25 protein-coding genes and 15 pseudogenes are annotated in these 42,391 nt (G+C 66.3%); 16 read left to right on the top strand and 24 right to left on the bottom strand.

The genetic code is table 11. The features are described from left to right. Positions 1 to 1,488: 1,488 nt before the first annotated feature. Positions 1,489 to 1,722, top strand: a complete 234-nt coding sequence (locus AB0M18_RS34255) for a hypothetical protein (protein ID WP_365764979.1) — start codon at positions 1,489 to 1,491, stop codon at positions 1,720 to 1,722. Positions 1,723 to 1,740: 18 nt separating this feature from the next. Here the strand turns inward: AB0M18_RS34255 and AB0M18_RS34250 are convergent. After that, a pseudogene (locus tag AB0M18_RS34250) lies at positions 1,741 to 1,998 on the bottom strand (IS110 family transposase); the annotation flags it as partial. A gap of 1,032 nt (positions 1,999 to 3,030) precedes the next feature. Here AB0M18_RS34250 and AB0M18_RS34245 point away from each other — a divergent pair. The 3 genes from AB0M18_RS34245 to AB0M18_RS34235 all read left to right on the top strand — a co-directional run bounded on the left by AB0M18_RS34245 (position 3,031) and on the right by AB0M18_RS34235 (position 5,148). Further along, positions 3,031 to 3,225, top strand: coding sequence for a hypothetical protein (locus AB0M18_RS34245; RefSeq protein ID WP_365764977.1), 195 nt, complete (start codon positions 3,031 to 3,033; stop codon positions 3,223 to 3,225). 602 nt (positions 3,226 to 3,827) lie between these two features. After that, positions 3,828 to 4,403, top strand: coding sequence for an SDR family oxidoreductase (locus tag AB0M18_RS34240; protein ID WP_365764975.1), 576 nt, complete (start codon positions 3,828 to 3,830; stop codon positions 4,401 to 4,403). 64 nt (positions 4,404 to 4,467) lie between these two features. Continuing rightward, the gene (locus tag AB0M18_RS34235) at positions 4,468 to 5,148 is read left to right on the top strand and encodes an HTH domain-containing protein (protein WP_365764973.1); all 681 of its coding nucleotides are present in this window, start codon (positions 4,468 to 4,470) and stop codon (positions 5,146 to 5,148) included. A 312-nt stretch (positions 5,149 to 5,460) separates the two neighbouring features. On the opposite strand, the pseudogene AB0M18_RS34230 reads toward AB0M18_RS34235, so the two are convergent. Then, positions 5,461 to 6,166: pseudogene (locus AB0M18_RS34230) on the bottom strand (transposase family protein). Here AB0M18_RS34230 and AB0M18_RS34225 point away from each other — a divergent pair. Together AB0M18_RS34225 and AB0M18_RS34220 are read left to right on the top strand one after the other, a co-directional pair. Next, complete coding sequence (locus AB0M18_RS34225) at positions 6,083 to 6,340, top strand: hypothetical protein (protein WP_365764985.1); 258 nt, start codon at positions 6,083 to 6,085, stop codon at positions 6,338 to 6,340. The pseudogene AB0M18_RS34230 and the gene AB0M18_RS34225 sit on opposite strands and share 84 nt — an antisense overlap. Before the next feature lie 1,165 nt (positions 6,341 to 7,505). Continuing rightward, positions 7,506 to 7,654: pseudogene (locus AB0M18_RS34220) on the top strand (IS5/IS1182 family transposase); the annotation flags it as partial. A 176-nt stretch (positions 7,655 to 7,830) separates the two neighbouring features. Here AB0M18_RS34220 and AB0M18_RS34215 read toward each other — a convergent pair. After that, positions 7,831 to 9,410, bottom strand: a pseudogene (locus tag AB0M18_RS34215) (IS1182 family transposase). A 242-nt stretch (positions 9,411 to 9,652) separates the two neighbouring features. Then, a complete protein-coding gene (locus AB0M18_RS34210; protein ID WP_365764981.1) occupies positions 9,653 to 9,757 on the bottom strand; it encodes a hypothetical protein in 105 nt (34 codons plus the stop codon). A 1,048-nt stretch (positions 9,758 to 10,805) separates the two neighbouring features. On the opposite strand from AB0M18_RS34210, the gene AB0M18_RS34205 reads away from it, so the two are divergent. Further along, positions 10,806 to 12,371, top strand: a complete 1,566-nt coding sequence (locus tag AB0M18_RS34205; protein ID WP_365764971.1) for a WD40 repeat domain-containing protein — start codon at positions 10,806 to 10,808, stop codon at positions 12,369 to 12,371. Positions 12,372 to 13,053: 682 nt separating this feature from the next. On the opposite strand, the gene AB0M18_RS34200 is transcribed toward AB0M18_RS34205, so the two are convergent. The 4 genes and pseudogenes from AB0M18_RS34200 to AB0M18_RS34185 form a co-directional block, all read right to left on the bottom strand. Further along, the gene (locus AB0M18_RS34200) at positions 13,054 to 13,311 is read right to left on the bottom strand and encodes a DUF6221 family protein (protein WP_365764969.1); all 258 of its coding nucleotides are present in this window, start codon (positions 13,309 to 13,311) and stop codon (positions 13,054 to 13,056) included. 33 nt (positions 13,312 to 13,344) lie between these two features. Further along, positions 13,345 to 14,205: pseudogene (locus AB0M18_RS34195) on the bottom strand (IS5 family transposase). A gap of 37 nt (positions 14,206 to 14,242) precedes the next feature. Next, positions 14,243 to 14,524: pseudogene (locus tag AB0M18_RS34190) on the bottom strand (ATP-binding protein). A 187-nt stretch (positions 14,525 to 14,711) separates the two neighbouring features. Then, positions 14,712 to 15,524, bottom strand: a complete 813-nt coding sequence (locus tag AB0M18_RS34185; protein WP_365764967.1) for a tetratricopeptide repeat protein — start codon at positions 15,522 to 15,524, stop codon at positions 14,712 to 14,714. On the opposite strand from AB0M18_RS34185, the gene AB0M18_RS34180 reads away from it, so the two are divergent. Then, the gene (locus AB0M18_RS34180; protein WP_365764965.1) at positions 15,511 to 15,813 is read left to right on the top strand and encodes a hypothetical protein; all 303 of its coding nucleotides are present in this window, start codon (positions 15,511 to 15,513) and stop codon (positions 15,811 to 15,813) included. The genes AB0M18_RS34185 and AB0M18_RS34180 overlap by 14 nt on opposite strands. Before the next feature lie 143 nt (positions 15,814 to 15,956). On the opposite strand, the pseudogene AB0M18_RS34175 reads toward AB0M18_RS34180, so the two are convergent. Beyond that, positions 15,957 to 16,151: pseudogene (locus AB0M18_RS34175) on the bottom strand (IS5/IS1182 family transposase); the annotation flags it as partial. 269 nt (positions 16,152 to 16,420) lie between these two features. Between AB0M18_RS34175 and AB0M18_RS34170 the strand changes: the two are divergent. Continuing rightward, positions 16,421 to 16,871, top strand: a pseudogene (locus AB0M18_RS34170) (transposase family protein); the annotation flags it as partial. Between the two features lie 84 nt (positions 16,872 to 16,955). Here the strand turns inward: AB0M18_RS34170 and AB0M18_RS34165 are convergent. Together AB0M18_RS34165 and AB0M18_RS34160 are read right to left on the bottom strand one after the other, a co-directional pair. Then, positions 16,956 to 17,566: pseudogene (locus AB0M18_RS34165) on the bottom strand (4-(cytidine 5'-diphospho)-2-C-methyl-D-erythritol kinase); the annotation flags it as partial. Continuing rightward, positions 17,532 to 17,909, bottom strand: a pseudogene (locus tag AB0M18_RS34160) (transposase); the annotation flags it as partial. The pseudogenes AB0M18_RS34160 and AB0M18_RS34165, both read right to left, overlap by 35 nt. 56 nt (positions 17,910 to 17,965) lie before the next feature. Here AB0M18_RS34160 and AB0M18_RS34155 point away from each other — a divergent pair. From AB0M18_RS34155 to AB0M18_RS34145, 3 genes and pseudogenes are all read left to right on the top strand, one after another. After that, positions 17,966 to 18,397: pseudogene (locus tag AB0M18_RS34155) on the top strand (ISAzo13 family transposase); the annotation flags it as partial. Between the two features lie 219 nt (positions 18,398 to 18,616). Beyond that, positions 18,617 to 19,591 (top strand): site-specific integrase, encoded by a 975-nt coding sequence (locus AB0M18_RS34150; RefSeq protein WP_365764963.1) that lies wholly within the window; start codon positions 18,617 to 18,619, stop codon positions 19,589 to 19,591. A gap of 160 nt (positions 19,592 to 19,751) precedes the next feature. Next, entirely contained in the window at positions 19,752 to 20,774 is a 1,023-nt protein-coding gene (locus AB0M18_RS34145; protein ID WP_365764961.1) for an EamA family transporter, read from the top strand. Positions 20,775 to 20,839: 65 nt separating this feature from the next. Here AB0M18_RS34145 and AB0M18_RS34140 read toward each other — a convergent pair whose 3' ends face one another. From AB0M18_RS34140 to AB0M18_RS34115, 6 genes are all read right to left on the bottom strand, one after another. Next, positions 20,840 to 23,917 (bottom strand): Tn3 family transposase, encoded by a 3,078-nt coding sequence (locus AB0M18_RS34140; protein ID WP_365764959.1) that lies wholly within the window; start codon positions 23,915 to 23,917, stop codon positions 20,840 to 20,842. Between the two features lie 425 nt (positions 23,918 to 24,342). After that, positions 24,343 to 25,563 carry a beta-ketoacyl-[acyl-carrier-protein] synthase family protein gene (locus tag AB0M18_RS34135; RefSeq protein WP_365764957.1) on the bottom strand — a complete coding sequence of 407 codons (1,221 nt, stop codon included), beginning with the start codon at positions 25,561 to 25,563 and terminating at the stop codon, positions 24,343 to 24,345. After that, positions 25,563 to 25,790 (bottom strand): phosphopantetheine-binding protein, encoded by a 228-nt coding sequence (locus AB0M18_RS34130; protein ID WP_365764955.1) that lies wholly within the window; start codon positions 25,788 to 25,790, stop codon positions 25,563 to 25,565. Before AB0M18_RS34130 ends, AB0M18_RS34135 begins: the two co-directional genes overlap by 1 nt. Before the next feature lie 47 nt (positions 25,791 to 25,837). Beyond that, a complete protein-coding gene (locus AB0M18_RS34125; protein WP_365764953.1) occupies positions 25,838 to 26,869 on the bottom strand; it encodes a beta-ketoacyl-ACP synthase III in 1,032 nt (343 codons plus the stop codon). Next, positions 26,866 to 27,933 (bottom strand): PhlD, encoded by a 1,068-nt coding sequence (locus AB0M18_RS34120; RefSeq protein ID WP_365764951.1) that lies wholly within the window; start codon positions 27,931 to 27,933, stop codon positions 26,866 to 26,868. The genes AB0M18_RS34125 and AB0M18_RS34120 overlap by 4 nt, the downstream gene beginning before the upstream one ends. A gap of 555 nt (positions 27,934 to 28,488) precedes the next feature. After that, the gene (locus AB0M18_RS34115; RefSeq protein ID WP_365764983.1) at positions 28,489 to 28,626 is read right to left on the bottom strand and encodes a hypothetical protein; all 138 of its coding nucleotides are present in this window, start codon (positions 28,624 to 28,626) and stop codon (positions 28,489 to 28,491) included. Here AB0M18_RS34115 and AB0M18_RS34110 point away from each other — a divergent pair. Then, positions 28,577 to 29,062, top strand: a pseudogene (locus AB0M18_RS34110) (transposase); the annotation flags it as partial. The gene AB0M18_RS34115 and the pseudogene AB0M18_RS34110 sit on opposite strands and share 50 nt — an antisense overlap. 213 nt (positions 29,063 to 29,275) lie before the next feature. Here the strand turns inward: AB0M18_RS34110 and AB0M18_RS34105 are convergent. Continuing rightward, positions 29,276 to 29,644 carry a winged helix-turn-helix domain-containing protein gene (locus tag AB0M18_RS34105; RefSeq protein ID WP_365764949.1) on the bottom strand — a complete coding sequence of 123 codons (369 nt, stop codon included), beginning with the start codon at positions 29,642 to 29,644 and terminating at the stop codon, positions 29,276 to 29,278. 199 nt (positions 29,645 to 29,843) lie between these two features. Beyond that, a pseudogene (locus tag AB0M18_RS34100) lies at positions 29,844 to 30,362 on the bottom strand (transposase family protein); the annotation flags it as partial. A gap of 450 nt (positions 30,363 to 30,812) precedes the next feature. On the opposite strand from AB0M18_RS34100, the gene AB0M18_RS34095 reads away from it, so the two are divergent. Then, positions 30,813 to 32,069 (top strand): hypothetical protein, encoded by a 1,257-nt coding sequence (locus AB0M18_RS34095; protein WP_365764947.1) that lies wholly within the window; start codon positions 30,813 to 30,815, stop codon positions 32,067 to 32,069. A 269-nt stretch (positions 32,070 to 32,338) separates the two neighbouring features. Further along, positions 32,339 to 32,656: pseudogene (locus AB0M18_RS34090) on the top strand (helicase); the annotation flags it as partial. 272 nt (positions 32,657 to 32,928) lie between these two features. On the opposite strand, the gene AB0M18_RS34085 reads toward AB0M18_RS34090, so the two are convergent. The 5 genes from AB0M18_RS34085 to AB0M18_RS34065 all read right to left on the bottom strand — a co-directional run bounded on the left by AB0M18_RS34085 (position 32,929) and on the right by AB0M18_RS34065 (position 41,151). Next, positions 32,929 to 33,105, bottom strand: coding sequence for a hypothetical protein (locus AB0M18_RS34085; RefSeq protein WP_365764945.1), 177 nt, complete (start codon positions 33,103 to 33,105; stop codon positions 32,929 to 32,931). 72 nt (positions 33,106 to 33,177) lie between these two features. Continuing rightward, complete coding sequence (locus AB0M18_RS34080) at positions 33,178 to 33,987, bottom strand: FKBP-type peptidyl-prolyl cis-trans isomerase (RefSeq protein ID WP_365764943.1); 810 nt, start codon at positions 33,985 to 33,987, stop codon at positions 33,178 to 33,180. Between the two features lie 161 nt (positions 33,988 to 34,148). Then, complete coding sequence (locus tag AB0M18_RS34075; protein ID WP_365764941.1) at positions 34,149 to 35,876, bottom strand: ABC transporter substrate-binding protein; 1,728 nt, start codon at positions 35,874 to 35,876, stop codon at positions 34,149 to 34,151. Between the two features lie 105 nt (positions 35,877 to 35,981). Then, on the bottom strand, positions 35,982 to 39,110 hold the full coding sequence (locus AB0M18_RS34070) for a hypothetical protein (RefSeq protein ID WP_365764939.1): 3,129 nt from the start codon (positions 39,108 to 39,110) through the stop codon (positions 35,982 to 35,984). Positions 39,111 to 39,336: 226 nt separating this feature from the next. After that, positions 39,337 to 41,151 (bottom strand): fibronectin type III domain-containing protein, encoded by a 1,815-nt coding sequence (locus AB0M18_RS34065; RefSeq protein ID WP_365764937.1) that lies wholly within the window; start codon positions 41,149 to 41,151, stop codon positions 39,337 to 39,339. 445 nt (positions 41,152 to 41,596) lie between these two features. On the opposite strand from AB0M18_RS34065, the pseudogene AB0M18_RS34060 reads away from it, so the two are divergent. Beyond that, a pseudogene (locus tag AB0M18_RS34060) lies at positions 41,597 to 42,299 on the top strand (transposase family protein); the annotation flags it as partial. Positions 42,300 to 42,391: the final 92 nt, after the last annotated feature.

The raw sequence follows: 42,391 nt of genomic DNA, 5'->3' as shown, positions 1-42,391 counted from the left end.
GTCAGACATCCCGCTCAACCTCTCGAGAGCCTCGTCCGTCACGCCACCCCGCCACCACCCGATCAGCGCCCACACTGAACAGGCTCACGGTCTTCCAGCCGCTACCGGACCACGTCGCCATGCGCACCCAGCGCGAACACGCCGACTACCTCCTCGGCTCCGCAGGCAGCTTAGGTCCCTTCCCTTGAGAGACATCCAGCTTCAGGGCCGGACCAAGGGCACCTGCCACGGACGTTAGGGGACCGGGCGGACAAGGTCGCCACGGTGAACAATCTCCTCTTCCCCGGAGAGCGCCAGGCCGTCCAGATCAGGCGCCGGCGCACCGACCACAGGACCGGCAAGACCACGGTCAAGACGGTCTACGCGTCACCACCCTGACCGCCGGGCAGGCCACTCCTCCCCCCAGTGGCCCGACTCGGCCGCGATCACCGGGCGATCGAGACCCTGCACCATGTCCGTGGCACCACCTTCCCCGAGGACACCTCCCAACTGCGGACCGGCAACGCACCCCGCGCAATGGCCACCTGACGCAACCTCGCCATCAGAGCCCTCCAGGCAACCAGAGCAAAGAACATCAGAGCCAGTCCCCGCCGCAAACGCCCGTGACCCCCTCCATCCCCTCACACTCCTCGGCCCCAACCGATCACAAACCGAGTGTCACACGACTACACCGAAGCCCTGACCTGCAGGTCTACTCTGCACCTGCGGTGTTTTCTTGAATAATCTGCCCGGTCGCAAAGGAGAGGGCGCCGTCCAACAGGGGTGTAACGGACAGGCCCCGAACCCGGAGCAGTCCAGTCTGGGTATCGAGTACTCATCCAAAGCGGGACGGGCGCGACGCACTTTGGATGTCAATTCTCCGCGGTTAGGATACCCATGAAAGGCGCTCGCATGAAGAATATAACTATGCGTGCTCGCGTGATCTCAATCCTGTCGGCGGCGGCTGTGGTTGCTGGCGGGATCACTCTCGGTGGGGCAACGTCGGCTTCGGCTCTCGCTTGCGGGATGGACGAGTCTGGAAGTGCTGCCTACTACACCAACTGCTCTCATCAGTACGCCGAGCTTGTGCACACAACGGTTTACGTCCAGCAGGGGGGAAGCGGTTACACCACGTACATTGTGACTTGCGTCGCCGCACGCCAATCGAAGTATATTACCGGTATAGGAAATGTGGGCGATCAAACTCGGGAAATTGTCAACTACTACACCACTCAAACTGGGAGTGGGGGCACATATTGCTGACAATTCACGAGTGCTATTGATAAGAAATGGTTTTTCGTTGGTGGGATGTCAGCGATCTGGTGTGGGACGCGCGGCATCTGTCGCCGTCGGCACAGGAGGCCCTGCGGTTGCGGGCGGTGGCCGCGAGGTGGCGGGGCGGGACCGTGAGGACGTGGCGGCGGCATTCGGGGGCCCCTATGTGTTTGGTCAAGGTCCAAGGCCAGTAGGTTCGTGCGGTCAAGGGCGGGCCGAGCCGTAGGGGTGTGCATGAGTGATAGCCAGGTGACGATCAAGCTCACGAGTGACGAGGCACTGGTGCTGTCGCACTGGCTGGAGAAGCTTCAGATGACGGACCTCAGCCGCGTTGTCGACGATCCGGCGGTCTGGGCGCCGATCCATCGGATCGCCGGAACGCTCGACAAGGCGCTTCCTGAGCTGTTCGCGCCTAACTACGACCAGCGGCTTGAGGCCGCTCGTCAGCGGCTTCGGCCGGAGGACTGATCAAGCAGTCTGAACTCCTCACCGGGCTGCGGCGGGTTGGGGCTCGTAGAAGGTTCCGTCGCGGAGCATGGCGAAGAGGACGTCGGCCCGGCGTCTGGCGAGGCAGAGCAGGGCCTGGATGTGGTATTTGCCTTGGGCGATCTTCTTGTCGTAGTAGGTGCGGGAGGCCGGGTCGGCCAGGGCGGCGAACGCGGAGAGGAAGAAGGCCCGTTTGAGCTGCTTGTTTCCCCTCCGGGAGGGCTGTTCGCCGCGGATCGATGAGCCCAGGCGGAAGGAGAACAGGTAACAGGTGACCAGTTCGCCGGCCAGCCACACCTTGACGTCGCCGACCTCGGCTTCCATGCCGGGCTGGTGGGACTGAGGGACGAACGCCTCCGCCGACGCCTTCCCGGACGCCGCCAGGATCTCCGGCTTTCGGTCAGCGACGTAGCGGCGGACCATCTGGTAGGAGATGTCATGTCCTCGGCGCCGTTCTCCTCGACGAGCCGGTGGCAAATCCGCGTGACCGTGTGCGCCGGCTCCTTCCGCGACGGAGCCCAGACCGGTGCCCCTCAGGCCAGACAGGTCGCAGACGCCTGGCATCTTCTCAACAACCTGGCGCAAGCAGTCGAACGCGTCATCGGGCGGCACCGCGCTGACCTGCGACAGCCCCTCGCCACCCACGACGGCCGGTCCAACGACGACCCGGCTCCCGAAGGCCACGGCCGCACCGAGTTGGACATCCACGGACGCCCACGACCTCTGGTCGCCCGCACCCGCGAACGCCACCAGCAGATCCACGAACGCATCGCCCGGGGTGACAGCCTTCGCGCTATCGCACGCGATCTTCAGCTCAGCCGCAGCACAGTCAACCGCTTCGCACGCGCCGAGGAAGTCGACGAACTCCTCATCGCAGCCGTCAACCGGCCCACTCTGATCGACGACTACCGCACCTACCTGCACCAACGCTGGATGGAAGGCTGCACGAACGCCTCCGCGCTCCTTCCACGACGCCGCCGGCGAAGACCTCCACGCCGACGCCCTCCTGTCCGACCAGGACCTCACCGACGGCGCCCGCAAATGGCTCACCAGCAACAACCACACGGTCGGGGCCACGGACTGGGAGGTGCTGGAGGACTTCATGAAGCACGCGATCGAGCCCGGCCTGACCGCCCCGACCGTGCTGACCGGCTTCCCCTACGCCTTGCGGCACAACAGCCGGATCGACGAGGCCACCGGCCGGGCCGAGCGGTTCTCCCCCTCATCGCCGACGGCATCGAGTGCTGCGACGGCGGCCTCAAGCTACGCCGCGCCGCAGACTACCGGCCGATGGTGGAGGCCAACATCGCCCTGCGCACCGAGCTGCACGGCATCACCGGCGACCGAGGCCCGGTCGATTTCTTCGACGACCTCGACGCGAGCGGCCCGGCCGACGCGTTCACCTTCGGCCTCGGTGTCGACCGGCTCCTCGCCCTGTGCGCCGAGCGCAGCATCCACGGCGTCGTCCCCTTCCCTTTCCGCTGACCCCGCACGAGAGGCGACCCACCTTCGATGTCCGCAACGATGCGCGCGATCGTGATCACCGAGAGCCTGACCGGCGGGCAGCCGCCCCAGGTGCCGGGCGTGAGCGAGATCCGCCGCTATCAGCACCTGCTCGACGAGCGCACCCCGATCGAGATCGTCGAGCTCGCGGTGCCTGCCGACCAGGCTCCCGCGTACGCGCACCGGCTGGCCGATGCCCTGCTGGAGCGGCTGTACTACGCGTACCTGATCGACGAGCAGCAGACGCTCGTCGCCTTTCCCCGCACCGTCGTCTCGATCCGCCCCGGCGACGACCACGCGATCGCGCTCGCCCAGGCAGCCGGCGCGCTCGTCGGCATCCCCGCCGACCAGATGCGGTTCGCGGAGATGTGGGACACAGACCACCCCGACGCCCCCGACCGCACCCCGGACCGAGCGTCCGTGACCGCCACCGAGAACCCCGGCCCCGCGCCGCTGGCCGTCGTCACCGGCGCCAGCGGCGCGGTCGGCCGCGCGATTGCCACCCGGCTCACCGACTCCGGCTGGCACGGATCGCTACCTACCGCACCACCGCCCCCGACCCGCAGACACCGCGGACCACGTGGGTGCACTACGACACCGCCGCGCCGAGGACCGCCATCGCGCTGCAGAACGCGGTCGCCGGGTCGGCGGGGCCGCTGCGCGCGGTCTTCGCCTGCGTCGGGGCGCCGTCGTCCAAGAAGCCGGTCGCCGACACCCCGGCCGCGGAGTTCACGGCGGTCTACCAGGCCAACGTGATGAGCCTCGTGCACACCTGGCACGCACTCGCCGACCGCGCCCGTGCTGATCACGCCTCCGTCCTGGCCATCGGATCGGACGCCGGCCGCGCCGCCCGCGCGGGCAACGGGCCCTACAGCGCGGCGAAGGCCGCCCTGGAGAGCCTGGTGGTCACCCTCGCCAAGGAGGAACAGCCCCACGGCGTGAGGGCCAACCTGCTCGCCCCGTCCCTGATCGACTCGCGCCTCGCCCACCACGTCATGGCCCTCAAGGGCGTCACCGACCCCGACGCGTACTACGCCCAGCTCCCCTGTGGCCGGCCCCTCACCCTGGACGAAGTCGCCGCCGCGTGCATCGACCTGGCCACCGCCCCGCAGCGGGCCTGCACCACCGGCCACGTCTACCCGCTCGGGGCGGTCACCTGATGACCGTCAACGCCGTAGTGGCCCGTCAGCTGGGCATCGTGCACCTCCTCGCAGCCGCGCCAGCATGCCCGCCCAGGAACTCGCCAACCGCTACGGCGTCACCGAACGCACCATCTACCGCGACATGGCCACCCTCGCCGCCGCCGGCATCCCCGTCCAGGCCACGCCCGGCAAGACCGGCGGCTACCGCCTCGGCCCCGACACCGCCCTCGACCCGCTGACCATCGACTCCGACCACGCCCTGCGCCTGTACGTACTCGGCTTCGTCGAACCCGACACCGCCGGCCCCGACCGGGCCCGCGCCGCAGGGATAAGCGACACCGTCCAGGACGTCGTCCGCCGCCTCGCCCAGCGCATCCACTTCGACACCGCCGACTGGTACTGGCGCGACGAAGGCTCCGGCCACCTGCCCGTCCTGCGCACCGCGATGCTCACCGGCATCGTCCTGGACGCCACCTGGCGCACCAATACCGGCGAGCGCGCCACCGCCCTGCTCAAGCCCTATGGCGCCGTGTGGAAGGCGGGCGAGTGGCACATGGCCGCAGCCCCCGCCACCGGCGGCGCCCCCGAAGGTTCCGGCTCAACATCGTCGACCGACTCCAGCTCACCGACCTCGCCTTCGCCTACCCCGACGACTTCGCCGTCCGCACCTGGTGGGACACGGCGATGGAGGACTACGGCAAGGGCGACATCCGCGTCGCCCTCGCCGTCGCGCCCGCAGCACGGGACGAACTGCTGCGCCTGAGCTTGAAGTCCACCTCAGGTCCCTGCGGCCGACGGATGGTGATCTACCCGTCGACCAGACCCAGGTCCCCACCGCGCGATCCCGCCCCACGCTCTCCCAACGGTCCATTACCGTCCGGTACGTGTGGACCTGGTCGACGCCTACGCCGCCCAGGACGCCGACACGGTCGTGAGATCGGGACGACGTCATCAGCGACCTCGACTCCGACTACACCGCCTACGCCTACGTCTCCTCAGTCGGCATCGGGGTCTGTGACCCCCTCGCAGTCACAGCGGAGCGGCAGACAAGTCGGAACGGTTCACTGAGCCTCTTTCATCCTGAATAGCTGCAGGTCAGCAACGTGTGGACGGCCTGGATGATGGTGCTGATACGGCGGGTGGAGCATCGGGCCCGCCGGAGCATTCGCTAGGACTTGAGCTGAGCGAAGGCGCGTTCGCCGGGCGCTCGGAGCCTGGCGTGGTCGCGGTTGAACTCCTGGTAATGCGGAGGCTGTTCGCGGTGGTGGTAGTACGGGGTGCGGAAGGTGGCGCCGGCGCCCTGGTAGGCGCGGTCCGCGAGGACGAGGATCTGCCGGGTGAGGCAGGCCTGGACGATGCCATGGGCCCGGGCGGCGGTCAGATCGTGGGTGCGGGCCCGGTGTCGCGCGTGAGAACCAGAGTGGTGTGCCGTCGGGGCGAGCGATGACCTGCACGTTCATGCCGTGCCTGCGGTGCTTCATCGAGTAGTACGGCTCGTCCGCACGGATCCGGTCGATGGGGATCAGGGTGCCGTCAACGATGACGTGGTCGCCTTCACCGAGGCCGGTGAAGGCTTCGTGGAGGCCGGGCGCCCAGCCGGCCAGGACCTCCAAGGTCTCGTCGACGTACCGCCAGGCGGTGGCCTGGGATATCCCGAAACCCGCTCCGAGCTGCGAGAACGTCTCGTTCTTGCGTAGATGGACGAGGGTCAGCAGCGCCTGCTGGAAGCAGCCGAGCTTACGCCAGCGGGTGTTGCGGATCTGGCGATGCTCATGCAGCAGCCAGGCGACATGCTCGACGAGCTCATGCGGGACGTCGAGCGTGGCAGGATACGGAACCAACAGGGCCCCTTCGGTCGCTGGTGTGATGAGTGGAATCACCACGCCAACGACGAGGGGCCCTGCCTCGTCACCACACCCGCTGACCAGCCCATTTCACCCTCCAGCACAGGATGAAAGAGGCTCACTGAACAATGTGTTGCAACGACCCCTGGAATTCGCCAAAACCGACGGACCGTCACGAAAGACCGAGGTTAGTCACTCTGGCAGACGGCAGTCAATGCAACAGTCACCGGCTCGGATGATATGTTGCGCGCCCATCCGATAACGCCCGAAGTGGTCTCATGATAGTCCCACCAATCTATCGCGGTGCCTACCGTGCGGAGGGCATACCGGTAATTAGGGAAGGGCGTTGTGCAATTAGGGGCAAAGAGGCTCGTTGCGCTGGGGCCCAAATTCTTCATATCGGTGACGCCCCGGAAATGATTCGGCTCGGCCGGCTTCACATTCGAGCACTTGACGTTGAGGAAGAATGTTATGCTTGGGTGAGGGTTATCCATCAGGGTGTATGAGTTCTTGAGGTTAAACTCCGCCTGCTCCTGGTTGGCAGTTGACCCCGGGAGATTGCTCACAGTCGTAGCCGAAGGATTTACTCCGCGCATTACGGCGCTTACGCGAGTTTCCTTGACGTAGGGGGTTAGTCTGGGGCAGGGGATTTTCGGGGAGGCTTGCCGATCTGCGTCCAGGCTAAATACGTTGTTGACCTCAATCGTCTGCTCTGCCGGTTCTTCAGCGGAGGCAACTCCAGGGGCGAGGAAGAGGGGGATAGCGGCAATGGAAGCGGCTGCTATGGCGCATCTCGAAATATTCACGGTGTAATCACTCTCAGAGCTATTTTGTTTATTCGATAATCGCGGTTTCAAATTCGACGCCTCGACCTCTGTGGTGCAAATAACATCGCTCCCGAGCTGGCGGCATGACGGGATTTGCTCCACTTTCTTCCTATGTAGCCTAGGGTCTTTTGGCGGGCTGTAGCATGAGCTACCTGTACTCAATGAGGCTTTCTCGACGAAGCGATCTCCGCGAATCGGACTGATCGGCACAAGTTCGGTTGGATCAGGCTGGGTGGCCCCGGCTCTGGACAGACGTAAAGCCCCTGGGTAGGACAGGTCTCTCTCACAAGATCGTCCGCTGAATCAGAGGCTTCACGTTGGTCACCTATGTTGCGACGCTCGACGTTCCGCGCCATGTCGTGGAGTGCTTGTCCCGCCTGGCTCGCAGCACACCGACGACGCATCGGCGCGCCGAAAGGCTCACGGGCGCTCGGGTCGTTCCGTCAGGCGTGCTGGTCCTGCACTGGTTCCGCGAGCGCGGCTGCGTGCGCTGCCCGGCCCGCGACGCCGGCGTCTCCCAGGCCACCGGGTACCACTACCTGCACGAGGGTATCGACGTCTTCGCAGAGAAGGCCCCGACCTAAACGAAGTCGTGGCCCGCTGCCGACGCGAAGGCATGACGCACGTGATCCTGGACGCCACGGTCGTCGAGTGCGACCGCGTGGCCGGGGTCCGCGACAACGGCAACGACCTGTGATTCAGCATGATCTAGCGGGGAACCTCGGCCGTTTACGACTCCGTTGGGAAATGCGCAGATCGGGTGTCTTGGTCGGGTCATGCCGCGAGGGCGAGGCGGGCAAGTTGGGAGATGCGGGTCGTGCCGAGTGAGGTGCCGTTCAGCCAGGCGTCCACGCGGGTGACGTTCAGAGCGGTGGCGGAGAGAACATTCGCCAGGTGGGTCTTGCTCTGGCCTCGGTAAGGGGTGCGCCGCAGGCGGGTGCGGCGGACAGCCTGGGAGATGGTGCCTTCCACCCCTTGCGCGCGTCGTAGCGCTCTTTCCACGCATCGGTTTGCTGTTCCGCGCGTCGTTGTTCCAGGATCTGCTGCTGCTCACGCGGCAGCAAGGTCAGGCTGCGGCCCCACTTGCCGTTGGCTGCCTTGGTGCACCTCGATCTGAGTGGGCATGCGTCACAGTCGGCAAGAGCAAAGTGCACCCGGACGACCGGGGTGCCGCTGGCTTTGCGCTGCTCAGACCAGCTGGCACTGGCCGCTCCGCCGGGGCAGGTGACCTTCTTGGCGTCCCAGTCGGTCGTGAAGGCGGCCTGGGTCAGGTCCGGTTCCTGCGCGTCACGCCCCCTGTGGTGGGTGTCGATGCCGACCGGTCCGAGCAGGTCGATGCCGTGCTCACTGCGGGCGGCAAGGATGCGGGCGGCGGTGACGTATCCGACGTCCACCACGTGTTCGCGCGGTGTCAGTTCCCGGTCGGCCAGGTGCTGGTGGACGGTCATGGTGACCTCGGTGTCATTGACGGTGGCATCCGTGGTCTCCACATTCGTGATCACATGCGGGGCGTCCGGCTCGCAGGTCTCGCTCAGGTGGACCTTGTAGCCGCACCAGCCCGACCCGCGCTTGGTGCCGTAGTGGGCGTCGGAGTCATAGGGCGAGGACAGCGGGTCTCTGCCTGGCGGGAGGTCCTTGCCCTCCCGCCAGCGCACCCCCTCCCCGTCCCGGTGATACTGCTCTGCCCAGGCCCGGCGCAGGATGCGCGCTGCGGGGACCTCGCGCAGCCAGGCCGGAGCGGTCGGCCCATCGACGGCGTCCAGGAGCGTGAACCCGTCACAGCCGACCTGTTGGGCCCATTCCCGGCGGACGTTCTCTCCCTTCGGGAAGCGGTAGTTGTCGACTTTGGTCCCGTACCGCTCCACCCACGCAGAGCTGATCAACGGCGTCAGCCAGCCCGGGGCGGCCGCGGCCAGCGCCTCCAGCGCCGCCCGCAGTGTCTCGCCGACGAACTCCATCCGGTTCAGCGTGCGCACCGCGGCCAGCACGTGAGTGGAGTCGGTGCGCTGTCGGCCGCCGGCCCGCAGCAGTGCGGCATCCGAGAGCCGGGCCAGCACCGCCTCCAGGACCCGCTCCTCCAGCCCGTGCGCGATCAGACGGGAGCGGAAGTCTCCCAGGACGGTGAAGTCGAATCCCGGATCATCCAGCTCCAGCCCCAGCAGGAACTTCCAGTCCATCCTGGCCCGCACCTGGTCAGCGGCCTGCCGGTCGGACAGCCCCTCCGCATACTGCAACACCGACACCACAGCCAAGGCCCCTGGCGAGATCGCAGGTCGACCTTTATCAGGGAAAGCCGCAGCGAAGTCCTCATCCGTGAACAGCGGACCGAGTACCTCTCGGATCCGGATCGCCATAGTCCCCTTGGGGAACGAGGCCCGTACCACCCGAGCCGTCAGTTCAGGCACCCCGGCATCCGACCGCGACTCCAGCGACATCCGGCTCTCCCCACCCCGCCAACGACCACAGCCATCAGCAAGACGAACGACACAGCACCGCTCGAATCACGAGTTTCCCAACGGAGTCGTTTACGGCCGGGAGGAAGTGCTTCTCAAGGTGGGGGTGACCCGCACCGGAGTACAGGTCTGCATTGTTGACCTCAGCCAGGGCGCTTCTGGTTCTCGATGTACCCTTGATGATCGTCAACGGTGCACCGCCTCACGAGGCTGCAGTAGGACGGCGACCAGAAGTGATCGCCCCACAGGTACTTGCGGATGTGTCCGGGGAACTCCTGGCGGAGCCTGCGGGCTGAGAGGTCGCTTTCGTCAGATGTTTCATCCCGAGATGGGTTGTTTGGCGGAACTCTTCGGGCCGCGCCAGGAGATGGTGTTCTCGCTGGTGAGACCCGACATCGCAGACCAAACAGCCGATCTCGGAATAAAACAGCGGGATAAAACGACCTCTGAGAACGAGTTCTGATAGCCGATCCGGCTTCCGGGCCGCTGCCGCCGACCGCTATTGATCTTGCTCCGAGAAAGGTTCGTTTGGGAGAACTCCACCATGCGAGGAGGGGCGCTGGCCAGGCTGCTCCGTAGCCGGAAGCCTCCTGGGTATTGTTACGGGTTGCGATGATTGGTGGGCGGGGATGCGATATGGGTTATGACGTGTGGGCACGGATGGATCCGGGTGAGTTGCGCGGGTTTGTGGAGCGGGCGTGGGATAAGGGGCGGTTGGACGCGCTGCTGTCGGATCCGGAACTGCTGGTCGGCACGGATCCGGACGTGCTGCTCCCGCTGGTTGAGTACGCGGGCTATCACGACTCCCGGCCCGATGCCTTCTACGCTGATGTCTGCAGAGCACACCCGCATGTCTTCGCTGGGGCCGCCCCTGAGGTCCGCCGCTGGCTGCTCGCCGTCCATGCTGCCCGCTTGAAGACGCCGGATTTCGTTCCGGCACCTGGCCCCTGGCGTGTCCTGTGGGCTGGTCCTGTTCAGTGGAACCGGCATGTTATGGGCCTGTCGGAGGGCATGACAGGCAGGGCGGTTGTGGTTGCCACCGGTCGGTTGCGGGGCCGTGTCACGGCGGCGGTCGGCTATGAGGGCGGTGTCGTTCGGCTGTGGGATGCGGCCACAGGGACGACACCTGTGGAGCCTCCCTCCTCGTGGTCGGGGGGCAGTGCTCCTAGCGCCCTGGCGTTGGGTGAGGTAGATGGTCAGCCGGTCGTCGCGATGGGGTGCGGCTCAGGTGTGTGGCTGTGGGAGCCAGACTCCGGCCGGAACGAGCATCTGGGGCCATGGCACAGTGTGGCAGCGATGCAGACCACCGTGGTGAACCGGCGGCCGGTGCTGGTCATGGCCGCACCAGGGATGCTGCGTGTGTGGGACTTACGCCGGCGCCGTCCCGTGCACGGCATGCGCCTGGCCTGCGACGTCGACGGCCGGACTTTGGCGGTGGCGTCTGTGCGGGGGCGGCCGGTCGCTGCCGCGGGAGACGACCAGGGAGCCTTGCACGTATGGGACCTGCGGTCAGGAACCCCGCTGCGTAAGCTGCTTACCGGTCACGAAGGACCCGTGACTGCTCTCGTCACCGCATCGATGGACGGACGCCCCGTCGCGCTGTCAGGAGGCCAGGATGGCACGGTGCGCCTGTGGGACCTGGCGGACGCCCGGAAACCGGGCGGACCGCTGATCGGCCACAAGGGGACGGTTACCGCACTCGCCACCGCGCGGGTGGACGGCCGGGCCGCGATCGTCTCCGGAGGGTGGGACGGAACGGTGCGCCTGTGGGACCCGCGGTCCGGGCGCCAGCTTGGAACACCTCTGATGACCGCCTCCGGATCGCTGTGGGGGATAACGACCGTCTCGGCCGCCGGCCAGCCCCTGGCGTTCACCGGCGCCCACGGCCCCGCTGGACTTGAGCTATGGGACCTAGCCACCCGTGAGCCGAGGCACCCTGCCCCGGCTCGGCGCGATCCGGTGCTCTCCTTGGCAACCGCACGGGTGAACGGGGACGCCATCGTCGTCGGCTTCAACCGCTCCCGTCGAAGCCCTGGCTTCGGCTCACGTGACGCCGCCACAGGCGAGCCCGTTCAAGGGTTCGCCGTCGACCAGTGGCCGGGCGGCATACGGGCCGTCGCCACCGGGACCGTAGAAGGCCGGGCCGTCGCCGTCACCGGAGATGCGGAAGGCTCGGTGAGCATATGGGGCACCGACCCCGACAAGCCGCCTCTCGGCCCGTTGGCAGGTCATGTGGGGCGGGTGTGGGCGGTGGCGGTCGGCGAGGTGGGCGGTCGTGAGCTCGCAGCCTCGGCCGGCGATGACGGCACGGTGCGCTTGTGGGATCTCCAGGACGGCCGAGCGTGGGGACAGCCTATGACTGGGCACACCGGGCCGGTCACCGCCGTGCAACTGGGCCACGCAGACGGGCGCACGGTCGTGGCCTCCGGCGGCGAAGACGGCACCCTCCGCCTCTGGAACCCCGAAACAAGCGAGGCACACCGTCGGCCGCTGATGGGTCATGTGGGGCGGGTGTGGGCGGTGGCGGTCGGCGAGGTGGGTGGTCGTGAGGTCGCAGCCTCGGCCGGCGATGACGGCACGGTGCGCTTGTGGGATCTCCAGGACGGCCGAGCGTGGGGACAGCCTATGACTGGGCACACCGGGCCGGTCACCGCCGTGCAGCTGGGCCACGCAGGCGGGCGCACGGTCGTGGCCTCCGGCGGCGAAGACGGCACCCTCCGCCTCTGGAACCCCGAAACCGGCCAAGCTATCGGGCCCCCGGCAGCGCTTCCCTGGCCGATCGACACCCTCGCCTGGACCAGTGCAGATCAGATCGTTGCAGCCTCCGGCTCCGAGGCAGTAGCCCTGGCGATCACGGACTGAACCACCTGCCCAGGGACTTCAGCCACCAGGGGAATCGCAGGCAGGATTGTGCTTCCGCTGAACCGTCACAGCGTCAGCGGAGGACCCCGTCACGGCCCCCGGATCACGGCCTGTCAGAACTTCTGGCAGCAACACCGGTTTCCTGGTCCGTTCCAACTCGGACCCCAAGCTCAGCTGTCCCTGATCACCGCGGCGGACATCACGACCCGCACGGCGCGGATGCGCGAGGACGGCGTCACCTCGTGCTGGTTCAGCGACCGCCCCCGCCCGCCCTGGCTGGGCCACGGTGCCCTCATTACGGCTGGCCACGACGGACGACGGGCTGCTCGTCGCCGAGGGGCTGGTGAAGTTCGCCCAGGGTGGGTGGGCTGCGGCACCGCAGGTGCCCGTCGCCGACTTCCTGCGCTGGGTGTTCACCGGCAAGGTCGTCCCGCACGCCCCGCGCCGGTATCTGTTCTACCCGCAGCGGCAGCTCGCGCGCTGGAGGACGTCACGGTCGATGCGCTCGTATGCCGCCACCGAGGAGAACTCCTCGGTGAAGCCGGTGAGGAAGTCGGCGTTCTTCAGTGCGTCCAGGACATGGTCTCCTGTGTGTCCGGGCCGCGGTGCGGGACGAGCATCACGGCCCGCCCGGCCACCTGGTCGGGCGCCGGGGAGGCCTAGGTCCTGTCTCCTTGAAAGGTTATGGGCGCCATTCCTGGAGGTAGGCGGGGTGCTCGGAGTATGACTGGGCAAGGACTCGCAGCGCGTATGCCAGGCCGGCCGAGCGGGAGTCCGACGGGTCCATGGCCTTGTAGTCGTGCGCCAGTTGCTCGGTCAGGTCGAGCATGGGGAGATGGCTGTCGAGAAGAGCCTCGCCGCCCAGGGTGTCGGCCACGTAGGCGTAGGCGTGGTTGTCGTCCATGATGCGTGCGACGAGGAACTTCACAAGATCGTCCATGTGGCCATCTTCGCGGGCAAGGTGCTTCGGCGGTCAAGCGGCTGTCCAGATGAGGATGGCGGCGAGGTGGAGTGCGGCCTGGTAGGCGATGGCGAGCTTGTCCGTTCGCATTGCCAGGCCGCGCCACTGCTTGAGTCGGTTGATGCACCGCTCGACGGCATTGCGCTGCTTGTACGCCTCGGCGTCGAAAGCTGGTGGTCGACCGCCGGCGCGGCCTCGCCGCAGACGGTGGCCGACCTGGTCGGACGGCTGGGGGAATGACAGCGCGGATCCCGCGTCGGCGGAGGTGATTCCGGATCGCGCGGGATGAATACGCGCGGTCCGCCAGGACGGCCTCCGGCCGAGTCCTCGGTCTTCCGGGTCCGTTTCGCGGAACACGGATGCTTGCCATGACGGTCTCGAAGGCCGGGGCGTCGCCCGCCTGGCCTGCGGTGACGCGAAAGGCCAGGGGCCGTGCACGGCTGTCGCTGGCAAGGTGGACTTTCGTGCTCAGGCCGCCGCGAGAGCGTCCGAGGGCATGGTCGTCAGGTTCGGCCCGGCCCGGCGCCCCCTTTTCCTGGCACCGGCGGCGTGCTGGTGAGCCCGGCAGACGGTGGAGTCCACCGAGACGGTCCAGCCGATGTCGTCAGCGGCGTCGGCCGCTGCCAGGACCGCGGCGAGGATGCGTTCCCAGGTGCCGTCCACGGCCCATCTGATCAGGCGTTTGTGAGCGGTCTGGAACGAGCCGAGCTCGTCCGGCAGGTCCCGCCAGGGCGAGCAGGTGCGGTACTTCCACGCGATGGCCTCCAAGGTTCGGCGGTGATCGGCCCATCGCCGACCGCGGACCGGATCGGCTGGCATCAGCGGCTCGATCCGGTCCCACATCGCATCAGTGATCACTAATCGGATGGACACATCCGATCAACTGACCAACCGATCAAAGAGACACGCTCTAGGCGTTCCGGTTGCTGGTCAGGATCAGCGACCGGCCCTGCCGCTCGGAGACCGGTCCGTAGAGGTCGTCGGCCTGGGACGCGGTCAGCTGGCGCATCGCGAAGTCGTCCAGGATGAGCGCGTCGGGCCGTACCAACTCGCGCAGCCTCCGGTCTCAGGTGCGGTCCGCGTGGCCGCCGGCCAGGTCCGCCAGGAAGCGGCTGGTCTTGGCGAAGCGAACGTTCGCGCCCTGCCGGATCGCCAGGTGCCCGAGCGCCTGGGCGACGTGTGTCTTCCCCACGCCGACCCGCAGATGCAGAGATGCTCCTTGCGGGTGACCCACTCGAGCACCTTCAGCAAGTCCTGGGGTGGGCCTGGGAATCGAACGATGCGGTCTCGTCCCCAGTCGCCGAACGTCTTGCCAGCGGGGAACCCAGCCCGCTTGCGGCGAGTGCATCGTGTTCAAGTCCAGCATCTACCTACCTTGGTTACGCACCGATCCTCGAGGCCCTCATCAATTGGTAAGCGAGCTGTTGGCACGCGACCAGGACTGGGTGATCACTCGACACCACACCCTCAAGGATTGAAGCCGCATTACGACAGAGACTTACTGCAGTTTCAGACTCCCCGCGCTTTTCCTCGCAGCGAGCGAGATTATACATGGTTATAGCGAGGTCAGGGTGACGCCCCCCCAGCAGGCATGACTTCATCTCCATCGAATCACGCAAGGTGGAAGCGGCATCCACAAAATTCCCTTCTCGATATTGAAGAGATCCCAGATTATGCAAAGCGGTCGCCACCTCAATATGGCAATCTCCATAAATTTCCCGATATCTCCAAAGAATGGCGTCGGCTATAATTCGAGCTTCGCGAAAATTGTCAAGATCGATAAGAATAGCCACGAATGCAGCAAGGTCCTCGAGTAGAGATACAGAGTCCGCAGCTTCAACCTTCAGGCGTACGTCGATTCCCTGCAGGGCTATCTCCACCGCGCTTTCAGGTGCACCCCTGGCATGCTCTAGCCCTGCAAGGTTATGAAGTACCGAGGCAATGTTGGCAGATAAGGCCTCCCCGCGGCTTTCGTGAATGCAGAGTGCCTTCTGGTAGTACTCCTCCGCTTCCGAGAATTCCCCTGAGTATTTTCCAATGATTCCCAATTCATTCCAAAGTGCAGCCATTTCGAGGGAGTTTTCCCCGCACAGCGAAACAATACCCTCAATGGAGGCAAGGGCTAGCTCTTCAGCCTGCACAAACTCCCCCGCGTCGCGAAGATTGCGAATCTTGTCAATGACCTCGACCATCACGCTTTCCGCATCTAGATTCATTTGCACCCATCCGCTTGAATGGGCCGAGAATCGCCGCCGCCAAAATAGGCCGCTCGATTCCCGGCCGATTCATCAATTAGAGGAGCACTTGATTGTGCTGCTGACTTTGATATCCGTCACCTTCCGCCACTACCACCTGCTGGGTTTCGGACGATTCCCCGGGGACGACCGATGCGACCCCTCCTCCGATAACAGCGGCGGCAGCCAGCGCGGCAGCAAGAATTTTCCAGCTCAAGCTGGACTCCTGACCGGCAATGATGCTTGAATTGTTAACCACGACCCACTCCTTTCAAATTCCTCAATAGTAAGCAGGTTTGACAGCACCTTGCAGGGTGAAACCCTGACCTTCCAGACCATTTTTTATCTTTCATCTCCAATGTCTTGAGTAATTCATACTTAGACCGGGTCCTACGCGGTCAGTTTGAGGAGCCGTTTGTAGCAGCAGATGGCTGCGGCAAGGCTGAGAAAGGCCAGGTAGTTGCGGGATGTCGCTCGTAGCGGTGGTTGAGCTCGATAGCCGATCAGCCAGGACATGGTCCACTCGATGACCCACCTGCGGCGCCCGAGTCGTTCTGAGGACTCGATGCCCTTGCGGGCGATGCGGACGCCGATGCGCTTATCCCAGAGCAATTTCGTGGTCAGGGAGCTTCTTCAACCGGCCCACCTATCGGGTGACCGGTGTGGTCGGCAGTCGGCGTTGTCGTGGCTGATGAACAGGGAAGTCAGCGGACATCGGGTCGCCACTCGTGACGGTGACGGCTGAAGAAGCTCAGTGAGCTGTTTTCATCCGGTCTCTGTGGGGTGAAGGTGCAGGTCAGCGGGGTGGGGTGACGAGGCTCCTGGTCGTTGCGGTGGTGTTCTGACGGACAGCCACCCTCATCCCGATCGACCAAGTGGCTGCGGACGAGCCGTACTACCCCAAAAGCCAAGCAGCACGGCATGAACGTCCAGGTCATCGCCCGCCCGTACGGCACACCCTCGTGGTTCTCCCGCGCGACGCCGGGACGCACCCACGACCTGACCGCGGCCCGCGCCCACGGCATCATCCAGGCCCGCCTCACCCGGCAGATCCTCATCATCGCCGACCGCGCCCACCAAGACGCCGACGCAACCGTCCGCACCCTCTACCAGAACCACCGTAAACAACCCGAGCACTACCAGGAGTTCAACCGGGACCACACACGGCTGCGAGCCCCCGGCGAACGTGCCTTCGCGCAACTCAAAGCCTGGCGACTACCACGACGGGCACGCTGCTCCACCCGCCGCATCGGAACGGCCGTCCAAACCATCCACAGCCTCCTGACCCGCATGTATTCAGGATGAAAACAGCTCAATGAAAGGTGCGGCTGCCCGGGGGTGAGAAGACCAGGGAGCCCATTCACGGTGCCAGGCGGGGTCCGCTGCGTGTCAGGCCACTACGGCCGCGCCCGGCGCAGGGCCGTGGGTGACGTGTATGGCGCGGCAGGTGCAAGAGAGTCTCGGCGAGGGCTGCGCCCGACTCGGCGTTTTTGGCCAGGAAGGCGCAGGTGGGGCCGGAGCCGGAGACCAGGGTGCCGATGGCTCCGCCGTCGGCACCGGTCCGCAGTGTGTCGGCGAGGGCGGCAGGCTGCAGGTCGTTGGAGAGGGCGGCGGCCAGCGCAGTGGGGTCGCCGGCCGCGAGGGCGTCCAGCAGGGCGGGGTCGGCCCGTAGGTGGTACAGCTTCGGTGCCGTCGCCTGTGCTGGCCTGGTCGCGCAGCCGGTCGCACTCGCGGAAGACATCGGCGACGGCGAAGACCCAGTGGAGGTGGAGCGGACCGGCAGAGGTTCCAGGATCCCGCCCCGGCCCTGGCCCAGGGCTGCGTCTCCCGGCAGGGCGAATGGCACGTCGGAACCCAGTTCGGCGGTGAGCTCCAGCAGGACGTGGAATGCGGGTGTCGGTCCCCCGCAGGGCGTCGCAGGCGATGAGGGCTGCCGCGCCGTCGGCGCTGCCGCCGGCCATGCCGTCCGCGACCGGGATCTCTTTGGTGTGCAGGTTGTCGAGCTCGGCGCCGAAGCGGATCGGCCGGCCGTGCTCCAGGCGGATGACGGCCTCCTTGGCCTGCTCGTTGTCCTTGAGGACCTCGAAGGCGCCGTCGTTGAAGATGTTGCAGGTCTGGTAAATCTCGACCAGCGCCGTGCCGTTGTGCTCGGCGGCGGGCCATCGCCCTGGCGATGGCGACCTTGGTCTCGAAGACGACCGTGTCGTCGATGCCGGCCCGCCGGCACCGTTCACGATCGTCCGTCCAGGACGCCGGCAGGCAGAGGCGGAGGTCGATCAGTGTCCGTCCCAACGGAGCCACATAGGCAAAGAAGACTCTGACCTGGGAGTTCTCCGTCCGCCCCGGGGCTCGTATCTCAATTACTGCTCGGTGTCGGGGTGTTGGCGGGACAATGAGATGTGACTGCGGGTACGTCCGCTCGAGCCTCGGTTGTGGCGTTGAGAGCGAAGTTCGATCAGTTCCTTCCTCATCTCGATGAACGGCGTCGGCGGATCTACCTGGCCAGCGAGGCCGCCGCGCTTGGCCACGGCGGGATCGCCCTGGTGGCCGTGGCTTCTGGCGTCAGCGCGGCCACCATCACACGCGGGATCGCCGACCTGTCTGGGCGCCCTTTGCCGGCCGGCAGGATCCGGGCTCCAGGGGCCGGCCGCAAGCCTGTGACGGTCACCGACCCGGGTCTGCTGCCCGCGCTGGAGGCTCTGATCGAGCCGACGACCCGGGGTGATCCGGTATCGCCGTTGCGCTGGACCACTCTCTCGCTGCGGTCTTTGGCCGCGGCCCTGACCACTCAGGGCCACCCCGTCAGCGCGTCGACCGTCGGGCGCCTGCTGCACACCCTGGGATAGGGGGTTGAGGAACATCGGAACGGAAACCGGCGCTAAGCCCCGATCGCTGATGGTGAGCGGCTGACGGGTCGTCGGCGCCGGGCGGCCGTGAAGTCGTTCCACAGATCACGCCCTATTATCTGCGGTATGACTGAGCGCGACCTGCGGGGACGTCTTCCGCACGCTGCGTGAAGCGACCCTGTTATCTGTGGCAAGGGGGAAGCGGTGCCCGCCGTCGTTCTGCTGCCAGCCGGGAAGGCGGTGACCGTCCGGACGGCGGCCGACGCCTTCCTCGACTCGCTCGCCAACCCGAACACCGTCCGGAACTACGGCATCGCCCTCGGGAAGACCGCCGAGCGGATCGGTGAGGACCGCCCGCTCGCCGCCGTTGCCGACGACGAGGTCGGCGAGGTGCTGGAGCTGCTGTGGGGCAGTTCGGCGGTGAACACCTGGAACGCCCGCCGCGGCGCGGTGCTGTCGTGGACGAGCTGGTGCGCCGAGCGCGGCTACGACGGGCCGGCAGTCCCAGCCTGGGCGAAGCGGCTTCCGCCGCCGGACTCCGACACCCCGGTGCGCTCGAAAATGGCGATCGACCGGCTGACCGCCCGCCGCGATATCCATCTTCGGGAGAAGACCCTGTGGAGGATGCTCTACGAGACATGCGCCCGCTCCGAGGAGATCCTGGACGTCAACATCGAGGACCTCGACCTGGCCGGGCGCCGGTGCCCGGTGAAGTCCAAGGGTGCCCAGCCGAAGGTCCGCCGCCGCGGCGCCGCCCGCGCGGACTTCGTTCTGGAGACGGTGTTCTGGGATGCCGGAACCGCCCGACTGCTGCCCCGCCTGGTCAAGGGCCGCACCCGTGGGCCGGTGTTCGTCACCCACCGCCGCCCCGGTCCTGGCAAGGTGCTCGCTGCCCGCGACGTCTGCCCGGACACCGGCCTGGCCCGCCTGTCCTACGGGCAGGCCCGGGCACTGCTGGACCAGCACACCGCGCTGGCTGGGCCGGGTACCGGCTGGGACCTGCACGAGTGGCGCCACTCCTCCCTGACCCACCTCGGCGAGCAAGGCGCCTCCCTGCTGATGCTGATGGCCAAGTCCAGGCACAAAAAACCGGAGAACGTCCGCCGCTACTTCAGACCTTCGGCAGAGGCGATCGCCGAGGTCACCAGCCTGCTGGCACCGGGCGGCAGCCGCAGGTGATGCGCACTGCCGACTGCCGTGGCAAGCGCCCGGCCGGGTACCATCACGGGGTGAACACCTACTGGCACGTCGTTCTGCCGCCGCTCTGCGCCTGACCGGGCGCGGACACTGATGGCTTGATCTCCCGACCCCGGCTGACCCACAGGGCGGCCAGGGGTCTGTGTCGTGCGCCCGTTTCGGATCGACTCCCAAACGCATTCGACGACGGAAGATCACGACCGTGCCAAACCGCACTTCCTCACTGGCTCCCGCACGCCCGGCAACCACCGGCTCGAACCGTCCACACACTCGTTTCCTCAGCGGCTCCGCGCCCATCCTCACCTCGGCCGTGCTGTGGGGCACCACCGGAACCGTCAGCTCCCTTGCACCCGCCAGCGCGCCCTCCGTGGCCATAGGCTGCGCTGGCCTCACCGTCGGCGGCATCCTGCTGCTCCTCACCTCCCATAGCGCCCGCTCCCTGCCTACCGCCTTGACACGCCCCGAGCGATGGCTGCTTGCCCTGGGGGCGATCGCGGTGGCCGGGTACCCGGTGACCTTCTACCCGGCCGTAGCCCACGCCGGCGTGGCCGTGGCCACCGTGATCGCACTGGGCAGCGCACCGGTCTTCGCCGGGCTACTGGCCTGGGCCACTGGTCAGGGCCGGCCGACCATCCGATGGACGGCTTCCACCGCACTCGCCGTCCTGGGCTGCACCCTCCTGGTGCTAGGGCCCACACTCACCGACGACTCCGCAACGATGGACCTGGCAGGCGCCGCACTCGCCGCAGGAGCCGGCCTGTCATATGCCGCGTACGCGCTGGTCAGCGGCAGGCTCATCACCCACGGGCATCCCTCCAGTGCGGTCATGGGCACGATGTTCGGCGCGGCCGGGGTGCTCGTCCTGCCGATCGTGCTGCTCACCGACATGCACTGGCTGGCCACGACACGTGGCGCGACCGTGGCCGCCTACCTGGCCCTGTTCACCGTCTACCTTGCCTACCGGCTCTTCGGGTACGGGTTGCGTTCCACCCCAGCGTCGGTGGCCACCTCGCTGACCCTGGCAGAACCTGCCGTCGCGGCGGTTCTGGGGATCATCGTCCTTGGGGAGCGTCTGCCCGCTGCCTCCTGGTGCGGGCTGGCCACCCTCGCAACAGGCCTGCTTGTGCTGACCGCCCCCTCCGGCGTCGGCCAGCGCAAGCGGTAGCGAGCGAGGTCCTCGCCTTCGGTCCCAGGACTTTCTCTTGGGACCGAAGTCCAAGGCTGCCGAAGTCATCCATGGTCGGCCTGGTCCGGATCGCGCAACGGCCGCAGTTCTCCGGGCAGCTCCGGCAGCTGGAAGGAGTAGCGGCCCAGCATGTTGACGTGGTGGCGCACGAACGGCGAGAGGCGAGCGACGTCCTCGTCCCGGACGTTGAAGCCGTCAGCCCGCAGGCGGGCCAGGGCAGCGTCCATGTAGCGGGTGTTGAAGAGCACCAGGGCGTTGAGGACCAGGCCGAGCGCACCGATCTGGTCTTCCATGCCCTCTTGGTAGTTCTGGTAGAGCTGGCCGGCGCGGCCGTGGAAGATCTTGCGGGCGAGCGCGTGGCGGCCCTCCTGCAGGTTGGCCTGAGTCTTGATCTGGCGCCGGTAGCGGGGCTCGTCGGCCAGGCGCAGGATGTGCAGGGTCTTGGCGATCCGGCCGTAGTGCGCGATCGCGTCGCCGAGCTGGGTGGGCCGACCATCCCGGGAGAGCATCCGGATCACGTCGTAGGCCCGGACCGCGCCGGTGTGGATCGAGCCGATGATCCGCAGCACGTCCTCCCAGTGCCGCTCGATCCGGTCCAAGTCGATCCGGCCGCGGGCGGCATCCTGGAAGGGGCCGTAGTCGGCGGTGCGGTCGATGCGCCACATCTTTTGGTCGGGCAGGTCCGCCAGCTGCGGGGCGTAGGTGAACCCGGCCAGGGTGAGCAGGCCGAACACGATGTCGCTGTAGGAGGCGGTGTCGGTGATGATCACCTCCGGGCGGCGGCCGCCGTCACGGTCGTAGAGGACGTCCAGCACGTACAGCGAGTCTCGCGGGGTGCCGGCCACCACCTTCCCGCCGAGGCCTGCGGCCTGGTCGTTGATCAGGTTGAGCCACGTCGCCCCGGCCCGCCGCCCACCTCCGCCGGTCGAGGCGCCGAAGTACTTGGGGTTCGGCCTGGCGTACACCGAGGGAACCGGGACGACGAACCGCATGCCGTCGACCGAGGCGACCAGGCCGCCGCCCCACGCCTGCGCGAGCGGGATCGACGCCTGGGCTCCGATGAGGGTGGCGTTCGCGGCCCGGTAGGTCTCCAGCCTCAGGTACGTCTGGTCGACGTGGGACAGCCGCCCGTACTTGAGCGCGTCCGGGCCTCCGATCACTGGGGTGTAGCCGACGTTGCAGCCGTGCGCGACCAGCAGTGCCGCGATCGTCACGTGCAGGTCCCGCAGCCGGGCCTCGCCGCCGGTCACCGAGGTGAACGCCTGGTCCGCGCCGGTCCAGGAGAACACCTCCAGCAGCACCTCCGGCAGGTCGACGCGGGGCAACATGGAGTTCACCTGCGCCCGCAGCTCCAGCAGCGAGGCGGGCTCCGGCTCGGGCTCCAGCGCCGCGAAGTGCAGCCGGCCATCATCGTCGAAGACGATCTGGGCATTCGCCGGCACCCGAGAGGCCACCTCCCGGTAAGTGCCGTCCAGCAGCTCGGCCCGCGCCGCCAGGTGCTCGCCCGCGTCCTCGGGCAGGCCGAGAGAGGCCAGCACAGTCGGCTTCGCCGCCTCCCACGCCTGCCCGGCCAGCAACTTGGCCCGCGGGTCGCCCCACTTCGAGGAGTTCTTGGCGAACACCTCCTTGCGCCGCAGCAGCCGATGGGCCTGCTCCAGCACGCAGAACGTGTACGCCTTCCAGTCCACCTCGCCCGGCTCCAGGTGCGGCGCTGCCAGCACCAGCCGCTTCCACGAGCCGGACAGCAGCCCGGTGTCGATCTCGGCCTGGCCCACCTTCTTGCGGCCCATCAGCTCCGGCAGCGACTTGAGCGCCTTCACCACCGGCAGGCCCTCCGGGGTGGCGCCGAAGTCGACCACCTTCACCAGCAGCTTCAAGAACGGCCGCACCGTATTGAACCGGGTGACCAGCACCCGCCGCCACGCCTCGTCGGCGTCCGAGTCCAGCGGCGGCGTCAGCTCGAACATCGCGGCTATCGCCGCCGCCAGCTCCTCGCGGGTCACCACCGCCTCGATCTCCTCCCACATCGCCGCCAGGGTGGCCACCTTCGGCTCGGTGACCTCCCCGGTGTCGGTGTCGACCTGCTCGGCCGTGGTGTCGAAGACGACCTGCAGCGCCACCGCGAGCTTCGCGCCGGCCCGCTCGACCTTCGGCAGGGTCCGCAGCTTCTCCTTCGCGGTGTCCCGCTCCGCCCGCGCCAGCAGCCTCGTTGCGACCAGCACCTCCAGCAAGTCCAAGGCGTCGTCCACCGCCCGGGTCGTCAGGTGCACCGCGGTGGCCAGCAGCGTCGCCAGCCGCCGCGCATCCCCGTGGCGCCGCAGCAGCGACGCCTTGCCGTCCACGCCATACCGGGAAAGCTCCGCCAGCCGGCGCGGCGGAATACCAGCCACGTCTACCTCGCCCATGCCCAACGCGGCGATCTCCTCGGCGCGCTCCAGCGCGGCCTTCATCTGCGGCCCCGACACCCGCACCGGACCACGCCGCAATCGGTCCAGCTCCGAGACACGCTGCCCGGCCGACACCGTCAGCAGGTCGTCCAGCACCGCCCGCTGGCCCGGCGTCAGCATCCCGTGCAGGGTGTCCCACAGCCGCTGGTTCGCCGCCTCCCGCACCGACGCCACCAGCCGGGCCAGCGTCGTCACCCCGGGCAGCAGCACCCGCCGCTCGCGCAGCCACCCCACCACTGCGTCGAACAGCGCCTTCGGCCCCTCACCGGTCGTCCACGCCCGCGCGTCCACCCACGCCCGCACCTCGGGCTCGATCTCGGCGAACTCCCGGTACTCCAGCAACCTCCGCAACTCCCGCACATGGTCCAGCCGGGTGTTCTCCCGCTCGCCGTACGCCTTCAGCACCGAGGGGTCCTCGATCCCCAGCTGCTCGGCCAGGTAGTCGGCAACCTCAGCCGGGATGTCGGACGGGTCGTCCAGGAAGACCCCGAGGTAGCGCACAGTCGTTAGCTGGGCGGCGAAGCCGAGCCTATTGTGCGAGCGCCGCTTCGACTCGACCAGCTTCCGATCCGCGTCGTCCAGGAAGAAGAACCGCTCCAGCTCCGCGCGGGCCGGCGCCCCTCGGAACGCCGCGTACCCCGCGGCCTGCTCATCCGTCAAAAACTCGACCGGCACCCCGGACCTCCAAGCAGTTGATCAACACGACTGCCAGAGGTTCAACCAATACCGAACCGCAGTTCAACGGGCTCCGGAGAGCAGAGAGGGCTTAGCGCCGGTTTCCGTTCCGATGTTCCTCAACCCCCATCATCGGCTCGATTAACGCCCACTGCTCGTCCGGTAAGTCGCTGAGGTACGGCTCTCTCTTCACGCCCCGCATCTCAACATGGACATGCCCACGAGGCGGTCCGGACCGCAATCAGTACCACGATCGAGCGATCACGAACCGAGGAAGAACGGACTTAACGCCCACTCAGATGTCCGTCAAAGCGGACCAAGCCCATCCGGCGCCTCCCTTTCAAGGGCGGGCTCAGCCGTCAAGGGTGCGGGCCTTGGCCTCGAGCCGACCAGCCATGTCCCGGACTGGTGGCGCGCTGACCAGGTCAGGCCGCGGCAATCGCCAATACGGCATTCTGGCCGCCGAATCCGAAGGAATTACTCAGGGCCAGTCCGATTTTGCGGGGAGTGGCCGCAGTGGCCACGTCGATGTCGATGTGCGGGTCGAGGGTCCTCAGGTTGGCGGTGGGCGGGACGAGTCCCCGCTCGACGGTCAGAACACTGAACACCGCCTCGACCGCACCGGCCGCGCCAAGCAGGTGTCCAGTCGCCCCCTTGGTCGAGGTCACCAGCGGTGCGCCGGCCAGAACCCGTCTCAGGACCCTGGCTTCGGTCAGGTCATTGAGCGGGGTCGACGTGCCGTGCGCGTTGACGTGCCCGACGTCACCCGGGGTCGCGCCAGCGTCGGCCAGCGCGCTCCGGATGGCCGATTCCACTCCGGTCCCTTCCGGGTGGGGGGTGGTTATGTGATGGGCGTCAGCACTGGCCCCGTAACCCGCAACGCGGGCCCGGGCGCGGGCGCCGCGGGCCCGCGTGTCATCGGCGCGCTCCAGGACAAGCACCCCGGCCCCCTCCCCGGCGACGAAGCCGTCGCGGTCAGCATCGAAGGGGCGGGAGGCGGCTGCGGGGTCGTCCTCGCGTCTGGAGAGCGCACCCATCTGGGCGAAGCCAGCCATAACCAGCGGGGTGATCATGGCCTCGCTCCCGCCGGCCAGCACGATGTCGCAGCGGTCCAGCGCGAGCAGGTCGCTCGCAGTGCCGATCGCGGTGGCACCGGACGCGCAGGCGGTGGCGACCACCAGGTTGGGGCCGGTGGCGCCGAACTCGATGGCCGTCTGGCCGGCCAGCATGTTGGGCAGCTGCATCGGGAGCAGCAGCGGCGAGACGCTGGCGGGTCCTTTCTCGGTCAGTATTAGGTGTTGCTCCTCAACCGTCCCCGGCCCGCCTGCGGCGCAGCCGAGAACCACGCCCACTCGGGCGCCGTCCCAGGTCGCGATGTCGAGGCCAGCGCTAGTAATCGCTTCTCTGGCCGCGACGAGCGCGAACTGCGTGAATCTGTCGAGCCGGTGCGCGCGGCGGCCGCCGAGCAGTTGTGCGGGCTCGAAGTCTGGTACGCGGCAGGAGATCCGTACTGGATTGTCTTTGAGGAGGGGGTCGTGAGCGGCGCTGGGCCGCCCGTCGCAGACTGCCGCCCAGTTCGGTTCGACCCCTATGCCGCTGGGGGTGACCAGGCCGAGCCCGGTTACGGCGATGTCATGACGGCTCATCAGAGGTTAGTACTCCGGCTCTCGATCAGCTTGGCCATTTCCCCGACCGTCGCCGCTTCCAGCAGCTCGTCGTCGCTGATCGTGATGCCGCGCTCACCGAGGATCACGGACAGCTCTACGGCGGCAAGCGAGTCGAGTTCGATATCCTCTTTGGTCGCCTCTGGAACGATGTGCTCCGGCGGCATCTTGAGCTTGAGTACGAGGATTTCCTTGAGGTTCTCGAACATGATGTGTTGTTCCTTTCGGGAGGTTGCGCCGTTCACCCGCCGACCCGTCAGGCTGTGATTGCCTTCAGGTCAGGCCAGACGAGGGTCGCGGCACCCCAGGTGAGACCGCCGCCAAAGGTCGTGAGCAGCACGCGTTGACCGGCGGTCAGGCTGTTGTCGGCGGCGGACTCGGCGAGCAGGACTGGAACGGAGGCGGCTCCGGTGTTGCCGACACGCTCAATGTTGGAGAGCCGCTTCTCGGCCGGCAGGCCGAGCCGCCCGGCCACAGACTCAAGGATCCGAGCGTTGGCCTGGTGGGCGGCGAAGCGGTCCACGTCCTCGGTTGCCCAGCCGGCCGCGGCCATGGCTCGTTGGGACGCGCTGGTCATCCGCTGCACAGCGTGCCGGTAGATGTCTCGGCCGCGCATCGTGAAGTACTCGTCCCCGGGGGTGGGCAGACGCCGCGAGGAACGCTGCCGGGATCCGCCGGCTGGTACCTCGATCAGGTCGCTGAGGTCACCGTCGCTTCCCAGCACCATCGGCCCCACACTGCCCGGCTCGTCGGCCGCGCCAGTTCGCAGGACCAGCGCGCCAGCCCCGTCCGCGAAGATCACGGCGGTGGACCGGTCGCTGGGGTCGACGATGGTGGTGAAGGCATCGGCTGCGATCAGCAGCACCCGATTCGCCATAGCGGCCGCGATCAGGCCAGTAGCGGTCGCCAGCGCGTACAGGAAGCCGCTGCACACCGCCGCGACGTCGAAGGCTGCCACACCGTTGAGTCCCAGCCTTGCCGCCACTTCGGGCGCGGTGGCCGGGCAGGGGCGGTCGGGCGTGGTGGTGGCTAGCACGACCATGTCCGCTTGGCACTTTCCCGCTGACTCCAGTGCCCGCTGCCCGGCCTCCACAGCCAGGTCGGAGGTAGCCATGCCCGCAGAGACCACGTGGCGGGTGGCGATGCCTGTACGGGAGCGTATCCACTGGTCAGAGGTGTCCAGCCGGGCCGCCAGTTCCGCGTTGGTCACCAGGCTCGGCGGCAAGTAGGAGCCGATCCCGGCGATCACCGCGGTCTTCGGGGCCGACGGGCCGGGGAACTCGGTCATGGGCCTTCCCCTTGGCTCCAGCCGACCCGGCACGCCACGAGGGTCACGCCTGGGCCGACGCCTATCACGAGCCCATGGGCACCGGAAGCGGGCGGCTCGATGAAGACACGTGCCAGCACATCGAGAAGGGAGACAGATCCTATGTTTCCCATTTCTCGGAGGCTTGCCCGGGATAGGGCCAGCAAGCTGGCATCACACTGGAGCCCTGAGACGAGTGTATCCATCACACGTGGACTTCCGGGGTGCGCGATGATGAAGTTTGGAACCGGATCGGCCTCTGGCGGGCATGTCCGCCTGAGCCAGTCTGACAGGTGAGGGAGAGCGGATTCCACCGCCTTTATCAGCCGAAGTGAGTTATATCCATGGAAACCGTCGTCTTCCAGGCGGATGCCGACGATGTCGGCGCTGTCCGGCACCACGTACTGCCATGACTGCGCCATGACCGGCCCGATGCCGCGTGTGCCGCCGCGAACCACGCATGCGCCAGCGGCGTCCCCAAGAATTCCTCTGAAAATCATCGCGTCCATGCCGGCGTCGGTGTGGTGCAGGAATGGAGTGAAGACGTCGGCGCATACGACCAGCACGTTGTCGTCGGGGTGAGCGGCGATGTGCTCCGCGGCTTGCGTCAGGGCGAAGGCGCCACCGGCGCAACCGAGTTGGGTGACAGGGGTGCGGCGGACGGTCGCCGGGAGTCCGAGGCGGCCAATGAGGTGGATGTCCATGCCGGGCATGACATAGCCGGTGAAGCTCGCGCAGACGAGAGCGTCGATTTCCTGGGGTCCCACCTGGGCCGACGCAAGTGCATCACGCGAGGCCTCTTCAGCCAGCCTGCAGGCATCCCGAAAATGTTCCCGCATCCGTTCGCCCGTTGACTTGGCCGGGCGGGCCAGCTCCTCTAGCGGCCGGGAGAACCGCCGGGCCTGCACCGTTGTCGCGCGAATTGTATTCAGCACATACTCGATCCTGGGGTGATCTCGATATTCATCCGCAATATATTGAACGAGTTCTTCCGTGGTCACCCGGTGTTCGGGAGTTTTGATGTTCGGTCGACAGATGGTCGACATATAATTCACACTTTCCGCATCGCACCCCCTGACGGCGGGAGCGACCGTCACCCTCTCGCGAAGGATCAGGATTGGCAATAAAGCGATGAATGTGACGCAACTAACGTCACAGAGGCGGTCCCAACCAGCTTGAGTAATTGATACTCACAGCCCTGGCTGACTGGGAAACTCGGTAGACTGGGCCAAAGATGAACTCCGATGCCGATCCCCAAGGCCCAAAGCCATCAGCCCGGTGAGCACGGTCAGGGCCTTGCGTGTCGGCAACAGCGACCGGCCCACCAGCTTCTGGCTGGAGGCCGAGTAGCCGAACTCATCGACGCAAGGGACCACGGGCCGGATCGCTAGGCTCGGGGACGACCTCGCAGTCGGCGGTCTTTCGCAACCCAGCCTCCATACTCGCCCGGGTGATGGCTGATTCGACGCCGAAAAGGAAGTTCACCGCGCACGTATTCCCATATGTGACGTGACCTGGGTGATCCACGGGCTGTATACGTCTCGCCACCGGTCGTGAGGATCTTCCTCCAGCGCACCACCAGGTTCCAGGAGCCTCGGCCGTTACAACTTGCCCAACCCTCCGACCCGTCGGGCCTGCGTCTCGATCAGATCGGCCTTGAAGGTGCCGTTCAGCGCCTCGGCCATCGCATTGTCCTGGTCGTGCTGCGCAATCGACTCGGTCAGCGTCCGGGCAGTCAAACGGGGCCCTTGACTTGACCGAACGCGACAAGCTCGGGGGCGAAAATTCACGTGATCTGTGACCGTACCTGGCCGCCGCCCTCGGTCGGCATCTCCGGCGCCAACCTCCACGACAGCCAGGCGCTGATCCCGCTACTGCGCGGCATCCCACCGATCCACTCGCGCTACGGGCCCCGGCGTCGGCGCCCAGCCAAGCTGCATGCGGACAAGGGCTACGGCTTCGAGCACCTGCGAGGTTGGCTGCGCCGTCGGCAGATCATGCCACGCATCGCCGGCCGCGGGGCCGAAAGCTCCAGCCGCCTGGGCCGGTACCGCTGGGTGGGCGAGCGGACTGTCCTGTCTGATGGATGACGTCGCCTGCCGCCACGAGTGCAAGGCCGACCATTTCCTCGCCTTCGTCGGCATCGCCAGTGTCCTGATCTGCTACCGGAGCCTTCGCCGATCAGGACACTCTTGGAGTCCCCAGAGGGATGGCCAGGCAGCAGGAGGTTGCAGGTGTGGGCATGTCGTGGACGGCACGGACCTGGAATCGGAGGGTTCTCCGCGATTGAGCGAAGCTCGGACGTTGCAGCGGCCGCCTGAACGGGGCAGTGATGACGTGGACGTTCATGCCGGCAGGCCGGCGACATTCTGAAGCTTCTATAGATCGTCAAGTTGCAAGAGACGACCCGGTCACGTCGTTGAAGGCGCTGGTGAGGTAGCGGTAGACCTCTCTCGCGACGAAGCGCTTGAGGCATCTGAAGATGTCCTTCGTCTTGAGTCCTTCGAGGGTGCGTCGTGCCACGTATTCGCGCGTTCGAGGGTCGTGAAGCATGCGGACCAGCACGATTGTGTGCAGCGCGCGGTTGGCCTGGCGGTCTCCGACACGGTTGAGCCGGTGGCGGTCGGTGCGCCCGGACGAGGCTGGAACGGGTGCCGTCTCCGTGCACCATGCGGCAATCGCCCCCTCGTCACACTCCACGGCCCGCACCTTCGGCACCTGCCACGACCACCCGAGCCGGTCCAGCAGCCGCCACACCCCGGAGATCCCTTAGGCGACCTCGAACCGCGCCCCGATCAGCACCCCGACCCGGGCCAGCGTCCACCGCTGGTCCTCCCACCCGTACGCCGTCGGCCCCGCCCGAAGAAGACCGACCAGTGCGGCGCCGTCGATGCGGGCCAGCAGCTGGCGGACCGTCGCCTCGGCCGGGACCAGCCGCTGCGGCAGTACCGGGTCGGCCCGCTCTCTGGTATGCCTTGTCGGCCCAGCATTTGGTCCCGATTCGGCGAGCGCGTCGATGATGCCGTGGGTGCGGGCGGCGGTCAGGTCATGGGTGGAGCCGGGAAGTGTGGCTGGGGCCCACAGCAGCCGCCCGAACGGTTCGGTGAGGACTTGAACGTTCATGCCGTGGCGCTTGTGTTTGCCGGATTAGTACGGGGTCGGCGGCGATCCGGTCGATCGGCAGCAGCGTCCCGTCGGATCGCGAAAGCCAGGCGGCTCGCGGCCCGGACCGCCTCGGCCAGGCTGGGAGCGGTTGCGGCCAGGACCTGTATCGCCTCACGGACGTAGCGGTAGACCGTTGCGGTGCCGACGCCGAACCCGGCGGAGAGTTGGGCGTAGGTGTTCACCGCAGTGCAGAAGCGGCCAGGACCAGCAGTGCCTGACGGCCCGGCATGGCGCGGCGCCACCGAGTTCCGATCTCGTGACGGTGAGCGGCCAGGCGCTGGGCAAGGTGACGCAAGTGCGCGCTGGACAGATCGGTCGCCGATGGGTAGACAAGCGCACGAAGCTCCTGGAAGACGGTGGATCTTGGTCGTGAACCCGTCTGCCAGGAGCTTCGTCGTTCACATCGAACCGGGTGCCCCCAGACAACCTGACTCGCCGGGAGGTTGGAAAAGGCTCACTCGCTCACCCTGGCGACGCCCCCTCGCCGGTGTGGCTGGACGGGTGTGGAACCTGAGGATGCCGTCCCGGTATCTGGTACCGGGGCAGCTGTCACGTTCACGTGTACGCAGAGCAGTACCGGTTGCTCAGGACTGCCTGCGGACGGACGGTCAGTCTGAAAGCCGCTCCATGGCTATGCGTCGCCGAGGGCGGCCGACCCCTGCCGGCGGTTCAGCCCGTGCTCCACTTTCAGGGTTTCTTGGAGGCACCTATGTTCAGAAGATTATCAGTCCGGTATTCGGCGGTTGCGGGCGCGGCGGCTGTGCTGATCACAGCTGGGGGGGTCCAGGCGCTTCCGGCCGCTGATCCCCCGCCGAAGCCGGTTCCGGAGGGCAAGAGCTGGCAGATCCCCGATCCGGTCCCCGGCGGCTTTGCCAGCTGGGCGGATCTGATGAAAATGCAAAGCCGGCTGGACGCGGCCGCTGCCGAGATCGAGAAGGCCGCCGCCAGTGCTCCGGACGGTCTGGCAGGCATCGTGGCGGCTCCCGAGAAACGGGAACTGATCGTCTATTGGCAGGGGGCCGTACCGGCCGGCGTGCAGAGCGTGATCAGCTCGCAGGACGACACTGTCCCCGTCCGGGTCGAACCCGCCAAGTACAGCCTGAAGCAGCTCAGCTCCGAAGCCGACCGGCTCAGCAAGACACCGGCGTTCGGCGAAGTCGCCCCGCGGGTGGACGGCAGCGGCATCGAGGTGCGCTGGGCCAAGGACACCACCGCGGCGCAGAAGAGCGCCGCCGACGCCACGCTCAAGACAGCCCGGGTGGACGTCCGGGTGAACACCACAGCCGGCGACACCGCACCCGAGCCGCTCAACGGATTCTGCGGCCCCAATGGGGACTACGGTGGCCCCAGTATCTGCCGTCTGGACGACGCCGCCCCGTACTACGGCGGCAGCCGTGGTATGGGGTGCACCAACGGATTCGCCATTGCCTGGGGCGGCTACACCCGGATGCTGACCGCAGGGCACTGCTACAACAACGGTGACGAGGTCCGTGACCCTGGCAGCGACTTCATGGGCTGGGCGTTCAACGACATGCCCACCCGGGACATCATGATGGTCGATGCCCGCAGCTTCGGCCGCATGTGGGACGGCCCCTACGACACCACCGACTCCACCAAGCCGGTCGCCGGGGCTTCGAGATCCTACGTCGGCAACTGGATCTGCACCTCGGGGGCCCGGTCCGGCTCCCGATGCAACATCCAGGTGTGGGGCACCGGGATCTACATCAGCACGGCGCTCGGCCGGTGGGGCCCTGTGGTGAAGGCCGACCACGCGGAACAGCAGAACGCGGCCGGCAAGGGCGACAGCGGAGGCCCCGTATACTCTCTCACCGGCGACGGCTCCGCCGTCATCGCCAAGGGCACCATCGTCGCCGGGGACTACTACGCCGAGGCGCCCTGCACCGGCGTCCCCACCGGAGTGGACGGGCGCTTCTGCTCGTGGCGGTTCTACTACGCCGACATCGCCGAATCCCTGAACTACTACGGTGCCAGCATCGTCACGGCGCCCGCTGGCTGACGGGAACGCAACCACAGACCTCGCGCTAAACCTCTTTCATCCTGTTCCTGAGCGGTGAAAACGCTGGTCAGTTGGTGTGACGTGGCAGAGCCCCGGACGTTGGCAGTGCTGCTTCCAGCCGACACTGCCGACAGCCCGGGGGCTCTGTTGGTTCCGCATCCTGCCGTGCTCGGCGTTCCGTTCATAGCCCCACGAGCGACGGGCCAGTCATCACTCAATGGATGCGGGACGGCCCGCGTCGTACCATGATGAGTAGGGATCGGCGCCCTCGAAGAGTTCGTCCTGGAAGCGTCCTCGCCTCCGTCCCGGTGCTCGGCGAAGGCGTCGACATCGTGCAGAACATCGGCCGGGCCCTGCGCCCGAGCCCCGACGGCACGGCCAAGACCGCCAGGATCATCGTGCCCGTCTTCCTTAAGCCCGACGAGGACCCGACCGACATGGTCGCCTCCGCCTCGTACGCACCCCTCGTAGCCGTCCTCCAAGGCCTGCGCTCGCACTCGGAACTCCTCGTCGAACAGCTCGCCAGCCGGGCGCTGACCAGCGGGCGGCGACAGGTGCATGTAAAGCGGGACGAGGACGGACGGATCAGGTAGCTCTCGTCTCCCGGCGGCCGTGTCCGGCCTCGCGGTCGTAGCGACGGGCAGTCACCTCCTTCCAGCGCAGTGAGCGCAGGGCGGCGAACAGGCCGGGCTGGTTGGCCTTGACCAGGAAGAGGAAGTGCGCCTGGCTTCTGCAAGACGAGTAAGACGTCGTCTCGTTTGGTTCTCCGGGCATTCTGGTGGTCGCCTGTGGCTGTCGTGGCGGAAGGGTTACATGCCGCGGTCCGGCCCGCTCCACGGTTCTGGCCGTTCGTCGACGGTCATCGAAGTCGGCACAGCTGTACCGGGCCGGGGTAGAAGGCGGAGGTGTTGGGGCCGGTCATGTCTTCACCGATGAGATAGCGGTAGAGCCACTCGGCGAAGCTCATGTCGTACCGTGCCCAGCCGCCTTCGCCGTCTTCGACCAGGAACCAAGGGGCCGTGTCGTCTGCGGCCATGAGGAAGATCATCTCGCCTCGGTCGGTCTGGTGACAAGGGGTTTGACAAGGCCTAGAGTCGGCGGGCCGGGCTCACGCGGCTTGGAGAATGTCGATGACGAAGATCACGGTGGAGCCGGCTGGAACCCCGCGTGGCGGCTTGTCACCGTAAGCGAACGAGGGCGGCGCGACGAGCATCAGCCGACTGCCCACTGCCCGACCGACCAGACCCTGATCCCACGCCTTCATGCCCCGCCCCGTGCCGATCTGGAAGCCTACGGCCCCGCCCCTCTTCCAGGAGGAGTCGAACTTCTTGCCGCTCTTCCACAGGAATCCGCTGTACTGGACCAGAATGTTCTGGCCCGGTTGCACCCGCGGGCCGGATCCTTCGACGAGAACGTGGCTCAGCAACTGGCTTGGCTCAGCGGACTCTGGTACGGCGATCTCTGCTCTTTCCCCTTTGCCGCGGACCTGCGGTATTCCGCTGGCAGGCTGTCTTTCCTTGCCGACGACAGACGAATCCGGGTGAACTGTGGAAGCGATGTCGATAACAGCGGCGATCATTTTGGCGGATCCGGTGCTGGCGCGCGCGCCGAACGCCGCCGATCCGGAGCCGATCACTAGGACGCGGCTGCCGACCCTGTGCCCAACGAGAGCGCGGTCGAAGCCGAGGATCCGACCGGACCCCAGCTGGTAGATCTGTGGGGCCTGACCGGCGTCGTAGGTGCTCGGAAGGTCTGTCCTACTGCTCCAGTCCTTCGCGCTGAAGCCGAGAGTCACCCAGTCCTTATCCCGCACGGCAGGTCCTTTCCCCTCGCTCACGACGCTGACCACGAACCGGTCGACCGGGGGGCTTCCGGGGGGCAGCTCTATGACCGCCCTCTTCCCGATCTCACCCTTCACGGACGGCATCGAATGGATCACGCTAACGGGGGGTGGCAAGACGCCCCCCTGGGGGGACCCGTCGGTAGCTGTCGATCCATCATTACTCGAGCATCCGACGATCACGAATGCGAGGATCACAAGGATGACCCCTCGGATCCGCGAGAGAGACTGTCCGTCCATCAATCGCCCCCGTTGAAGATCCCGAGGGCCTGGAAGTCAAGCGTTCGGTAGGCACTGTGCATGTAGGCGTTGGTCAGCCGCTCGGAACGATACGAGATCGTTTTGTCATAGCTGATCGGCAGATACCAGGCCTGGTCCATGATCCTGCGGTTGACCTGGCGGTATATGTCGGCCGAGAGGTACGGATCGGTCTGCCTGGCGGCCTTCTCGAGCAGGCCCGACACCACGGGGTCGGCTGCCGCCGGCCCGGCGTCAGCCGGGCTGAACCCTCCGGCGACAAGCGGCCTGAGGAAGGAACCGGCAGAAGCATAGGAGGGGCTCCCGCTGGACAGGATTACGCCGGAGTCCTGTCCGGGATCCGTGCCGCTGGGTCCACCGTGCTTCTCGATCGTGGCGCGGATGCCTACTGGTTTCATCGCGGAGACGAGCGCTTCTGCAGCCTTGGCAGCACGCGGGTCTCCCTCGGCCACGGAGATCTTCGTCGTGAACCCCTTCTCCTTGCCGCATGCACGGAGTTCCTGCTGGGCCTTCTTGGGCTGGGCGGCAGCGGCCGTAAGGTGATACGGGTCGTAAGGGGGGTCGGATCCCAGCGTGCCAGGGGGCAGGAGTTGAGCGGTCATGCTCGCCGCCGAGGAGCCCCCCAACGCGGCTTGTGTGCTCTTGGGGTTGGTCGCATAGAGGACCGCCCTGCGGCAGTGCAGGTTCTGGAAGGGGGCGGATTTAGCGTTGAACTGCCCAAATCTCACCGTTCCCGACGGGGTGTTGTCGATCTTGTTCTTCAGTGACTGATCGTTCACCAGAGCGGCCCAGGAGTCTTCGGGCTCGTTTAGCGATGCGTGGTCGTACGCTCCATCGGCGACAGCCTTCCTGAACTCCTCGAGACCGGAACCAAAGGTGAGGTTCACGGTGTCGGGCAATGCTCTGCGGATGCTGTCTACGCCTCTGCTCCAGTAGGTGTTGCGGACCAGGGTGATCTTGTTCCCTGTACGCTTCGACTGGAACTTGTAGGGACCTGAGGAAACGGGCTGGACGCCGTAATCCTCACCGCTGTCCTTCACCCTCGGAACCGGGGCCGACTCTCCCCTTGCCATGAGTGCAGGGAGATCTGCGAAAGGCTTCGTCAAATGAAATACGATGGTCTTGTCGGTGGGCACCTCGATCGACTTGAGGTCACTATACCGGTCTCCGCTGCCCTGGCTCGGCCCTGTGTACTTTCCTCCTGGATCGAGGATACCGAACAGCTCACGGGAAGCGCCGGGAAGTGCTTTTGGGTCGAAGTTCCGCTCTATGCCGTACTTAATATCTTTAGCGAGGATCGGTGCACCGTCCTCATACTTGAGGCCCTGCCGGAGGGAGAAGGTGTATGTCTTCCCGTCCGCGCTGACGGTCGGCAGCGACATGGCAAGATCAGGCCTGAGCTGCAGCCCCTTGGTTCCGGGGGCGCTCGTATATGTGAGCAGTGTACGGGCGTAGAGCCGGTGCATGGAGTGGACGAACGGCGAGGAGGTGCGTGCCGGATCCCAGGAATCTCTTCCCTGGTCGCTCCACAGCCTGAGTTCGCCGCCCGACAGGACGGAACGGTTGAGAATCTTGTCGCTCGCTGCATCAGGCCCAGGTCCAGGGGCGGTATTCGGCGTTCCTCCCGGAAGGAATGTCACGTATATCAGGACTGCACCTGAGGTAAGACCCAGTGCCGCCGCAATGGTGTGTCTTCTGGAGAATTTCACGCTACCACGACCTAGGGTGAGAAAATTCGGATTGTGTGTAGGCGGGACAACCGTCCCGCCTACACACAGGGTCCGTCCTTCGCGAAATGAGATCAGCGGGTGATGTCAGCTCGTATGCACCAGCGAGCTGGTCAGTCCGAATTCTTCGATCAGCGAGCTGATGCCGGCCATGTCCTCTGCGTATGTACCGGTGGCGATCGCGACCGAGGCCTTCTCGTATTGTGCGGACAGGATGCCCACTCGGTCGACCCCCCAGCCGAGGATGCAGTTGCCCACGGGGTCCGCTGTCGCCGCCGGCGAGGTGACAGTGGGACAGCCGCCTTGCAGATCCTGTCCGGCGAGCGGGTCGTACGCCGTGGAGCTGCCCGTGCAGGGCTGTCCGTCCGAAGCGGGCAGACACGTGGCGTAATTGTCCCGCGCGACCTGGAACATGCGCGTCAGCGTGTTGCTCTCTCCGCCGAGGTCGCCGGGGATGCGCTGATCACCGTAGAGCGCCATCTTCATCAGGGCATCCCGGTCCAGGGTCTTGGTCCACCCGATGCTGGAGTACGCCTGCAGGAGCCGGGCCGACTTCGTGACCTCCTGGTTGGCCATGTACAGCGGGCTTCCGAAGCCGCTGGTCAGGCCGGTGGCCACCCGGTTGTAGTAGCCGGCCTGCCGACCTGACAGGAACTGCGTGATCTGCGCCTTGAGTTGGCTGTAGAGGTTCGGGTCCTCGAGGATCGCGGTGCAGTCCACGAAGGCGGTACGTCCCGTCGGGTCCCAGGTCGGTACGGCGGCGTTGTACTCGTACGGAGTACGAGCCCCGCCGGGGCCGTCACAACTGGCAGCGTGATCGGTGGTCTGGCACAGGAAGCCGAAGGGAATCGTCTTCGTCCAGGTCTGGAAGTCCCGCACCGTGGATCCGTTGCGCGCCCGGATCTTGAAGGTCACCTGGAAGTCGGCGTAGAACTGGGTGTCGTAGCCCGTGGGGTCTTGCTCGCTCCCGATGATCTCCATCCGCTGGTTGACGAACTCCAGTGTCTGGCACATCTCCGGCTGCAGCGCGTTCTCGACACCCAGATACTGAGCGAAGGCGAAGGCGCGCGGCAGCTTGGTCAGCGAGACGTTGGCCGGGCGCGTCAACTCCCGGTTCGGCCCGGTACCCTCGCAGGCCGGGACGACGCTGGGATCCACGAACCTCGCCTCGGCGGGAACCTGCTGGTCGACGCCTCCGAAGAGGTTGTAAGACTTGTTGTCGGTGTAGAGCCGCTGGATGGCCAGCAGTTGCTGGGACAGTTGCTCGTTCGCGGTCTTGTAGCTCTGCGTGAGACCGGTGAACAGGGCGTTCGTGCGCGTGCCGTTGGCGCGCGGGGTAGCTAGGGGCTGGCTGAATGAACGATTCGCCTTCAGGATCTCCTGGCCGCCGACAAGGATCTGGTTCGTGCGGCTGGGTGAGACGGTGACCTTGTGGTAGTCGGGGTTCTGGGCCATCAGCACCTTGTAAGCGCGTGCTTCCGTGGCCCAGTGCGCGGGGCTGGGTACGGAGCTGAGCTGCGGACCGGTCCAGCCGAACTGGCTGCGGGCGTACCAGTCGAGGTAGTTGATGGTGCCGTTTGCGCCGTAGACGTTCAGGGCGTCCATGACCTGGGATCGGTTCCAGGCTCCGTTGACCTTGGCCGGCCCGACGAATGGAGCGTGGTGCACCACGTCAACGGCGGCGTAGTGCAGGGGCATTTCCGCCGCTGTGCTGTAGTCGGCGGCCGGGATCCTGGCGCCGTTGTGCTGGTCGGCGTAGTGGACGTAGCCGTCGATGGCGGCCATCGAGGGGCCAAGACGCTCCTCCTGCAGGGACGCGAGCAGTTCTGTGCCCCACATGTCGAGGTTGGCGTTGAGCTCCAGCAGGTGCTCGCCGACCTGGGTGAGCTTCGTTTCGCTGATTCGGCCGAGCCGGATCACCTCGTCGAACTGGGTGAGCATGTCGGAATAGATCACCACCAGTTCCTCGTCGATCCGGTCGAAACGGTCCTCCATCCTCTCGCCCAGTGCGGCCACCTGCTCCCTGAGTGCTTGCACCGATTCGAGGATCAGCTGGTCGGGAGTCGGGCCCGCGGTGACGAACAGGGGCATGAGCGTCTGGACCGCGCCCAGGACCGTGCCGACCATGTCCAGGGTGGCGGCGGAGGTGAGGACCTGGGACAGGCCCAGGCCCGCGACCTGGGGAACGAACTCTGTGATCGCGCCAGTGATGGTGACGGTGGCGTCGCCCAGAGTGCTGATCTTCTGGCCGAGTTCAGGCTCGACAAAGCCGATGATCATGCCGAGGACGCTGGCCGCCTGGCCGAAGCGCTCGATCGTCTCGCCCCAGTTCACGGAGGCTTGGGTCACGATGCCCCACTGGTCGTTATTCAGCGGCGGAGCGAGCAGTGCCAGGTCGACAGGCTGCCGAACGTTGTATTCACCCATATCGGTCAGTGCCACGTCGACCACAGGGTGCAGTTCAGCCGCGGCGCGCCTTTTGTACTCCTTCTTGGCCTCCCGTGCGGCGTCCTCCTCTCTCCCTGCGAGCACGAGTTCGGTTAGCACCTTGAGTTGTTGATCGTTCGCGATGTCCGGATCCTCCATCGAGGTCTCGATGGAATCCGTCAGCAGGACGCCTGTCCGGGCCCCGACCCATCGCGAATGCGCCTCGGTGAATTCTGGGTCGTTTGCTCCCAGGTAGGCCGCGTACTGGTGAATTTCCATGCGCATGCCCTGCATGGCGGCCATCAGTTCGCCCTGTGACCGCTCGTTGGCCACCTGATCGCGAGCCGAGTAGATGCCCTCATCGCGTTCCGCGCTCTTGTCGAGCAGAAAGTCGACAGCAGTCCCAGCCAGCTCTCCTGCCCGCCCGCCCCGCGACGCAGCCAGGTTCACAACGGCATGCATACCTTTATAGACCTTGGCTTGCGTTCCGCGGCTATCATCTGCGCCCCCGGTCGTGGCCGCGACCCAGACTTCATCTGCTTCCCGGAACGCGTTGCTGATCTGGTCAGCGGTAGCGTCCGGGTTTTCGGCGACGTACTGCAGGGCATACCACGTGATCCCGGTATTGCGGGCCCCGTCCAGTCCCTTCTGGGCAGCGATGATGCGCTGAGCGACGTAACGCCTCCGCATTTGATCGCTCGGAGAATTCTGGTTGTCCGGGTACGGGAATCCGTCAGCATGTGCCGAGCCCACAGCACCGAGCTGAATCCCGAGGACGAGAAGAGTCACCGCCAGAACGATGCTCAATATACGTGCTGCCGGGAAATCTGGCCCACCCATGCGGCGACGATGGCCGACTCCCGATGTTCTCCCTCTCACTGTCCTTGCTCCTCGTCATTATCGGCACGGGACACGTGGTTACCCACGTTGCACCAGTCGGCTGCCGGGCGGATTGGCATTCGGTACTGGGTCAAGTCCTTGGCCGGCGGTGAGGCCGGCCAAGGACGACCGGCAGTCAGCTCGAGTCTTCCGCCCGTTTGCTGTTGAGGGCTTGCAGACTGGCGGCCGCCACGAGAGTCCGGGTCACCACCGCGCCATCGAAGCCGTAGACCTTGAGCTTGTAGGTGATGGCCGAACCGTCGTACGCCTCCTCGTTACGGTCGGTGGTGGCCCCGTCGAGCCGTGCTGCAGGATCGGTGTTAACCGGACTCGTGAAGAGCACGTTTTCTTCGCTGATGGTCTTGGTGACGACCACCTGCTTGGCCCCGGAAACCTGCCAGCTCAGGTCGTACTGAGCACGGCTGGCGCAGGTGGAGGACACGGGAACAGCCTTGAACTCCGTAACCCGCGGCCCGGCGGTCGAAGCCAGCAGTGAAGCTGGGGTGGACCATTCCGCTCCGTCAGCCACAGACTGGACAGAGATCCAGTACTCGGTGTCGTAGGTCAGTCCGGTCAGAGTGTGCAGAGCGGGCCCGGTCCCGGGGCGCGACGAGAACGTCACGGTCTCAACCACCCCTGGAGTCTGAGAATTCGCGTATGTGATCAGGAACCGGTCCTCGGTCGTGCTGTTGTCCTGGAATTGGATGCTCAGCGAAGTCTCGGAGGCCCTGTCCAACCGCAGTCCGCTCACCGGGGTGGGCGCACTCTTCAGCGTGTGGGCGACGGGAGATGTCGCGGTAACGCTGGTGCGCCAGTTCGAGGCAGTGGCGCGGAACCGGTAGCTCTTGTCGGGAGAAAGGCCAGTCACCTGGAACGCCTCACCGTTGGTGGCGCGCTCCCCCGCAGGCTCCCACTCACCGACGCTTACGTCCTCAACCAGTTGCTTCTCGAACTGCATTCGCTCGATGTTTTCATTCCAACCGAAGCGAAGAGTGGCAGTGGTCGAAGTGACGTGGTCGACGGAGAGCGCGAACTCGGGAATGTCGCCCACAACGTAGTATTGCTTAGTCGCTGTACAGGAACTGCCCGAGCCGTATCCCACGTTGACGTACACCACGCAAACCTCGTGGTAACCCGGCGTCTGGCTCGGGATTATAACACCCTCGAAGCCGTGCCGACCGCCGTAGAGCGGATAGGCCGCGCCCACGTCAGGCCGTTCTGTGTCAGCGTTCAGTGTTGTCGCGAGTTGACCGTCCTGGAAGATCCTCACCGAGGTGGGCTGGCGGGGGGTGTCCGGGTCGACTGCCCATCCCCCAACATGGAGGTTCCTGCCGGTCTCGGCGTCCTGCAGGCTAGCCACATCCAGGTTGCCGAAGGGGTTGTGGCGTGCGACGTAGGTGAAGCACCCGAGGTTCGTGTAGTCGGACCACCAGTAGGCCCTGGCGCAGACGGTGCGCACACCGTCGCTGGTCGACTCGGGATACGTCTCGTTGAAGCCGTGGTACGGGCCGGCAGACGGGTAGGACCGGCCGACGTCCGGCCGGTACTTGTCCGCGGAGGACCACTTGGAGAAGCCCGCGTCGTCCCAGATCAGGATGCTCGCCTTGCTTGACGGAGACGCCGTGATGACGGACCAGCCGGCCACAGTGATGGTGTGGTTCGTCTCACTGTGCGTGAGGGCGTCGAAGGTCCCGACGATTCCGTAACCCGTCGCGGAAACGCTTGATGGTGCGGCACCGTCCGGCTTCATGGTCCCCGGCGGCGCCTTCGGCGGACTGGGAAATCCCTTCGGTGGCTTGCTGAATTTCTTCTGTTTCGGCGGTTCAGGCGGTTTCTCTGGGGCGTAGAGTTTTTTCAGCGCAGCCTCGACGTCTTCTACCTTCTGCTCCTGTCCAGAAGACTTCTCTCCGACTTCCATTCCTACGGCTGGAGAAAACTGAACGGCAGCCATCGCAAGAAACGCACTGAGTGAGACGATGAGAGCCCTGAGGCCGAATCCAGTTCGCCGCACAGCGGAATCCCCCGTTCATTATTGGTGCTCGATTTCGGAAATGGTTGAGAGTGTCGTGACGGAAGTTGCGGATGCGATACACTGCAGCGCCAGTTCATCCCTCAGGCTGAGAGTGCGCCGCTGTCTCATCCTCAGCATCAGTCGTCGATACTCAACTCCTGCGGGCGGAACGAGCCGCCGGTCCAGAAGTGGACGGAAGGTCCCCTGAACCGCTCCAAGAGCAGTCCGCACCATCGAAAGAAGCCTGAGCAGCCAGTACCCAATTCCACCCGATCCGAAGAATGCATACCGATAGCCAGTAACCTCTTTCATCCCGCCTCTGGAGGGGTGAAAGTGCAGGTCAGGGAGCTATATGGCGACATGGCGAAGCCTCCCTGTCGTTGGTGTGGTGATTCCACTCATCACGTCGGCGACCGGAGGCCTCGTTGGTCCCGTATTCCGCCATGCTTGACGTCCCGCACGAGCTCGTCGAACACGTCTCCTAGCTGCTGTATGCCCGCCGACGGGAGATCAACTCGACTTGGCGACAGCTCGGTTGCTTCAAGCAAGCCCTCCTTGCCCTGGCACACCTATGCAAGAACGAGACGTATCGGCGGGTCGGGGCCGGTTTCGGGGGGTCGGAGGCGACGGCCTGGCGGTACGTCGACGAGACGCTGGAGGTCCTGGCCGCGTGGGTGCCGGGCCCGCGCGAGGTCCGCGCCGGGCTGGGCGAGGGAGACCTCGTGATCGCCGACAGCCACCCTCGTCCCCGCCGACCGCATCAGGGCGGACGAGACGTACTACTCCCAGAAACACAAGAAGCACGGCATGAACGTCCAGGTCGTCGCACGTCCAGACGGCACACCCCCTATGGTTCTCCCGCGCCTGCCAGGCCGGACCCACGCTCTGACCGCGGCCAGAGCGCACGGCATCGTCCAGGCCCGCCTCACCCGACAGATCCCCGCCTTCGCCGACCGGGCCTACCAGGGCGCCGGCGCCGCCGTCCGCCCCCTCTCCTCCACCACCGGGAACAACCCGAGCACTACCAGCGGTTCAACCGCGACCACGCCCGGCTGCGAGCTCCTGGAGAACGCGCCTTCGCACAACTAGGGCGTTTCCTTCGGATCATCTGATCGTTGGTTGATGTGTGTCGTTGACTGACGCCCAGTGGGCAAGGATCGAGCCGTTACTGCCAGACCGG

Origin of the sequence: Streptomyces sp. NPDC051909 (assembly GCF_040681095.1) — a bacterium.
In the GTDB taxonomy this organism is placed as follows: domain Bacteria; phylum Actinomycetota; class Actinomycetes; order Streptomycetales; family Streptomycetaceae; genus Streptomyces.
The sequence above is the reverse complement of the archived record's forward strand: the minus strand, read 5'-3'. Positions and strand labels throughout refer to the sequence as shown.

What these genes read in the sequence shown, in the direction of transcription:
- AB0M18_RS34255 (WP_365764979.1), top strand. Translation starts at nt 1,489, where the DNA reads ATGAGTGATAGCCAGGTGACGATCAAGCTCACGAGTGACGAGGCACTG.
- AB0M18_RS34245 (WP_365764977.1), top strand. Translation starts at nt 3,031, where the DNA reads ATGGTGGAGGCCAACATCGCCCTGCGCACCGAGCTGCACGGCATCACC.
- AB0M18_RS34235 (WP_365764973.1), top strand. Translation starts at nt 4,468, where the DNA reads ATGCCCGCCCAGGAACTCGCCAACCGCTACGGCGTCACCGAACGCACC.
- AB0M18_RS34225 (WP_365764985.1), top strand. Translation starts at nt 6,083, where the DNA reads ATGGACGAGGGTCAGCAGCGCCTGCTGGAAGCAGCCGAGCTTACGCCA.
- AB0M18_RS34205 (WP_365764971.1), top strand. Translation starts at nt 10,806, where the DNA reads ATGCAGACCACCGTGGTGAACCGGCGGCCGGTGCTGGTCATGGCCGCA.
- AB0M18_RS34200 (WP_365764969.1), bottom strand. Translation starts at nt 13,311, where the DNA reads ATGGACGATCTTGTGAAGTTCCTCGTCGCACGCATCATGGACGACAAC.
- AB0M18_RS34180 (WP_365764965.1), top strand. Translation starts at nt 15,511, where the DNA reads ATGACCTCGACCATCACGCTTTCCGCATCTAGATTCATTTGCACCCAT.
- AB0M18_RS34185 (WP_365764967.1), bottom strand. Translation starts at nt 15,524, where the DNA reads ATGGTCGAGGTCATTGACAAGATTCGCAATCTTCGCGACGCGGGGGAG.
- AB0M18_RS34135 (WP_365764957.1), bottom strand. Translation starts at nt 25,563, where the DNA reads ATGAGCCGTCATGACATCGCCGTAACCGGGCTCGGCCTGGTCACCCCC.
- AB0M18_RS34130 (WP_365764955.1), bottom strand. Translation starts at nt 25,790, where the DNA reads ATGTTCGAGAACCTCAAGGAAATCCTCGTACTCAAGCTCAAGATGCCG.
- AB0M18_RS34125 (WP_365764953.1), bottom strand. Translation starts at nt 26,869, where the DNA reads ATGACCGAGTTCCCCGGCCCGTCGGCCCCGAAGACCGCGGTGATCGCC.
- AB0M18_RS34120 (WP_365764951.1), bottom strand. Translation starts at nt 27,933, where the DNA reads ATGTCGACCATCTGTCGACCGAACATCAAAACTCCCGAACACCGGGTG.
- AB0M18_RS34085 (WP_365764945.1), bottom strand. Translation starts at nt 33,105, where the DNA reads ATGGCCGCAGACGACACGGCCCCTTGGTTCCTGGTCGAAGACGGCGAA.
- AB0M18_RS34065 (WP_365764937.1), bottom strand. Translation starts at nt 41,151, where the DNA reads ATGGCTGCCGTTCAGTTTTCTCCAGCCGTAGGAATGGAAGTCGGAGAG.